The sequence below is a fragment of the Pectobacterium actinidiae genome (assembly GCF_000803315.1).
GTDB classification, from domain to species: domain Bacteria; phylum Pseudomonadota; class Gammaproteobacteria; order Enterobacterales; family Enterobacteriaceae; genus Pectobacterium; species Pectobacterium actinidiae.
On sequence record NZ_JRMH01000001.1, the window covers coordinates 517,660 to 575,330 of the forward strand.

Genomic DNA, 57,671 nt, shown 5'->3' on the forward strand with positions numbered 1-57,671 from the left:
AACCCAGGCTGGTACACCGCCTATACGCCGTATCAGCCGGAAGTCTCTCAGGGGCGTCTTGAAGCGCTGCTGAATTTCCAGCAGGTCACACAGGATTTAACCGGTCTGGATTTGGCCTCCGCCTCATTGCTGGATGAAGCGACCGCTGCGGCGGAAGCAATGGCGATGGCGAAGCGCATCAGCAAACTCAAACAGGCTGAACGTTTCTTCGTCGCTGACGACGTGCACCCGCAAACGCTGGACGTAGTGCGTACTCGTGCGGAAACTTTCGGTTTTGACATTGTTGTCGGTAAGGCTGAAGAAGCGCTGAAAGACGATGCGGTGTTTGGTGTGTTGCTGCAACAGGCCGGGACAACGGGCGAACTGCACGATTACAGCGACCTGATGGCGGCGCTGAAAGCGCGTAAGGTCGCCACCTGCGTGGCGTCGGATATCATGGCGCTGGTACTGCTGACCGCGCCTGGCAAGCAGGGCGCGGATATCGTCTTCGGCTCTGCACAACGCTTTGGTGTGCCAATGGGCTACGGTGGGCCACACGCGGCGTTCTTTGCCTGTCGAGATGAACATAAACGTGCCATGCCGGGACGCATTATCGGTGTGTCGCGTGATGCGGCAGGCAACACCGCGTTGCGCATGGCGATGCAGACGCGTGAACAGCACATTCGCCGCGAGAAGGCGAATTCCAATATTTGTACCTCGCAGGTGTTGCTGGCCAACATTGCGGGGATGTATGCGGTATTCCACGGGCCGGAAGGGCTCAAACGTATCGCAGGGCGCATCCATCGTCTGACCGATATTCTGGCCGCAGGATTAACGCAGGGCGGATTACTGCTGCGTCATCGTAGCTGGTTCGACACGTTGACCATTGAGGTTGCGGACAAAGACGCCGTGCTGAGCCGGGCACTAAGTTTTGGCATCAACCTGCGCAGCGATTTGGCGAGTGCCGTGGGTGTTACGCTGGATGAAGCAACCACGCGTGAAGACGTGCTGGCGCTGTTCGCGGTGCTGTTAGGTGACGATCACGGGTTGGATATCGACGCGCTTGATGCGGCCATCGGCCAGAAAACGGCGACGATCCCAGCTGGGCTGGTGCGCCACGACGCGATCCTGTCGCATCCGGTGTTCAACCGCTACCACAGCGAAACCGAGATGATGCGCTACCTGCACCGTCTGGCACGTAAAGATCTGGCACTGAATCAGGCGATGATCCCGCTCGGTTCCTGCACCATGAAGCTCAACGCGGCGGCGGAAATGCTGCCGATTACCTGGCCGGAATTTGCCGAACTGCATCCATTCTGCCCGCCGGAACAGGCGCTGGGCTATCGCCAGATGATCGAACAGCTCTCAGGCTGGCTGGTACAACTGACCGGCTATGACGCGGTTTGCATGCAGCCCAATTCGGGCGCGCAGGGTGAATATGCGGGGCTGCTGGCGATCCGTCGCTATCATGAAAGTCGTAATGAAGCTGGCCGTAATCTCTGTCTGATTCCCAGCTCCGCCCACGGTACTAACCCAGCCTCAGCGCAGATGGCGGGGATGGACGTGGTAGTCGTTGCCTGTGACAAACAGGGCAATATCGATCTGCACGATCTGCGTGAAAAAGCGCAGGCGGCGGGCGAACAGCTTTCCTGCATTATGGTGACCTATCCATCCACCCACGGCGTCTATGAAGAGACGATCCGTGAAGTGTGCCAGATCGTACATCAATACGGCGGCCAGGTGTATCTGGACGGTGCCAATATGAATGCGCAGGTCGGTATTACCACGCCGGGTTACATCGGCGCAGACGTGTCGCACCTGAACCTGCATAAAACCTTCTGTATTCCGCACGGCGGCGGTGGGCCTGGCATGGGGCCGATTGGGGTGAAAGCGCATCTGGCACCGTTTGTGCCGGGGCATCAGGTGGTAAAAATCGAGGGCGTGCTGACGGAGCAGGGCGCGGTATCGGCGGCGCCGTTTGGCAGTGCCTCCATTCTGCCGATTAGCTGGATGTACATCCGCATGATGGGCGCGGAAGGGCTGAAACAGGCTAGCCAGATGGCGATCCTGAATGCCAACTACATCGCGACGCGCTTGCAGCAGGCGTATCCGGTGCTCTACACCGGCCGTGATGGTCGCGTGGCGCACGAGTGCATTTTGGATATCCGTCCGCTTAAAGAGAGCACGGGGATTAGCGAAATGGATATCGCCAAGCGCCTGATCGACTACGGTTTCCATGCGCCGACCATGTCGTTCCCGGTCGCGGGCACGCTGATGGTGGAACCAACGGAATCGGAAAGCCAGGTCGAGCTCGACCGCTTTATCGACGCGATGCTGGCCATCCGTGCCGAAATCAACCGCGTCGCGCAGGGCGAATGGCCGCTGGATGACAACCCGCTCGTGAATGCGCCGCACACGCAGGCGGAGCTGGTGGCTGACTGGGCGCATCCATACAGTCGCGAGCTGGCGGTATTCCCGGCAGGCAGCGAACACAAATACTGGCCGAGCGTGAAGCGTCTGGACGACGTTTACGGCGACCGTAACCTGTTCTGCTCGTGTGTGCCGATGAGCGAGTATTAATTAGATAATGTCTATACCCTAAATAGTTCGAGTTTCAGGACAAAACGTTAACGTTTTGAACAACGCGAAGCGTTAGCCCTCTAGGACGATGCTCAGTAATGAGCATCGTAACGCGGCAAGAGAAAGAATCCCGATGAGCTTACTCAGGTAAGTGATTCGGGTGACAAATCTGCCGGGAGCAGATTTGAACGCAGCCAACGCACATGCAACTTGAAGTATGATGGGGATATAGGCCTCGCATGTGTTTTAACGCATGCGAGGCCTAATTTATTTGGCTCTACGGGGAGTTTGAAACTGATACCAGAAGGAATTTTTGGTTTATTCAATCATTCCTCAATATTCAGCCTCTCTTATTTATAACAAGAGAGTGAATTAAGCTGTCTTTCATTTAGAGACTGAAATTTGCTTTCCGTTATTTTTATAATGGTGGGTAATAGCTTCTTAATTTTTTCATGACCATCTGGCTTAATAATCGCAATCACTTGAATATGCAGGGGATGGATATTGTGTATCGCAAACACTAAAAAATTATCACTTACTCTGCGATGAAGAAGTTGTGATGCAGGCCACGGGGTCTCTTCTCCTGGAATACGAATATGAGATTTGTAAATCCCAGAAAGGGTCGATTGAGGTGAACGTTCAAAGCCCCCCATCTTTCCAATATATGCAGAGACTTTGCCGTTGTTTTTATAATTTGCTAATGCTTTAGCAAAGAAATTTTCCAATTGACCTGCGGCGGCATCAACAATAATGCTTACGCGGTTTTCCATGCTGGCGGCTCCATGCCAAGTCTTTTGTGGTTGTCTTCAACTGACTTTTTGAAAGCAACTAATTCTTCATCACTAAATTCCTCTGCTTCTTCATATTCAAGAGGAAGAAACTGAGTGCCGAGAGTGGCTAAAGCCATAGTCAACTTCTTGTATTCAATGAACGTGTTGATCGCGTAGTTTTTCATTGTCATAAGCGTGGTGAGATGTGGTAACCAGGCTTTGTTATTTTCGGCAACAAAGAAGGTATAAAGAAGCCTCGTTATGCCATGATCTATCTGATTGACCTGATCGTGTAGCTTGTCGATGTCACTGCGCTGAATGTCTAGTGCCGCAATGTCCTCATCAGTTCCATTGCTAAGAATATCGATAAACTCTTTATATTTTTCACAGCACCTTTCAACGGGAGCCATGACTCTGTAGATGACCTTCAGTGCATCGGATGCTTGTTTTTTCGAGATAGAATTCCCGTGACTTCTATCAAAGTCAGATATGGATCGCTCAATAGGCTGAGACACGTTATTGAAAACGCTCTCTATCTTATCCGGCCCTTGGTTGACGATAGCCATAGCTTCAAGCCCTAGCATGATTGATTCCTTATAATTTTACAGGTTAAAAATGATACAGCAAAGTTAATCACTCTTCCCAGACGTATTTTTAGGGACTTCGAGCCTTCCCGCAAATCACCAGCCAACATGGAGATAAACCCTTCGCAGGCATATTTTCCCAATTCGAAAACAAACTGTCATTAAACTGACGCCCCACTGACACGCTAGCGTTCTAGGGTAAGGCCTCTGTGTTTCACACTGAGCGACCTTTGAGTTATGCGTGCAAAATGCTTTCCCTATCTTGTGCTGTTGCCAACGCTGGTTTTTTTGCTTGCCTTCACCTATTTCCCCCTGTTGCGTTCGGTCATCGATAGCCTGTATGACACGCGGCTGAATGCTGATACGCCGCTGTTCGTCGGGATGGATAATTTTGTGCGTCTGGTGCAGGACGCGGTGTTCTGGCAGGCGTTGCTGAACAACGTGCTGTACATCCTGATGACGGTAGTGCCCGGCGTGCTACTGGCGCTGTTGCTGGCGGTGCTGCTGTGGGAAAACACGCGCGTTAACCGCTGGCTGCGTACTGCTTTCTTCTTTCCGATGATTATTCCGCTGGTGAGCGCCGCGACGCTGTGGTTGTTCATCTTTATGCCGGGGCTGGGGCTGCTGGATTACTCTCTGGCGAAAGTGTTCGGCCTGATGAACAACAACTATCTCGGTATGAGTGACAGTGCGCTGGTGGCGGTGAGCATCATCGGTATCTGGAAATTCGCGGGCTACTACATGCTGTTTTTTCTCGCCGGTCTGCAAGCCGTTTCTGCCTCCGCACGCGAGGCGGCGTTAATGGAAGGAGCTTCCCGGCGTCAGGTGTTTTTCTACGTCACGCTACCTCTGCTGCGACCCACTATCGCTTTCGTGGTGACCATCGCTTTTATCTACGCCATTACCCAAATTGACCACGTTGCCGTGATGACGCGAGGCGGGCCGAATAACGCGACGACCGTGCTGCTCTATTACATCCAGGATCTGGCGAATGACACGCACGATCTGGGCAAAGCTTCCGCGGCCACCTTCCTGACGCTGGCGATGCTGTTCGCCTTTTCCATTATGAATCTGAAAGTGCTGGAGAAAGGGGCGCATTATGAACGTTGAAACTCTGAATACTGGCGTTCGGAATAGTGCAAACCGCCATCCGCTGCGCGTCACGACGCGATTCACGCTACCGCTGCTGCTGATTTGCGCCGCGCTACTGTGGGTCAGCCCGTTTATCTGGATGCTGTCTGCTTCCGTCAGCACCAGCAGCTTTGGCGTAGACATGGCCTCGCTGTTGCCGCGTCTCCCACTGACATTCGATAACTTCCGCGATGCGTGGGACAGTGCCGACTGGCTACGGCTGTACACCAATACGCTTTTCTTTGCGGTCGGCACGTTTCTGGTACAGCTAGTGACGATCACCACGGCGGGCTACATCTTTGCTTACCACGAATTCCGCGGCAAAACGCTGCTGTTCTACCTGTTGCTGATTCAAATGATGATTATGCCCGTCGTCATGATGGTGCCGAACATGATGACGCTCAAACAGCTTGGCCTGCTCAATACGCTGACCGGCGTGATGATGCCGTATTTCGCCTCGGCGTTTGGCGTGTTTCTGATGCGTCAGGCGTTTCTCAATATCGCCAAAGAGATCGAAGAAGCCGCGTTGATGGAAGGCTGTCGCTGGTGGCAGGTGGTGTTTCACGTCCTGATTCCGATGACCTGGCCGTCGATTCTGGCCTTCGCCACGGTCAGCATTACCTATCACTGGAACGAATATCTCTGGCCGCTGATGGTGCTTAACGATCCAGACAAACAGGTGCTGACCATCGGGCTGGTGTCATTTGCCATGGGCGCAGAGTCCGGCGGGCAGTGGGGATTAATCTGCGCGGGTACGCTACTGGTGTGCCTGCCACTGATGGTGGCTTTTGTCGTGTTCCAGAAGCAGTTCCTGAGCAGCTTCGGCTTCTCGGGCATTAAGTGAATCGCTGTAAGGCTATGCGGGTAATACGGATGACTTGAGCCCGTTGTTAGGGGAAATACAGGGGGAGGCTCCCGCAGGGGGGCCTCACCCCTGTGGTCGCCCCGTGTATCTCGATCCTTACACGATCGGCGTTCGCCAATGGGCGAAATAACGATAGAGGTGGTGGTTATGTTGCTGGCACAAATTTCCGATCTGCATTTTCGCAGTGAGGGTCGCAAGCTCTATGAATTTATTGATATTAACGGGGAAAATGCCAAGGTCATTAACCAGCTAAACGCGCTGAGTGAGCGGCCGGACGCGGTGGTGATCAGTGGCGACATCGTCAACTGCGGAAGCCCGCAGGAGTATCTGGTGGCACAGCGCGTGTTGCAGATGCTGGATTACCCGCTGTACGTGATTCCGGGCAATCATGACGACAAGCCGCATTTCCTCAACGCGATGCGCCCGCTTTGCCCGCAATTGGGCGATGATCCAGAAAACATTCGCTATGCGGTGGATGACTTCCCGATGCGCCTGCTGTTCATCGATACCAGTCTGGCTGGACAGGCGAAAGGCTGGCTGACGCCGTCCACGCTGGGTTGGCTGGAGCAGCAATTGCAGGATCACTCAACGCGTGAAACGGCGATCTTCATGCACCATCCACCGCTCCCGCTGGGATCGGCGCACATGGATCGGATCGCCTGCGAAAACGGAAGCGAGCTGCTGACGCTGATCGAACGTTTTCCGCAGCTTACGCGCATTTTCTGCGGCCATACGCACCGCCTGATTATGACGCAACATCGGCAGGCGATTATCGCCACGGTGCCTGGCACCGTCCATCAGGTGCCGTATTTCTACTATGACGACACGTCCTACTACAACCTTGAACCCGCCAGCGTGGTCATGCACCGCTATGTGCCGGTAACCGGGCTGGTGAGCTACAGCCAATCGATCGCGTCGTACCCAGGGCCTTACCTCTACGATCCGCGTATCAGCTGTCCGGTGGATGCGTAATGGCTGTGATTCAGTTACGTAACATCAGCAAACGCTTCGAGCACATGCAGGCGCTGGCGTCGCTGTCGCTGGATATCGCTGACGGTGAATTTCTGGTGCTGGTCGGGCCGTCCGGCTGTGGCAAAAGTACGCTGCTGCGTATGCTGGCGGGTCTGGAAGAGGTGAGCGACGGGCAGATCCTGCTGGGCGAGGATGACATTACGACCTGGAGCCCGAAGCAGCGCAATTTCTCGATGATCTTCCAGAATTACGCGCTGTTCCCGCACCTGACGGTCGAACAGAACATCACGTTTGGAATGCGGATGCGCGGCGAGCCGAAGGCGGAGTATCCACAGCGCGTGCAGCGCGTTGCCAGCCTGCTCCAGCTTGAGCCATTACTCAAACGCAAACCGGGAAAACTGTCCGGTGGTCAGCGTCAACGCGTGGCGATGGCGCGGGCGATCGTGCGCGATCCACGCTTGTTTCTGATGGATGAACCGCTGTCGAATCTGGATGCACGCCTGCGTAGCGACGTGCGGGATGGCATTATGGATCTGCATCGACAGTTGAAAACCACCACCGTTTACGTCACGCACGATCAGATTGAGGCGATGACGATGGCGGACAGAATCGCCGTGTTGGATCGCGGCGTACTGCAACAGGTCGGCACGCCGGAGCAGTTGTATTCTCACCCGGCTAACGTCTTTGTCGCCGGATTTATCGGCACGCCCGCGATGAATCTCATGACGTTGCCTTGTTCCGATGGTCACGTGTTGTCACAGACATTGCCTGTGGCGCTGCCTGCCAGTGAAGAAACGCGTTCATTAACCAGTGTGCTGCTCGGGATCCGCCCTGAGCATATTACCGAACACGCCGCGTCAGACGGCGAGTTGTCATTGCCGGGAATAGTGAAACAACGGGAGCTGTTTGGCGCGGAGTATCTGATTTATGTGGATACGCCGTTGGGAAATATGCGCTACCGTCGGCCAAATCGCGATGGCGTGCCGGATGTCGGCGCATCCATTGTGCTTCATTTTTCACCGCAGGATTGTCATTGGTTTTCCGGGCAAACCGCCCGTAATTTATCCCAGGAGAAAAGAAATGCGTAAGCCCCGTATGATGGCGCTGGCGATAGCCTTGCTGATGTCTGGCTCCGCGTTGGCAAAACAAAGCATCGACTTCATGTTTCCCGCGCCAGTTGATGGCAAGCTGACGATGGAAATGACGCGCATCATCAAGGAGTACAACCAATCGCAGGATCAGGTTGACGTGCGTGGGATCTTCACCGGCAATTACGATACGACCAAAGTGAAAGCAGAAGCGGCCGCTAAAGCGGGCGATCCTCCGGCGTTGGTGATTATGTCGGCAAACTTTACTGCCGATCTGGTCATCAAAGATGAAATCCTGCCGATGGACGAGCTGTTCAAGTTCGGCAATGAAAAAGCCACGCCTTTCCTGACCAAAAACTTCTGGCCTGCGCTGCATCAAAATGCGCAGGTGATGGGCGTGACTTATGCGATCCCATTCCATAACTCGACGCCAATCCTCTATTACAACGAAGACATGCTGAAGAAGGCGGGCTTTAACGAACCGCCGAAAAACTGGGATGACGTGATTGCGGTCGCGAAAAAACTGACTGACCCGGCGAAAGGGCAGTGGGGCATTATGATTCCGTCGACGAACGATGACTACGGCGGCTGGATGCTGTCTGCGCTGACGCGTGCCAACGGCGGGGCATATTACAATGCCGATTATCCCGGCGAAGTGTATTACAACACCGCATCGACGAAAGGTGCGCTCCAGTTCTGGCGTGATTTGGTGTACCGCGACAAAGTGATGCCCGCTGGCGTGCTGAATTCCAAACAGATCAGCGCCGCATTTTTCTCCGGCAAGCTGGGTATGACGATGCTGAGCACCGGTGCGCTGGGCTTTATGCGTGAAAATACCAAAGATTTTCAGTTGGGTGTGGCGATGATGCCGGAAAAAGAACGCCGTGGCGTAACCATCGGCGGGGCGAGTCTGGTGAGCTTCAAAGGGATTTCTGAGGAGCAGAAAAAAGCGGCCTGGCAGTTTATGAACTATCTGGTTAGCCCGGAAGTCAGCGGAAACTGGAGTCGTTTTACCGGCTACTTCGCCCCGCGCATGGCAGCCTACGATCTGCCAGAAATGAAAGACTATCTGGCGAAAGATCCGCGAGCGGCCATTGCTCTTTCACAACTGCAATATGCCCATCCGTGGTACGCCACCTATGAAACGGTCGCGGTACGCAAAGCGATGGAAAATCAGCTGGCAGCGCTGCTAAACGATCCGGCGAAAAAGGTCGATGACGCTGCCGCTGCTGCACAAAAAGAGGCGGATGGCATCATGAAGCCTTACGTGGATAAAACGGCATTGCGTGACGTGAAATAAGGAAGTTCCGCCCCGTTGATACTGACTCAACGGGATGTGAGCGTTGAAAAACGGTTCTGAGCGATTAACAAACCTATTGGCAGAACGAAAACGGTGATGATGGGATAGAAGAGTAAAGCGTCCGCGCCAAGGACAAAGGCGTCAGGAACGCCTTTGAACGTCGCTTGCGACGGCCCTGAAAGGGTGAATCTCAGGGATGAGATTCATATCTGCGCGGCTCGAGCTTACAGGGATGTATTCACAGCGTCTTTACGATCTACCCATTATCACCGCCCGACTCACCTTTAATGCGCAGCCTGAGAACTCATCCCCGCCGAGCTACGTGACGATGACAGCGTAAAGGCGGAGATCGCGGTAAAGGTGATCGCGATACCCCCTAGAATAAGGTAAGTCTGGTTGAAACCGATGCGGTCATACAGATTGCCCGCAGCGGAGGAGAGGAATATCGCCATAAACTGCTTGGCGAACTGGAAGCCCACCAGATAAATCGTGGCCGACAAGCGCGAATCAAACGTATTGGCGATGTATTTGAAGATCCCGATGAGCAGCAGCGGTATTTCGAAGGCGTGCAGCATTTTCAGGATGATTACTTCTGTGACGGATGTGGCACAGGCCGATCCCAAGATCCTGATCGACATAATTGTGCCTGCCACTAAAAGCGCATTTTTAGCGCCGATCCGGTTAATGATCCAGGGCGTGCAGAACATCACCAGCGCATTCGCGGCTTCCCCTGCCGTGGTGACAAAACCAAAGATCTGGTTGCCCTGTTCCTGTGAACTAAAGAACGATTTAAAGAAATTAGCGAATTGCTGATCGTAGACGTCATAAATACAGGCGACACCAACCACGTACAGCACCAGCAGCCAGAACTGACGGTTAGCCAGCAGACCTAATGCCAGCTTCACACTAAAAGGTGAGGCATTGGCCCCGAGTGAGTCCATGACAGCAGCGGTCGGGTTGCTTTCCGTCTTCGCCAGACACAGCAACACGATCAAAATAATCGCCGAGCCGGATCCCATCCAGAACACGATATCGGGGTTGATGTTAAACAACATGCCTGCCGTTGAGGCGCAAATTCCCCAGCCAAAACAGCCAAACATGCGCGCCTTGCCGTACTCAAAGTGGTGCTGTCGGCTGATGCGTTCGATATAGGCTTCAATGGCCCCGGCACCCGCGCTGAAAGAGAACCCTATATACAGGCCGCCGACTAAAGCACCCAGTATCACGTTGATTTTTAAAAGTGGGGCGAAGACATACAAAAAGAAAGGGGCAAAGAAGAGCAACAGCACAGAGATCACCCAGAGCAGGTGCTTCTTCATGCCCAGCTTGTCGGACAGAATGCCGAGGAAAGGCTGAAACAGGATCGCGAACAGGGACAAACTGGAGAAAACGATGCCAGTATCGGTCTTGTTAAGCCCGATAACGTCCGCCAGCCAAATCGGCAAAAACGGAAAGCACGTTGCCATGATAAAAAAATAAAGAAAGAAGAATGCGCCGAAAATCCAGAAGTTACGGTTATTTTTGTAATAGCACGAGGTAGTAGGCATCTTTATTTCCCCCCAAGAGGGTAGCGAGCATCATGACGCGGGACGTTGCAGTCCCGCGCGGCCGTGTTGCGAATGTCTAGAGCAAGTGAAAAGGCTAGCTGCCAGCCGTCTCTGCTACTGCGGAAAGTGCGACCAGAATGGCGGTTTCCGGCGTCAGTACGGGTAGAGCAAGGCCCGCCTGCATCAGCCAGTCGCCAGAAACCACGATCGGCTGACGTAGCCAGGGCGGGAGTTCACGCATGGTGCCACCGCCTTCTTGTACCGTTTTGATTTCCGGGCCGTCCAGCAGTGTGACTTCATAGCGTGCGTCAGGTAGCAGGCCGGGGAAGCGTAGCGTACCCGCCAGTGAATAATCTGGCATACGCAACTGGGCTATCTGGAAAACCGCGTGCTGGCGATCGTGGCTTACCACACCGGCAACCTGTGTCGTATCGTCCGGCATCTCGACCCGCCAGGTGGTGCCGCTGTGCAGCAGCGGACGCAGCCTTTTGTGCAGTTGGATGTAGTGGCGATAGCCTTCCAGCTCGTCGTCATCGGCCTTCACGGGATCCAGCTCGATGCCCATGTGGCCGAACAGGGCGGTCAGGCCGCGAAAGGCGATGGTGTGGCGCCGATAGGTGGCGTGACAGCGGGCGTGCCCGATGTGTTGCCCCATCACCTCCGGTGGGAAGAAGTAGCTCATGCCGCGCTGGATAGTCTGGCGCTCCAATGCGTCGTTGTTATCCGACACCCAGAAACGCTGGGTACGCTCCAGCACGCCGTAATCGATGCGGCCACCGCCGGAGGCGCAGGATTCAAATTCGACATGCGGAAAGCGCTGACGCAGGGTTTCAAGCAGACGATAGAACTGTCGGGTTTGCGCATCGGCGGCCAGACGCCCCTCATGGCCGGGCTGCACCAGCTCGCGGTTCATATCCCACTTCACATAATCGACAGGGTGTTCGCCCAGCAGCCAGCTCAGCCGCTCCAGCAGATAAGCGAAAGCCTCGGGCTGGTTTAAATTCAGCACGTACTGGTAGCGGCCCGTTGGCTGCGCGTAGCCGGGCAATTGCAGCACCCAGTCAGGATGGGCACGGAACAGGTCGGAATCGGGGTTAATCATCTCCGGTTCGACCCAAATGCCGAACTCCATTCCCAAGGCTTTGACATGCTCAATCACGGGCATCAGCCCGTTAGGGTATTTTTCCTCGTCCAGATACCAGTCGCCGAGTGCGGCTTGGTCATGGTGACGCCCACGGAACCAGCCGTCATCGATAATAAAGCGCTCTACGCCGACGTCGGCGGCTTTGCTCGCCATCTGCATGATGTAATCGGGGTCATGATCGAAATAGATCCCTTCCCACGTATTGAGGTGTACCGGACGTGGTTTATCGCCGCAGAATGAGATCAGGGACTGGCGCAAGAAGGTGTGATAGCGCTGGCTCATGCCGTTTAAACCGGCATCGGAGAAGGCGGCGTAGACCCACGGCGTGGTGAGGGATTCCGACTGTGCCAGCGTGATTTCACCCGGCAGATACAGGGCTTCCGCCTGTACGACGCGACGGCCATCCGTTTTGATATCGGCACGCAGGCGATGGTTGCCGCTCCAGCCTAAATGCACGCCCCAGACAGCGCCACGCTCTTCGCTGAATGCGGACTCGCCAAGGATAAAGGCGGGGAAATACTCGTGGGAACTTCTTCCCCGACGGCTTTCCTGAATAAAACCGCCATGCTGCAACGTGAGGCGGTGAGTCTGAAACTCGCGCAGCCAGCGGCCGTGGAAAGCCATAACGTCGCTCGCCCGTTCCGGGACGGGCAGCGTGACGGCGAGGCGCTGTACTTGCCAGGCATCCGCACGCAGATTCTCTAGCGTATGGCGCAGTTGCAATACATCGGTCTGCGGATCCAGACGCAGCTCGCTGATCAGGCGAAGCCCTGCCTGTGCATCTTCCGCCGTGATGGTGAGCGTATTGTCCTGAACGTCAGTCTGCGTCGTCGTGAAGATCGGCGCGGCGTCATAGCCTGAACGGTGTCCCTCAATACCCGGTGAACCGAATTGGCCACGCCCGTATTCCATCGCCAGCGTCAGAGGAAGATCCACATCCAGACGACCGTTAGCGACAGGGCGTTGCAGAGAAATGATATCTTCTGGCGAAAAACCACGCAGCCGTGGCCCCCAGTAGAGAATTTCTGCTGCCGGGGCGCAGCGTACGATGACATCGCACTGCGCGCTGGTTAATTGGACAATATCACGCTTCATGAGGAAGACTCCAAATTACGATGACTCAATAACGAATAGTGGATCTCAGTGAAAACTTAAACGTTTAAGTCATCAACTTAAACGTTTAAGAAGTGTGATGTTGTTAAAATAATTGCCAGGAAATAGAAAAAGGTTGCGATGAAGATGTGAAGGGCATCTCTCTGACGGCTGGCGTAGCACATCAACCGATGGCTTTATATGAAATGTGGCAGAGAGCGGAATCGATTAGGCGGGAAAACTCGTTTTACCGAGGCGTAACGTTGGCTGCCATAACACCTGCAAGTTTTCTACGGATTCGCCCGCGATGAGCGCTTGCATCATACTGGCAATCTGTTCGCCAACCTGCTCACGTGTTGCTTGCTCGATGGCTGTCACGTTGAGGTCGGTCAGGCTGTCCTGTGGCAAGCCGTCATACATCACTAATGCGATTGGATGTGAACCGGAAAGGCGACCGGCCTGCTGCAACGCGGCGACAGCGCCATCGCCGTGGACGTTGCCATCCATCACGATAGCGGTGGGTGGTTCAGGCAACGCCAGAAGGTCGAGCATGGCCTGATAGCCCGCGCGGCGCGTGGGGTTAACACAGCGCAGATAGGCGTCGTGAAACGGCAGGCCGTGGCGTTGCAGGGTATCGCGATAGCCTTGACGACGCTGCATGATAAACGCCTGCGGGTGGTCTTCACTTAACATAGCGATACGGCGATGGCCGAGTTCAAGCAGGTGTTCGGTCGCCAGCGCCATGCCTGCGCGGTTGTCAAAATCGAACCAGGCGTAAGGGTGAGGGAGCTGGCTGCGCCCCAGCGCCAGAAAAGGCACATTGCTACGTTGCAGTAGCGTCAGTCGTGCATCCTGTTCGCATGTATGCGCCACGATCAACGCGTCGATACGGCGGCTGGCGATCAACCGGGCGGCACCCTGACAGGCATCTTGCTCGTCAGCTAGCAGGAGAAAATCGACCTCATGCTGTGCCAGCTTGCGACTGATCGCGCCAATCATCTCAAAAAAGATATCGTTACTCAGTGAAGAGGCGTAGGGATAGACCAACCCGATGGCGTTGCTTTTGCCCATTTTCAGGCGGCGTGCGTGCGTATTGGGACGGTAGCCAATGCGCTCCGCCTCTTCCTGAATGCGCTGGCGCGTGGCGTCGGAGATATCGTGATGACCGTTCAAAGCACGACTCACCGCTGCCACGGACAAACCCAGGTTATTCGCGATTGTTTTTAACGACATCACCCTCTCCTGACGTGAATGCCCGGCGACGGGGCGTCTAGCGAGAAAACCGAATTATAGCAACCAGCCCTTGGCTTTGGCGTCTTCCAGATGTTGCTGGAGGTATTGCCAGAGTTCCGGGTTGATCGTGGCGATGAACTCCGCGCGGTCAAGAACCTGTTCCAGACGGATGCCGTTTTCTACCCAGCTTTGTCCACCGTTGGACAAATTCATCAGCATTGGCATGACGCGATCGAGCATCAGAGCGAACTGAGCGCTGGGGGTTTCATTCGCTTCGTATTCTTCCCACAGATCGTGGAATTGTTGACGCTGTGGTTCGGGCAGCAGGCCGAAAATACGGGCGGCGGCGGCGACTTCCTGATCGTGAATCGCCAGACGAGCGGAAAGATCGTACACAAGCACATCGCCCGCATCGATTTCGACGATGTCGTGAATCAGCGCCATTTGGATCACGCGCTGGATATCGACGCCTTCACCGGCATAAGGTGCCAGCGCCATCGCCGCGACGGCAAAATGCCAGCTGTGTTCGGCAGAATCTTCGTGACGTTCGCTGCCGATAATTTTGTTACGGCGCTGCACGCTTTTTAATTTATCGATTTCTATCAGAAAGCCGAAGACACCGGTCATGGAACCGAAATTCAGAGTAGATGGGGCAGATGACATGAAAAACTTACCTCTAAACAGGGAGATATCGATGTCGATCATTGTAGGGGATGTCGCCCGAGATTGACATGCATGATTACAGGCTAAGTGAGAGAGAAAGCCAGAAGTCAGGCGAGAGTAAATATTTTAGCTTACACGTGTACACTGAAACTATTCTCAGTTAATCTGCTCAAAGGTTAAACACCTATGCCTGTGTCATCCTGCACTACAGTGGGAGAGCGGGGCAGACAATACCAACACTCGCTATTGCGGAATCTATCGATGTCAAAAAGTGCACACAAGCCAGAGTACTCTCTGGCAGAGGAGATTGCGAACAGCATAAGCCACGGAGTCGGTGTAGTTTTCGGGATTGTGGGGCTGGTTTTACTGCTGGTGCAGGCGGTCAATAATGATGCTGATCATGTGGCAATGACCAGCTACAGCCTTTATGGCGGCAGCATTATCCTGCTGTTTTTGGCGTCGACGTTGTATCACGCCATTCCTTCTCAGCGTATTAAGCCGTGGCTAAAAAAATTCGACCACTGTGCTATCTACCTGTTGATTGCCGGAACCTATACGCCATTTTTGCTGGTGGGGCTGGATTCGCCGCTGGCGCATGGCCTGATGGTCGTCATCTGGGGCATGGCGCTGCTGGGCGTGATCTTCAAGCTGGTGTTTGCTCACCGTTTTGAAGTGTTGTCGTTGATTACCTATCTGGTGATGGGCTGGCTGTCGCTGGTGGTGATTTACCAAATGGTAATGAAGCTGGCGGCGGGGAGCGTGACGCTGCTGGCGGTAGGCGGCGTGGTGTATACGCTGGGGGTGATTTTCTACGCCTGCAAGCGGATTCCCTATAATCACGCGATCTGGCACGGCTTTGTATTGGGCGGCAGCGTCTGCCATTTTCTGGCGATTTATCTTTATATCTAATCTTCGTGTGCTTGCCTTAAGCGTATGGCGTGCAGGGGTAATGGATAGATCGTAAAGACGCTGTGAATACATCTATGTACGCTCGAGCCGCGCAGATATGAATCTCATCCCTGAGATTCACCCTTTCAGGGCCGTCGCAAGCGACGTTCAAAGGCGTTCCTGACGCCTTTGTCCCTGTCGCGGACGCTTTACTCTTCTATTCCATTATCACTGTTATCGTTCTGAGGAGAGGTTTGCCATATTCATACTGTGGCTTAACTCGTCGGGTTAATCCGTTATTTCATATGGCAGAGACTGAACCGTGAGTTGGCTTTCGGCGTCTTCACGTACGCGCAGGATGTTCTCTGCGTTCAGATCGTTATTCAATACCGCCTGAACCCACACCTCGCCGTTTTGCAATTGGCTAGCGGCCAACACGGTACCGGTACGACGCCAATTTTCACCGAGCTGCAATTCGAGATCGTCCCCCGCCTGCGGTACCCGATTTGCCTTACCCGCCAGCCAGTAAAGCGCGCGCTTGTTCGCACCGCGATATTTTGCCCGAGCGACCATTTCCTGACCGGTATAGCACCCTTTGCTGAAGCTAATCCCATTTAATGCCTGTAAATTAGTCGCTTGCGGGATGAACTGCGCGCTGTTTGCGCTGTCAATGATGGGCTGACCTGCTTCAATATCTAGCGTCAGCCATTGGCGGCTGTCATTCAGGCTGACGCTATCGCCGAGTTGCTCAAGCAGCGACGCACTGTGTTCTGGAGACAGTACCAGCAAGAAACGTTCTGCAGGATAGGCGAAATGCAGTAAGGTAGCCCCTTCGTGCTGCACGACTGGGTGTTCAGCGTCTGGAAGCTGGCTAAATACAGAGGCCAGCAGCTCGCGGATGCCCGCACCCGCGGCGCCCAGCAGGATGGTGTCATCGTTTGGCGAGATGGTCGTTTTTGAGAAAACGGCGTATTTTTTCAGTTCGTTAAGCTGAGCGTCGCGTAGATTACGACGCTCAATGAAAGCGAAACCTTCGCCGTGATGGAACAGACGTAGGTTGCTCCACATTTTTCCTTTCGCGTCGCAGTGGGCGCACAGGATGTGCCCATCGTCAGGTAGCGCTCCGACATCCGCGGTGACCTGCCCTTGAAGATATTTGACGGTATCCGGCCCGACCATCGTGACCAGTGCCCAATCATCCAGTGAGATGAGCGTGGCGGCCAGTTGGGCGGAAGCAAATGGGCGTTGTGATGCAAAAGGGCGTTGATGAGCCGTATGTTGATTAACCATATAGTACAATCCTGCGCTAAGGGCGATACCCGAATGACCTAATGGTAAAAGAGCGCTCAGGGTTTGCAAGTGGTTATTCACGCAGCGTTATTGTCGAACGCATTCTGATGCTGACGAGCGCACTCGGCGCGGCGCACGTCGGTAAACTATGTCAAAATGTTACTATTAGTTGATACCCGCTACCGTAATCAGAGTACACTAGCGGCAAGCAGCGATAACAAGGTGGACATGAAATATGGAAATCGATAATAAATCACGCATTCATTGGGCATGCCGCCGTGGTATGCGCGAATTGGATATCGCGATCATGCCGTTTTTTGAGCATGACTATGACACACTTAATGACACTGATAAGCGTACGTTTGTACGTTTGTTACAAAGCGACGATCCCGATTTATTCAACTGGTTGATGAACCACGGTGAACCGAAGGACGGAGAGCTAAAACGCATGATTTCCCTTATTCAGACGCGAAATAAAGATCGTGGCCCAGTGGCAATGTGATCTTCGCGTTTCTTGGCGTATGCAACTGCTGTCATTGGTTGTGCATGGCCTATTAGTATTGCTCATTCTGCTGGCACCGTGGCCGGACGGTTACGCGTGGCTATGGCTATGCCTGGTCACGATGGTGATGTTCGGTTTTATCCGTAGCCAACGGAATATTAAATCCCGACAGGGGGAAATCGTTCTGCTTAGCGAAACGACCCTGAACTGGCGGCAGCAGGAATGGCAGATCGTTAAACGACCGTGGTTGCTGAAGAATGGCGTGTTGCTGTCATTGCAGGCGGTTAACGGTAAAGACAAGCAACAGCTGTGGCTGGCATCGGACAGCATGGGCGATGACGAGTGGCGTCACTTGCGTCAGCTTCTTTTGCAGCAAAAACACTGGGCGAGATAGCAGTGCGTTGGACATGTTCTTATTCGGTCACTGTGTGGCCGTGCTTTAAAATTGATTGGATATACTGATGACTAAGCCCGCAGTGCAAAAAAATGGTCTGCATCCTCGTAATCGCCATCGCGATCGTTATGATTTTCCCGCGCTCAAACAGAGCTATCCTGCGCTGACTCCCTTTGTCACTGTGAATGCCTACGGCGATGAGTCAGTGGATTTTGCCAATCCCGAGGCGGTGAAAGCGCTGAATCAGGCGCTGTTGCAACATTTTTATCAGATTGAACACTGGACGATTCCAGACGGTTTTCTGTGCCCGCCGATTCCCGGCCGTGCCGATTATATTCACCATCTGGCTGACTTGCTGGCAGAAGATAACCGTTCGGTTGTGCCGCGCGATGCGTCCGTGCTGGATGTCGGCTGCGGCGCTAACTGCATTTATCCGCTGATTGGGCATCGCGAGTACGGCTGGCGTTTTACCGGTAGCGAAATTAATCCACAAGCGATGAAAGCGGCCAATGAGACGATTGAAGCCAATCCCGGTTTGAATCGGTCGATTCGTCTGCGCCGTCAGAAAAACAGCAAAGCAATACTGGCAGGCATCATTCATAAAAACGACACGTTTGATGCCGTCATGTGTAATCCTCCGTTCCATGCTTCTGCGGAGGATGCCCGTCAAGGATCGCAGCGCAAACTCCATAATCTGGGGCTGGATAAGCGCTCACCGCTGAATTTTGGCGGCCAGCAGGATGAGCTGTGGTGTGAAGGTGGTGAGTCAGCTTTCATTGGTCAGATGATCAAAGAGAGCGCCGGTTTTGCCCGTCAGTGTCTGTGGTTTACGTCGCTGGTGTCACGTAAAGAGAACCTGCCGGAGATTTACCGTGCGCTGGAAGCGGTTGACGCGGAAAAGGTCAGAACGATAGATATGGCGCAAGGCCAGAAGCAAAGCCGCTTTGTCGCGTGGAGCTTCCTTGATACCGCTGCGCGTACCCGCTGGTTACAAAAGCGCTAAGCTGCTTTACTCTTCACGAACATCAACCTTCACAGAGCGTTGTCGCAAAGATATCTGTGAAGGTTTTATTCAACGGTAACCGTATCCGGTTCCTGCTGGGTCACCTTCAGCGACGTCCCCTGAATCGCCATAAACACGGCTTCCCGCCTGGTTAGATAACCTTTAACGGGATGCGGCTTAATCGCGCCAGTCAGCGTGGTATCGGTGATGATGCCGCAGCCCGTCGCGTGCGCGATTTGCTGGGCTGTCTCATCAAACCTGGAGAAATCGATATCGTAATATTGCGGTACATCGCATTTCCCGCCCAGATTTCTGGCGTATTCTTGCGTGCCTGTTTGAGCACACCCGGCAAGCAACAATCCTGTGACTGCTATGAGTAATATTTTCATCGTGCTTACTCCCGTCGGTTCATACTCTTTACAGTAGTGACGCCATCTCTTGCAGGATCTGTTCGCACCACTGTTCCAGCCGTTCATCGCTAAGATCGTATTGGTTCACTTCGTCCAGCGCCAGTCCGACAAAGTGTTTGCCGTCGGCAGTCAGCGGTTTCGGACTGATGAAATCATAGCCTTCTGTCGGCCAGTATCCAACGAATGTGACACCCAGCGGCAGCAGTTGGTCATGCAGCATGCCCAGTGCATCAAGGAACCATTCGCTATAGCCAAGCTGGTCACCCATACCGTAGAGCGCGACGACTTTGCCTTTGAGGTTTAGCGTCGCTAATTGACCCCAGATGTTCTCCCAGTCTTCCTGAATCTCACCGAAATCCCAGGTTGGGATGCCGAGAATCAGCGTACTGTAATCTTCCATTCGTTGAGGATCGACGTCCTTAACGTTGTGCAGATCCACCAGTTCTTCGCCCAGAATGTCGCGAATTTTTTCTGCCGCCATTTCGGTGTAGCAGGTGCTTGAGCCGTAAAACAGACCAATTTTCATACTATCTATAAATCCATGATTTAATTATTTTCTACAATCAATGCGTTGATTCAATCTCTGCACTGTGGCGTGGCGGCCCAAATGTGGCAAGTCCCTCGCTTGTGTGCAGCAGAAAACAGGCAATAGGTGCCATATTCGATGATATTGAGGTCTTTTACAATCGCTGGTGAAACACGCGGTGCAGAGCGATTGGCTTAAGTGGATGAGAAAAGGACTGTGTTTCAAGGGAATGATTTCAGAAGGAAGTTCATCTCGCATTACAATATTCAGGGTTCTCTCCATTAGCACACTAGCCATATAAATGGATGTGCTAATGAAGAGAAACCATGACAGCACGGATGTTTAAAGCGCTAGCGCATTCACTACCGCGTCCGGCATTGAGGGGCGACCATTAGTCAGGCAAGTGGCGACAAACGTAGCTTCTGCGTAAGTGACGCCACCAACCTTGATTTGCTGAACGAAATTGACGCGATTACGTTTTTCGTTCTTTTCCAACTGGCAGGTCACTTCTAATTGATCGCCTTTTTGCAGGCTTTTACGGAAGCGCAGCGTGTACTCAAGTACCATGTAAATCTTTCCCTGCTTGAACTCTTCTTCAATATCAATGCCCAGCGCCTCTTTCATGAAAGCATGGCGTGTCCACTCCATGTAAAACGGGTAGTAGAGGCCGTCGACGACTCCCTGAAAGTCGATATGACTGTCCTCAACGTCATAATGTTTTGAAAACATTTTCGCATCCTAATTTGATTGTTACATCGACAGGCCTGTTGGTATACATCACTTGATTAGCCTGGTAAATGCGAAAATGTATCAAAGTGATAATAACGAGAAGTTATGATCTAAGCGGGGGGAACGGTTTGGTGTCATCGTGAAAAAGGATAGGCGCAGTGGGGGCCGTAGCCCCCACTGAAGGGAAATTACCCCAGAGACTGGTGACGCGTTTCTTTGGTCGCCAGCAGTGCAATCAGCGTCAGTGATGCCATGGCCGCCAGATAAACGCCAACGTAGAACAGGCCGTAGTTGGCCGTCAGCCATGCGGCGATATAGGGAGCGACTGATGCGCCCAGAATCGACGAGACGTTATAGGAAAATGACGCGCCGGTGTAGCGCACTTCCGTCGGGAACAACTCCGGCAGCAGGGCACCCATCGGGCCGAACGTCAGCCCCATGATGCTCAGACCCAACACCAGGAAGCCCATCACCAGTGCCTGATTACCGGAACCGAGCATGTAAGGGAACAGCATAGCAAAGACGATCATGAGACAGGTGATGGTAATCATGGTCTTACGGCGGCCAAAAGCATCCGCTAGGTAGCCCGCTACTGGCACCATCAGGCCAAAGCCGATCACTGCGATCATCAGCATCAACAGGAAACTATTACGTGAAAAGCCAAGCCCCTTAGGTTCTGGTGCCGTACCGTACGTCATGGAGTACACGGTCATGATGTAGAACAGCGTGTAGGTCGCCAGCATGATGAAGGTGCCGAGGATCGTGACTTTCATATGCTTGCTGAGCAACGTGCCTAGCGGCATACGCACCTGTTTACCGGCTTTGACCGCTTTGGTAAAGACCGGGGCTTCATGCAGAGATATACGGACATACAGGCCAACGAGCACCAGCGCAGCGGACGCGACGAACGGCACGCGCCAGCCCCAGGTCATGAACTGCTCTTCTGTCAGTAGCCAGGACAACAGTAGGAAGGTGCCGTTAGCGAAGAAGAAGCCAATCGGCGCGCCAAGCTGGGGGAACGACCCATACAGCGCACGTTTATGGGATGGGGCATTTTCGGTCGCCAGCAGCGCCGCGCCGCCCCATTCACCGCCCAGCCCCAGCCCCTGGCCGAAGCGTGCCAGTGCCAGCAGAATCGGTGCAAGAATACCAATGGTTTCGTAGGTCGGTAACAGCCCAATCAGAACGGTTGAAATTCCCATGGTAAGCAGAGAAGCGACCAGCGTGACTTTACGTCCGACGCGGTCACCAAAGTGACCGAAGACTGCCGAGCCAATAGGACGAGCCACAAAGGCAATCGCAAAGGTTGCGAGCGACTGTAGCGTCGCAGCAGTCGGATCGCCTTGTGGGAAGAAAATATGCGGGAAAATCAGCACCGCGGCGGTAGCGTAGATGTAAAAATCGAAAAATTCGATAGCGGTGCCAATTAATGACGCAACAATCACTTTATTGCGTGAATTTACGGGTGGTGCTTCCGCTTCGGCATCGAGAGTGGGAGTGATGGTAGTGGCTTGCATAATGTTTCTTTATTTTAACAACACGAACAGCCATTCTACGCACAGAAAAATCGGCTTTTCAACGTTGATTCAGTAAGGTCAATGCCAGTAGATATGCGGCTTCAAGGAGCCTGTTCCGATATATTGTCGATACATAAAATATAATGTGCCACGGCCGTATTTTTGCCGGAGAATGTTATGGCGATGTTGAGGTTCACGGAATATGTGAGATCGCACACAATTCTGTTTGCGAGAGCTGGCGGACTTGATGAAGGTGTAAAGTCGCCGCTTCATCGGCATAATATTGCCAATCAGCGAAGAAGGACACGGCGATGCAAGAACACGATCAGGCGCTTATCGAGCAGTTTCTCGATGCGCTGTGGCTGGAAAGAAATCTGGCAGAGAATACGCTGGCCTCTTATCGGCTGGATCTGCGCACGCTCGCGGAGTGGCTTGCCCATCATGAGAATGGTTTCCTACAGGTGCAGTCGCTCGATCTTCAGGCGTTTCTCGCTGACAGAGTCGAGGGGGGCTACAAGGCGACCAGTTCGGCTCGTTTATTGAGCGCGATGCGCCGCTTCTTTCAGTACCTTTATCGGGAAAAGCTGCGCAGCGACGATCCGAGCGCCGTGCTGTCATCGCCAAAACTGCCACAGCGTCTACCCAAAGATTTGAGCGAGGTGCAGGTTGATACGTTGCTCAACGCGCCAAGCATTGAGCAACCGCTGGAATTACGTGATAAGGCCATGCTTGAGGTATTGTATGCGACGGGGCTACGTGTTTCCGAACTGGTTAGTTTGACGATGAGCGATGTCAGCCTGCGGCAGGGCGTGGTACGCGTACTCGGGAAAGGCAATAAAGAACGGCTGGTGCCGCTCGGTGAAGAAGCGGTGTACTGGATCGAGTATTATCTGGAACATGGTCGCCCGTGGCTGCTGAATGGGCAGACGCTGGATGTGCTGTTTCCCAGCAGTCGCGCACGGCAAATGACACGCCAGACGTTCTGGCATCGAATCAAGCACTATGCGGTACTGGCGTCCATCGACAGCGAAAAGCTGTCGCCGCACGTCTTGCGTCACGCGTTTGCGACCCATTTATTGAACCACGGCGCGGATTTACGGGTCGTACAGATGCTCTTGGGGCACAGTGACCTTTCCACGACACAGATTTACACCCATGTCGCGACGGAGCGGCTGAAACAGCTGCATCAGCAGCACCATCCGCGCGCATAGGGATAGCGTAACCAATCGAGTCATTATACAGAGTAACAGGATGTTATCTGACTGACGGGACACCCCGTTCACTATCACAGCACATTGGTGCAATGCTATTTTGCTACGAACCATGTTGCGAAAACACAGGATTGATGAAATGAAAAAAGGGTTATTACTGCTTTCTTTGCTGGTGGCCACGGCGACCAATTTTGCCCATGCCGATGATGCTGCGATCAAGCAGACGTTGACGCGTCTGGATATGCAAGGGGCGGAAATCCTGCCTTCGCCGCTGGCGGGTATGAAAACCGTCATTACCGATAGCGGCGTGTTGTACATCAGTGAAGACGGCAAGCATTTGCTGCAAGGCCCGCTTTATGACGTGAGCGGTACTATGCCAGTCAACACCACTAATAAAATCCTGATCGGAAAGCTGGATGCGTTACAGGAACAGATGATTGTTTATAAAGCCGCGCAGGAAAAACACGTTATCACCGTGTTCACCGACATCACCTGCGGCTATTGCCACAAACTGCATGAACAGATGAAAGATTACAACGCGCTGGGCATTACCGTGCGCTATCTGGCTTTCCCGCGTCAGGGCATGAAATCGCCGGCAGCGAAAGATATGCAGTCCATCTGGTGCGTAGCCGATCGCAATAAAGCGTTTGATAGCGCAATGAAGGGCGACGCGATTTCGGCAGCAACGTGCAAAACCGATATCGCCGCGCATTACCAACTGGGCATACAGTTTGGCGTGCAGGGCACTCCTGCTATCGTGCTGCAAGACGGTATGGTTGTACCAGGATATCAAGGGCCGAAAGAGATGCTGGCGATGCTGGAAGCACACAAAGCCTCGAAGAAAACCGGCGGTTGATACTACGTGGATATGATTACCCAACTCCGTCGGCGTCCGCTGGCGGAGGACATTGATTTACCTGACTCCGTTCCGCCTTTGCTGCGCCGCCTTTATGCGCAGCGCGGCGTTAAAGCAGCTCAGGAGCTGGAACATCGCCTAGGTGGTTTACTCGATTACCGTTTGCTTAGCGGCATTGATAAAGCGATTGATCTGCTGCAACACACGCTGGCAGAGAAGCGCTGCATCGTCATCGTTGGTGACTTTGATGCCGATGGTGCCACCAGCACCGCGCTCACCGTATTAGCGTTGCGCAGTATGGGCGGCGTGAACGTGAAATATCTGGTGCCGAATCGTTTTGAAAACGGCTACGGGCTAAGCCCGGAAGTGGTGGCACAGGCTGCTGCGCTGGGTGCGGAAGTGATTGTGACCGTTGATAACGGGATCTCTTCTCACGCGGGAGTAGAGGATGCGCATCGGCGCGGTATCGCGGTGCTGGTGACCGATCACCACCTGCCGGGTGAAATCTTGCCTGCTGCTGACGCTATAATTAACCCCAATTTGCCTGACTGTCAGTTTCCCTCCAAGGCGCTGGCGGGGGTGGGCGTCGCGTTTTATCTGATGATGGCGCTGTTCGTGCGCCTGCGTGATAGCGATTGGTTTTCGCAACCTTTGTTTACGCAACAGGGGCTAGCGAAGCCGAACCTCACCGAATTACTGGATCTGGTCGCGCTGGGCACGGTAGCTGACGTGGTGCCGCTGGATGCCAATAACCGAATTCTGGTTGCACAGGGGCTGAACCGCATTCGTGCGGGCGAGTGTCGTCCGGGCATTCGTGCGCTGCTGGAAGTAGCTAACCGCGATGCCAGCCAATTGGTCTCCAGTGATTTAGGCTTTGCGCTTGGGCCACGATTGAACGCCGCCGGTCGATTACACGACATGAAAATCGGTGTTGAGCTGCTGCTCAGCGATGACATCGTACAAGCACGCCTCCTTGCCAACGAACTGAATGACATGAATCAGGACAGGCGGGAGATCGAACAGGGAATGCAGGCAGAAGCGCTGCGCCTGTGTGAGTCGTTGGAGCGTACTCGTACTGAGCTGCCCTACGGGCTGGCGATGTATCACCCGGAGTGGCACCAGGGCGTCGTTGGTATTCTGGCTTCGCGCATTAAAGAACGCTTTCATCGACCTGTGATTGCCTTTGCACCTGCGGGCGACGGCATGCTGAAAGGCTCAGGGCGCTCCATTTCCGGTCTGCACCTGCGTGATGCGCTGGAGCGGCTGGATACGCTGTACCCCGGTATGATGGACAAATTCGGCGGACACGCGATGGCGGCAGGGCTATCGCTACATGAAGATCGGTTCGACGATTTCCGTCAGCGCTTCGGCGAACTGGTTGGCGAATGGCTCGATCCGTCGCAGCTTGAAGGCGTTGTCTGGTCTGATGGTGAACTGGCTCTGCCGGAGCTGGATTTGTTATCGACGGCAGAAATGCTGCGCTACGCGGGGCCGTGGGGTCAGTCATTTCCCGAGCCGACGTTTGATGGTTGCTTCCGTATTCTGCAACCGCGTCTGCTGAAAGAACGCCATTTGAAAGCGATGTTTGAGCCGATAGGCGCAACAGGCGCTGTGCCGCTGTTAGATGGCATTGCGTTCAATGTCGATACCACCCTCTGGCCGGATCCGAGCATTAAAGAAGTCGAAATGGTGTACCGGCTGGATATTAACGAGTTTCGCGGTAAACGCTCGGTGCAATTGATGATCCAACATCTGTGGCCGCGCGCGTGAACCACATACGGTGGGCAGAAAGTCTATAAACCGGGCGTTTTATCCGCTAGAATGGCGGGTTACATCATTCCGTTGTCAACGACTTAACGTAAGAATATAAAAAATCATGTTTGAAATTAATCCGGTAAAAAACCGCATTCAGGATCTGTCTGAACGTAGCGCCGTTCTTCGGGGGTATCTTTGACTATGATGCCAAGAAAGAACGCCTTGAAGAAGTAAACGCCGAGCTGGAACAGCCTGATGTCTGGAATGAGCCTGAACGCGCTCAGGCATTGGGAAAAGAACGCTCTTCGCTGGAAGCTATCGTCGACACCATCGATCAACTGGCTCAGGGGCTGGAAGATGTGAATGGTCTGCTTGAGCTCGCAGTGGAAGAAGACGACGAAGACACCTTTAATGAAACCTCGGTAGAACTAGACGCGCTGGAAAATAAATTAGCCCAGCTTGAATTCCGTCGCATGTTCTCCGGCCAGTACGACAGCGCGGATTGCTACCTGGATATTCAGGCGGGTTCTGGCGGTACGGAAGCGCAGGACTGGGCCAGCATGCTGGTGCGTATGTACCTGCGTTGGGCGGAAGCCAAAGGGTTTAAAACCGAAATTATTGAAGAGTCAGACGGTGACGTGGCGGGGACGAAATCTGCCACCATCAAGATCATCGGTGACTATGCATTTGGCTGGCTGCGTACCGAAACCGGCGTACACCGCCTGGTGCGTAAGAGCCCGTTCGATTCCGGCGGCCGCCGCCACACCTCATTCAGCTCCGCGTTTGTCTACCCGGAAGTTGAGGACGATATCGATATCGAAATCAATCCAGCCGACCTGCGTATTGACGTGTACCGCGCATCGGGTGCGGGTGGTCAGCACGTTAACCGGACAGAATCCGCGGTGCGTATTACCCATATTCCGACCAACATTGTCACGCAGTGTCAGAATGACCGTTCCCAGCATAAAAACAAAGATCAGGCGATGAAGCAGCTGAAAGCGAAGCTGTACGAGTTTGAGATGCAAAAGAAAAATGCTGAGAAACAGGCGATGGAAGACAACAAATCTGACATCGGCTGGGGCAGCCAGATTCGTTCCTATGTTCTGGATGATTCGCGCATCAAAGACTTACGTACCGGGGTGGAAACACGTAACACTCAGGCTGTACTGGATGGCGATCTGGACAAATTTATTGAAGCAAGTTTAAAAGCGGGGTTATAAGAATTCACATGGCTGAATCACAATCACAGGGTGCCGATCAGGCGCAAGATCTGAATAACGAATTAAAAACGCGTCGTGAAAAGCTGGTGGCGCTGCGTGAAACCGGGATTGCCTTCCCGAATGATTTCCGCCGTGACAGCACGTCCGATCGTCTGCACGCTGAGTTCGATGCCAAAGAGAACGAAGAGCTGGAAGAACTGGGCATCGAAGTGACTGTTGCGGGTCGTATGATGACCCGTCGCATCATGGGTAAAGCCTCTTTCGTGACCTTGCAGGACGTTGGCGGTCGCATTCAGCTGTATGTTTCCCGCGACGATCTGGCGGAAGGCATCTATAACGAGCAGTTCAAGAAGTGGGATTTGGGCGATATTCTCGGCGCGCGCGGTAAGCTGTTCAAAACCAAAACGGGCGAGCTGTCTATCCACTGCACCGAGCTGCGTCTGTTGACCAAAGCGCTGCGTCCGCTGCCGGATAAATTCCACGGTCTGGCCGATCAGGAAACGCGTTATCGTCAGCGCTATCTGGATCTGATCGCTAACGATGAATCTCGCAATACCTTCCGCATCCGTTCCAAAGTGATGGCGGCGATCCGTAGCTTCATGGTGGATAACGGCTTCATGGAAGTCGAAACGCCGATGATGCAGGTGATCCCTGGCGGCGCGTCTGCCCGTCCGTTCATCACGCACCATAACGCGCTGGACATCGACATGTACCTGCGTATCGCACCGGAACTGTACCTGAAGCGTCTGGTTGTGGGTGGTTTTGAACGTGTGTTCGAGATCAACCGTAACTTCCGTAACGAAGGCGTTTCCCCGCGTCACAACCCTGAATTCACCATGATGGAACTTTATATGGCGTATGCCGATTATAAAGACCTGATTGTGCTGACGGAAAACCTGTTCCGTACGCTGACACAGGACGTGCTGGGCTCGACGACGGTGGAATACGGCGACCAGACATTCGACTTCGGTAAGCCGTTCGAGAAGCTGACGATGCGCGAAGCGATCTGCAAATACCGTCCTGAAACCAACGTTGCCGATCTGGACGATCTGGAGAAAGCGACCGCGATCGCCCAGTCTCTGGGCATCAAGATCGAGAAAAGCTGGGGTCTGGGCCGCATCGTGACCGAGATCTTCGAAGAAACGGCAGAAAGCAGCCTGATTCAACCGACCTTTATCACCGAATATCCGGCTGAAGTGTCACCGCTGGCGCGTCGTAACGATCAGAATCCAGAAATCACCGATCGCTTTGAGTTCTTCATCGGCGGCCGTGAAATCGGTAATGGCTTCTCCGAGCTGAATGATGCTGAAGATCAGGCAGAGCGTTTTGCTCAGCAGGTGAATGCCAAAGATGCGGGCGATGACGAAGCGATGTTCTACGACGAAGACTACGTGACCGCGCTGGAACACGGCCTGCCGCCAACTGCGGGTCTGGGGATTGGTATCGACCGTATGGTGATGTTGTTCACGAACAGCCACACCATCCGCGACGTTATCCTGTTCCCTGCGATGCGTCCGCAGAAGTAAGTCTGCTTTAGCTGAACCTTTTAAACCGGTGCCACTGCACCGGTTTTTTTATGGGGGCTATCCGGCATCTCATCATCGCGATTTTCCCCGCGCATTCTGTGATTGTTGTCTGATGACGGAAGATGCTATTTTCAGGCATTCATTCACTGTGGGAACCCTCATCATGATGACGTACCGCGATGCCTGGTTCGAACTGGCATTGTTGACCAACGGCCGCAGTTTTCCACGGCATACGCACGATGAGTTCGTCATCAGCGCCAATCTCAGCGGATTGGAAACGGTCTGGCTGGATGGAGAGACCTTCGTTGCCACCAACGATATGGTGACGACCTACAACCCCGATCAGCTACAGGGCAGTGACAACGCGCTTGACCGTTGGCAATGTGCCTCGCTGTACGTTCACCCACGGGCATTCGAGCATTATTTCCACCAAACCTTTCGCTTCTCACGGGGCTGGAACCCGTCGGCGCAATTGGCATCCGAATTAAAACAGATGGTCACCTCTGATTTGGACGATAGCACGCGTCAGGAGCGCATTATCCTGCTGCTCGCAGGGTTGATGGAAAACCAACATCATGTTCCGTCTCAGGGTCAGGTCAAAGAAGCTGAGCGGATCACGCGGATCAAAGACGGCTTGCTGAACGATCTCAGCGATGTCCCCACGCTCGACCAGCTCGCGCAGCAGGAGAACCTGTCGGTCGCCCATCTGGTGCGCTCATTTAATCAGGCGGTCGGGCTGCCGCCGCTGGCATGGCTGATGCAGCGACGTATGTGTAAAGCGCGAGAACTGCTGCGGCAGGGCACGGCGATTAGTCAGGTTGCGGGCGATGTTGGGTTTGCCGATCAGGCGCATTTCACTAAAGCCTTCAACCGCTATAACGCGATGACGCCGGGGCAGTTCCGTCGTATCAATTTTTGACAATACAGGGTTTCCTTTGGGCTCTACACTCGCCTTAATTGCTTAACGCTCGAAGGGAATACCATGCTGTTAGTTGTCTTCACGGGGATACTGCTGTCCCTGTCACTTTGTCTCGATCTGGGAATGGTCAATACTGCGATTATTAACCGTGGGCTGCGGCACGGGGCGCGTTCGGCATTTTATATCGGGCTGGGTTCCTGCTTCGGCGATCTGTTTTATGCGACGCTGTCGGTGCTGGGGTTGGCGGTGGTCTTTAACCTGACGCCTGTGCGCTGGGTGCTATGGATTGGCGGGGGACTGATTCTGGTCTGGATGACGTTCAGTATGGCGCGTGCGGCATGGCGAGACTATCAGGTTAAACGCTTCGCCGACCTGTCTGCGACAGCGAATGCGGCGGATTTTACTGCGCCACCCGCGCGGTATACCGAGTTTCTCAGCGGCGTCGGCATGGCGCTGGCGTCACCGACGGCGTTACTGTGGTTTGCGGCGATCGGCGGCACGATTATTGCGCAGTCTACTGATGGCTCAGCCTTCATGATCAGTCTGTTTCTGTTGGGCTTTTTCGTTGGCGGCATACTGTGGACGTTCTTCCTTGCCGTGCTGGTAAAGTACGGTCAGCGCCTGCTGAAAGAACGGATCTCATTCTATTGCAGCCTGATCTCTGCGCTGCTCTTTGCCTACTTTGCCTGGCACGTTATTTCCAATGGTTATGAGACGCTGTTTCTGCCGCTCTCAACAGCTGCATAACCGGGTAAAAAATCAGCGCTTTGCCGGGTTTTTTACTTGCTCGGCAACGGCATAGCGCTATAATGCCACGCGCTTCCCCGTGCGAGTGTAGTTCAATGGTAGAACGGCAGCTTCCCAAGCTGCATACGAGGGTTCGATTCCCTTCACTCGCTCCAAAAATACCTCCTCAGTTCTCCAAACTCAACAAAACCCAGTAATGACAAGGCTTAGCGCGAATACTGAGTCGTTCAGGCGAAAACCGCGTCTATCAAAATCGATACCCTAGTGCGTAGTGTAAGTATCCCGATTAGCGTTACCGATGCATGGGTGCTTGATCAGCGGAATGAGGAGACCTCTCGACTTTTGGGAATTAATCCGCAAACGTCGAATGGTTCTTGGCGGGAGGCGATCGGGAGCGGGTTAGTTCCAGGTTCATGGGTTAACGCAGATCGTGCAAGGGCCAGTGGCGCTGACGGCATTATTGATTGTTCCCGAAACATTTCTAATGGATGGCATCTTTGCCTCTTCAGGTGGAATGAGCCAGAAACGCCGCAGGTAAAAGTTTGCGGCGATCCAATCAACGTTTCACTTCCCCGCTTTAATCACCGTCGTCGTCCAACTCGGTAAATCCCAGGTGCCACCGAGTTGGATCATGCGGCATGAACCAGTGGTCGATACGCTGCTTTGCTGGAATGTTTTGCCATCCCATGTCCAGGATTCATAGCTCATGCAGTCTGCGAGTCCGCGCCCCTTATGCACAGAGGTAATTTCACCGTTTTCGTAATCTGTGCCATCTATCGTTACAAGCTGCGGTTGCGTCTGCATGGCGTTATCGATGACCCAGTAGGCGTAGCCTTCGTTATACGCCGCGCGCCAGCAAAGTGTGCTGAGTAGGGAGTGGCTGTCATTTAGAGGAGTAAGTTCAATAGGCTCCGCTTTTTGACCATCCTGCGGGTGCAATCTATCGCAATCATCATTGAGCGTTTTAAGCAGTTTAGGCTGGATAGCCGACTGTTCTGCGTCTGTCAGAGTCCGTGATGGCTCCTGCTTCGCGACTGCTGCGTAGATGACGGGGGCGGCGACGGCAGATAACGCACTACTTTTATTTCCTGTTTTGGTGATGGCGTCCGGTGTGCCGATACGACCTTGTTTCTCATCCATCTTTAACAGCACCGCGTAAGCTCCGGCTCCAGACAGCTCGGATACGACGCCATTGTGGCGAAAAGCCACTTTCCCGCTTCCTTTTAGTGCCTGTAATACGATAGGTATTTGCTTCTCATTGAGCTGCCAGAGATTGTCTTTGATTGGCGTGAGCAGGCCTTTATTCGCGCCATCAACGGTTAGCGTGAGTGGGGTGCCTTTAGGTATCGCCTGATATACCTCTGCGACCATGACGTCTGCCGCTATTGGCGTATTCTGCCCGGCATGACGCGTAAGAAGCAGTGAAACGCCGGGAACATCGTTCTCTTCTCCCGCATACTGTTCTTCTGACGAGTAACCTGCGGCTCGGCACGTCAGCGTGTTATCACAGACCACTTCCCAGTCTTTATGAGAGAAAGTGCTATCGGCGAGCGTTGTGGCAACGGCCAAAGCAGGGATACCCGCGATAAGAGCAGTGAGCACAGAAAAGCGGGAAGAGAGAGAAAAAGTCATATTTATCTGATCCTTGATGGTGTTGTGGCTGATTATCACGCCTGTAGTAGCATGGATAATATATACGTATTCTGGCAATGCGTGAGGAAGAGCCGTTTTAGGGGGGACTGAATGGGCGCGGTATGATCGTGCGGCTACAGGGATATCACCCTAGCCGCACTCTCGGAGAGAACGTTTCACAGATAGCCAATGCGTATTTGGTCCGTGGTTTTTACCCGCGGTGTGCCCAATGCGTCATTTTCTTCTCGATAAAAGCGAAGATTTCATACATCACGACGCCCATGGCTCCGATAACCAGTAACCCGGCGAAGACGAGCGCCATGTTCATATTGGAGCTGGCCGACATCATCAAGTAACCAATGCCTAAATTGGACGCGACCGTTTCCGAAATCACCGAGCCGACAAATGCCAGCGTGATAGCCACTTTTAACGACGCAAAGAAATAGGGCTGAGAGCGAGGCAAACCGACTTTTTTCAGTATATCGAGACGGGAAGCGCCGAGTGAACGCAAAACGTCTTCCATTTCGGGTTCCACGGTTGCCAAACCCGTTGCCACATTGACAACGATAGGGAAAAAAGAGATGAGAAAGGCGGTCGCGATGGCCGGTATGGTGCCAATGCCAAACCAGACGACCAGTACCGGAACAAACGCCACTTTGGGGATAGAGTTAAACCCGACCAGCAGCGGATAAACTGCTTTGTAAACCAGTGACGACGCTCCGACGGCGACGCCTAGCAACACCCCCACGACGACCGCCAGTGCAAAACCCACTAGCGTAGTATAAAGGGTTTGCAGCGAGTGGGCGGCGATAGGCTGCCAGTCGGTGATGAGCGAACGGTAGACGTCGCTTAATGAAGGAAAGAGGTAGCTTGGCACCTCTAATCCGACCACCAGCATTTGCCAGATCCCGCCCAGTAACAGCAGAAGTCCCCAGGGGGCGAGTCTTATCAGTGTTGCACGTGACATAGCGAGGCGTTCTCCTTTAGGTATGGCGTTGTGAAGAGATATGTTCACGCAGTTCAAATACATAGCGGGAAAACGTATCGGTGTAGGTAATCTGGAGATCGCGCGGGCGAGGCAAGTCGATCTCGCGGCGTGCCAGAATCTGTCCAGGGCGCGTGCTCATGACGTAGACGGTATCCGCCAGAAAGACGGCCTCGCGTAGATCGTGCGTCACCAGCACCACGGTAAACGGTTCTTCCTGCCAGAGATCGCGCACCATGCACCACAGCTCTTCACGAGTGAAGGCATCGAGTGCGCCAAAGGGCTCATCCAGCATCAGCAGGCGCGGCTTATGAATCAATGCCCGGCAAATCGATGCACGCTGCTGCATTCCTCCCGATAACTCCCACGGATATTTGTGTTCGCATCCAGACAATCCTACCCGTTTCAGTAAGTCACGTGCCTGTTGCTCATATTCACGTCGTTTCGCCCGGAAGGTGGAGCGGTACGGCTCCACGATCTCCATGGGCAACATGACATTCTCCAGCGTGGTGCGCCAGGGGAGTAAATTCGACGCCTGAAATGCCATACCGACGCACTTCTGCGGCCCGGCAACCTCACGGTTATTGACGAAGACATAGCCTTCCGTTGGGGAAATCAACCCGGAAGTCAGCTTCATAAACGTTGATTTGCCGCAGCCTGACGGGCCGACTAGTGCGACAAACTCATTTTCTTCAATACTGAAGTCGATCTCTTTGATCGCCAATTGGCTGCTGTTGTAGCCCAGGCTGACTTTCTCAAATTTAACGAAGCTCATTCACCACCACCTGAAGTGTTTAGGGGACATCACGTTCCGCACGTGGCGGGATGAATGCAGAAGTAAATATGGCTGACATATCAGGCGTGTTTTTCAGGCCAAAGGCCTCTACCACCTCGGTAATAGAACGCTGCATGCGCGCGGGATCGACATCGCCAAGCCCGATCTTTTTGTTCTCTGGCGTGACGACTAACTGGTCAAACGCCATTTGCAAACGTCGCGTTTCCAGTTGGGTGTTAATCAATGAATCCTGTGCTTTAACGTATTGCACCGCAGCCGCAGGGTCGGCCAATGTTTCTTTTACCGCTTTGTTGAAGGCTCTCAGGAAGGCTTTAATCGCCTCTGGGTGGTTTTCCTGCATGTTTTTGCTGACGATAATGCTATTGCCGTAGAGATCGACGCCGTACTGGGCATAAGGGAAGATCACCAGATCGTCCGCTTTGGCACCGCGCGCTTCCAGATTGAGCAGGCTGGTAAAATAGAAACCGGCAATCGCATCCACATTTTTACGTACCAGCAGATTCGGTGTCACGGTGGGATCGGAAGATTGCCAGGTCACAGCGTCTTTATTCAGCCCCACCTTTTTCGCAAAGGCTGGCCAGGCTTTACGTCCGGCATCAAAGACGGGGGCGGCAATGGTTTTGCCTGCCAGCGCTTTCGGCTCTGTCACGCCACTGCTTTTTAGCAGGAAAATAGCGGCTGGCGTGGTGTTATACAGCATGTATACGCCTTTGATTCCGGTTCCGGGATGCTGTGACTCTTGCTCAATCAGCGCATTCACATCCGCGAAAGCCATATCGTAAGCGCCGGTCGCCACGCGCGTCACCGCGCCCGCAGAACCGTTACCCGAATCGATCTGTACATCCAAGCCTTCCTGCGCAAAATAATCCTTTGCTTTCGCCATCAGGAAAGGAGCGGAAGGCCCTTCAAAGCGCCAGTCCAGAGAAAATTTAACTTTTACCGGCTCAGCCGCCTGCGCCTGAGAAAGCAGGAGTGAGCACGAAAGCAGAGCGGTAGCGCTTAATTGGTGTAGCTTTGATAACGTAGACAGCATCGCAGATTCCTCAATAGTGGACGTTAGGGGATTTATTTTTGAATGCAGGGTGGGGCGCCGCGCACGATATCGCACAGCCCTGCGATAATGCGTTCGCCGGTTTCCGTGCGTAGTTCGTCATACCAGGCTTGCGTCAGTGCGCTGTCTTTGCCGTGGGTGATATCGCAGCGTTTACGCGCTTTAAGCACCAGTTCCTTGACGCGTGTACTACGCAGCGACTCATAGCGCAGCAGGGCAGCCTCAATATCGGCCTGATTCGCGGCGCAATGTTGCAATGTTTCCCCCAACACCACGGCATCTTCCAGCGCAGCACAGCCGCCCTGACCGATATCTGGCGTCGTGCTATGGCCTGCATCGCCCAGCAGCGCGACCCGACCACGGACTAATTGAGGAAAAGGTTCGATATCGTGAATTTCGATTCTGTTGGTCGTTTCAGGATTGATCGCGGCGATTAACCGTTGCACCTGTGGTGTCCAGCCGGAGAAATAGCGCAGTAGGTCGGAGCGTACCGTGGTGCGATCCTCCGCTAATCCCAGAGGAAGCGGCACATCGAAAAAGAAGTAGAATCGACCGTCAGAAACGGGCATGAGAGAGACGCGCTTGCCTTCTCCGACAAAGGTGGTCCACTGGTTTGCGGGGGCGATGCGTTCATCAATGTCTACCAGACCATTCCAGTTCACATACCCGGCGTAGCGACGTTCCGGTGTGTAGCCCAGCACATGCGGCCGGAGCGTAGAGTGCGTGCCGTCGGCGGCGATTAAGATATCGCTGTGCGTACTGGTGCCGTCGGTAAACCAGGCGGTAACGCCGTGTTCATTCTGCGCTACGCGTTCAACGCGTTTGCCAAACTGCACGGTATCCCGTCCCCAGAAATCCAGCATCTCGGCTTGCAGTTCGGCGCGGGCGATAGGATAAGGGCGTTCGCCAACCTGCTCGACCAATGCGTTCAGGCTAAAACGGGTCATCGTTTGCCCGTCACGGTAATCCTGATAGGCCATGTAGTGCATCGGGCCGCCGAAGCGTTTCATGATGTCGCCCATCCCTAAATGGTTCATGCAGGCAACGCCGTTCGGCCAGACGGAAATCGCGGCGCCGACCGGTTTAATGTCGCGAACCGCTTCAAATACCTCACAGGTGATACCCACCTTTTTTAAAGCTACCGCTGCGCTTATGCCACCAATACCTGCACCAATGATTGTCGCTTTCATCACTATTCCTCTGGCTCATCTGTTCCGTTGGCTGTCGCCAGCCTGCAACGTTTGTATCAATATGTGTTTTTCTTGCAACTTTAGTACCAGTTTGTATTCACGGGTTAAGCTCGATAAAAAGGCGAGATAAACGCATGTGGCGTGCGTTTATTGCACAACATGGGTGCAACATTGTTGTCACATTGCGCAACAAGGGGGCGTGAAACGTTTGTTGCGGTGAATTTCTGCGTAATGGCTGAACAACAGCGAGAAGGAGGCGTTATCCCGGTGAGGGGCGTCTTGTTGTTATTACGCCTCGAGTGGGGGAATACGCCTTTCCGCATCCCTATTTTTCCGTACCCAAATGAAAGTGGCGTACTTTGTGCAAGTCATTGAACTATGACGTCGCGGGATAAGACGCGAATAATGGATTGAGGTTGATGGAGGGGGAAATGGTTTCACTTGAGCACTTTAATCAATTGAACGAGAAAGACGCGGAAGCGCTGCTGTTGCCCTGCGTGGCGCTGACCCGTTGGGTCAAACAGGTTGTACAGGGGCGACCTTACCGGCATATTGCAGACGTGCTGGATACCGGAATGCGGGTGAGCCACGACTGGCACGCTGAAGATCTGATGTTGGCGCTCCGTACCCATCCGCGTATTGGCGAAAAAGCGGCGAGCGGCACGCAGGAAGCGGAACTGTCGCGACAAGAGCAGGCGGCGGTCAACCATGACGATGCGGCACTTAAACAGGCATTGTGCGAGGGCAATGCCCGTTATGAAGCGCAGTTTGGTTATGTGTTTCTTGTTCGCGCCAAAGGGCGTAGCGCGGAGGACATACTGCATATATTGGAGCGACGACTGCAAAATACGCCTGAGCAAGAGACGCAGGAGGCACTGAAACAACTACGCGAAATCACCCTATTGAGGCTGGAAGGAGTGTTTAACGAATGAGCACGCTAAGTACCCATATTCTGGATATCGCAGTCGGTCAACCTGCTGTTGGCGTGAAGGTACGCTTAGAGCGACAGGATGATACTCGCTGGTGTACTGTCGCTGAGGACGTGACTAATGAAGATGGCCGTATCGCGGCGTTCGTCAACGCCCCTTTGCCTGCGGGACACTATCGTCTGACTGCCGCTATTGGCGACTGGTTTGCCGAAGCAAACCGTGAGTCGCTGTTTGTTGAGGCGCAGATTGATTTTCGCCTCAGCGCCTCGGGAGGTCACTATCATCTGCCGTTTCTGATTTCGCCGTGGTCCTGGTCAACCTACCGCGGCAGTTGATGATTGATGGTAGACCGCAATAATCTCTCCAGCGATTGCCACGGCGATTTCGGCAGGCAATTTCCCTTTAACGTCAGGCAGACCTACCGGACAGCGCATGGTTGCGAGCCGTGCTTCACTGATGCCTTTTCCGGTTAGCTGATAGGTAAAGCGCTGGCGTTTTGTGTGTGATCCTATTAGGCCAAAGTAGCGATAATCGCCCCGTTTCAGAATGGCCTCTGCCAGCGCTAAATCGCGTGGATGATGGTGCGTCATCACCACGAAATAGCTTCCGGCGGGGCTGTCTGTCACCGCATCCAGCGGATCGTCAAGATGGCGGGTGACGATCCCCGGCGGCACCTGTCGAAACATCTCTTCCCGTTCATCCACCCACGATACCCGGCAGGGCAGGGTGGCAAGTAACGACACTAGCGCGTGACCAACGTGACCGGCACCAAAGACCACGATATGCGGCTGCGGCAAAATCAACGGTTCCAGCAACACCGTGGTCATGCCGCCGCAACACTGTCCCGCTCGGGCGCCGAGATTAAAGTGCTCAATGCGCGGCTGTGTGGCATGCTGCATTAACATGTCGCGCGCGATGGCGATGCATTGGTACTCCAGATTACCGCCGCCGATGGTCAACCAGCTTTCCTGTAGGGTGACGATCATTTTGGTGCCGCCATCGCGAGGGACGGATCCTTTCTCGCCCAGCAGCGTCAGCAGGACGCACCCTTCATGGCGGGCGTGCAAGGTACTCAGAATGTTAATCCAGGCATCGTTCATGCTGTCTCCCGCTGCGACTGTATGCCCCAAAATACGCGCTCAGGCGTGGCTGGCGCATCAAGATGCGGATGGTGACGATAGTTTGCTACGCTAGCCACCGCATCCTGTAATGCACACCAGACGGAAATGCCTAACATAAAAGGGGGTTCACCGACGGCTTTTGAACGGTAAACCGTCTGCTGTGGGTTGGCGTGGTTTTCCAGCAGTTGCACACGGAAATCGGGTGGTATATCGCTGATGGCTGGGATTTTGTAGCTCATGGGGCTATCGGTGAGCAAACGACCGTCTGGACTCCACACCAGCTCTTCACAGGTCAGCCATCCTGCGCCCTGAATAAACCCTCCCTCGATCTGACCGATATCCAGCGCCGGATTCAATGACTGCCCGACATCGTGCAGGATATCTGTACGCAGCAGCCGGTATTCACCAGTCAGCGTATCAACCAGCACCTCTGAGCAGGCCGCGCCGTAGGCAAAATAGTAAAACGGCTGGCCCCGACCTGCGGTGCGGTCGTAGTGAATGCCGGGAACTTTGTAAAAGCCGGTCGCAGAGAGCGGAACCTGATTCAGCCACGCCAGATTGGCGACATCGGCAAAGCGAAAGTATTTTCCCGGCACCTGTACAATGCCGTTACGAAAGACGACGTTCTGCTCATCACAGTGATGCAATTGACATAACATCTCTGTCAGTCGCGTTTTCAGCGTTTGCGCCGCGATTTCCGCCGCTTTACCGTTCAGATCTGCCCCCGATGACGCGGCAGTCGGGGAAGTGTTGGGCACTTTGCCGGTATTGGTAGCGATAATCTGGATCGTCTCCAGAGGAATTTGCAAGACGTCAGCCACGACCTGCGCGACTTTGGTATTAAGCCCCTGTCCCATCTCGGTGCCGCCGTGGTTCAACTGCACCGTGCCGTCGGTGTAGATCAGGATTAATGCCCCCGCCTGATTTAAAAAACTCGACGTAAAGGAAATGCCGAATTTTACCGGCGTAAGCGCCAGACCGCGCTTGAGTACCGGGCTGGCGGCATTAAATACGCTGATTGCTTCACGGCGTGCGTGATAGTCCGCGCTGTGCTCCAGTTGTCGGGTGATTTCCGGCATGGGATTGTCTTCTACCGTTTGCCAGTAGTGCGTGACATTGCGCTCGGCCTTGCCGTAATAGTTGCGTTTACGGATCGTTAGCGGATCGCACCCCAATTCCCGAGCGATGCGATCCATAATTTGTTCGATGGCGACCATGCCCTGTGGGCCACCGAATCCGCGATAAGCCGTATTGGAGGCCAGGTGGGTGCGGCAGCGATAGCCAGTGATACGTGCATCGCCGAGGTAGTAGGCATTATCCGCATGAAACATGGCGCGATCGCAGATAGAACCGGAAAGATCGAGCGCGTAGCCGCAGTTTGCCGCCAGATCGATCGCGACACCGTGCAGCATGCCGTCATCGGTAAAGCCGACATCATAACGCACGAAGAAAGGGTGCCGTTTACCAGTTGTTCGCATATCATCACGACGACTCAGGCGTAGCTTGGCTGGGCGCTCAGTCAGATAAGCGGCCAATGCCGCGTGGCAGGCGATGCTGGCCGCCTGTGTTTCCTTGCCGCCAAATCCTCCACCCATGCGGCGCATATCCACGGTCACTTTGTTCATGGATAGGCCGAGTACCGATGAAACCAGTTTTTGTACCTCAGTCGGGTGTTGCGTAGAGGAAAAAACCTGAAGGGTGTGATCTTCTCCCGGTAGAGCCATCGCGACCTGACCTTCCAGATAAAAGTGCTCCTGCCCGCCGATATGAAACTGCCCCTGAATACGGTGAGGTGCATGAGACAGCGCGGTATCCACATCGCCACGCTGATGGATATGCGGTGCTTCTACCCACAGCTCGCGTCGCAGTGCCTCTTCCACATCTAATACGGCTTCCAGCGGTTGGTAAGTGATGTTTACCGCGTTAGCGCCGGTCTGTGCTGCTTGCTCGCTTTCCGCGACCACAGTCAGCACCACCTGACCGTGATATTCCACGGTTTCTTTAGCGAACAACGGTTCCCCCGGAGCCAGCGCCCCGACATCCAGCTCACCGGGAACGTCCTGCCAACTGAGGACGCGAATGACGCCTGGCACGGCGAGACAGGCCTGCGTGTCGATATCGAGAATATGGGCGTGAGCATGCTCGCTCAGCACCGGACAGAGGTGCAATAATCCGGGCAGCGTCGGCTTATCATCCACATAGTCGGCTTGACCGCTCACCTGTTTGTCCGCGCTGTCATGTTTCTGACTACGGCCTGCGCCCCCCGTCAGTTCACGATGAAACTGTTCCACCAGCCTCTGTTCTGACAGGTGTTCTGTATTATTCAACATAGCTGTCTATCTCCAGAGCGGCGTGTGGGTGGCGCTGTTGCAAGGCGTAGCGCCGCAGCAGATTTTGTGCGATAGCAAGGCGATACTCTCCGCTGCCGCGAAAATCATTGAGCGGTGAGAAATCCTGTGCCAGTGCCGCGCAGGCGGAATCTAACGCATCGGATAAGGGGCGATGCAACAGGGCCTGTTCACAGGCTTTTGCGCGTGCTGGGGTGGCCGCCATGCCGCCAAACCCGATGCGAGCTTCTGTTACCCGGCCTTCTTCTATCTGGATATTGAAAGCGCCAAAGACCGTGGAGATATCGTCATCGCGCCGCTTGGAGACCTTCCAGGCGGAAAATGTCGGGGAAATGCTGACGCGTGGAATTACGATGTCGCGGATAAATTCGCCGATCTGTAAGGCCGTCTTACGGTAGGCAAGAAAAAATTGATCGAGAGGAAGTTCACGCGTGTGGTCGCCGCGCTGTAGCACCAGATGGGCATTGAGCGCCAATAGCATCGGCGCGCCGTCGCCAATGGGGGAGGCATTGGCAAGATTGCCTGCCAGTGTCCCCTGATTGCGTATCTGGCGCGAAGCGAAGCGTTCCAATGCCTGACTGAAAGCGGGAATCCGTGTTTCCAGCGCATGGAGGCAGCGCTGAAGCGTGACTCCGGCACCGAACGTGATCGTCTGATCCGTTATTGTGATCGTTTGCAGTTCTTCGACCTGATGTAAGGCGATAACGCGCTCAAACGATCGATGGTGTTGTGTCACGTTAAGCGCTAAATCGGTCCCGCCCGCTAGCAAATGCGAGGAAGGATGGCGCAGATAGAGCATCGCCATTTCCGAGAGCGTTGCAGGCAGTAAGCACGCTTCATCGGGGGCGTTTTCTTGCTGTGCCATGCGTATCGCATTGAGCTGCTCTGCGGTTTTTTGTGCCTGTTCACGAAAGCGATCGTGGATATCTAACCCGCAGATCTGTTGTGCGGCGGTGATGATGGGGCGGTAGCCCGTACAGCGGCACAAGTTGCCTGCTAACTGCTGTTCAATATCATGTCTGGAACCCGTACAACCGGCTTTCTGTAACGCAAAGGCCGACATCACAAAACCCGGTGTACAAAAGCCACACTGGGAAGCATGGCAGTCGGCCATGGCCTGCTGAACCGGATGGAGCACACCGTTTTCAGACAGGTCTTCCACGGTCAGTAACTGTTTCCCGTGAAGCTGGCTCATGAGCATGATGCAACTGTTGGCGGTCTGGTAGGCCATACCGTCTGCGGTTGGTTCGCCAATGACGATGGTACAGGCACCACAGTCTCCTGATGCACAGCCTTCTTTGGTGCCCGTGCGTCTTTCCTGCGTGCGCAGCCAGCGGAGTACCGTGGTATCCGGTGCGATATCCGTGAACGTTTTTAGCGTTTGATTAAGTAAGAAGCGAATCATGCGGCTTTCTCCACGTCATCCTGACGCCAGACGCAGTGGCCATTAACCCAGGTATGCCAGATATTGCGGTCATCCCCCAGCGTCATCAGTAAAAACAGCTTCTCGTAGATATCATGGCAGCTCGCCAGACGCATTTTTTGCAGTGGGCTGACGGCCAGATCCAAGACCACGAAGTCAGCCTCTTTGCCCGGCATAAAGTTGCCGATGTAACGATCGAGATCGAGGGCGTGCGCGCCACCGAGCGTCGCATGATAAAAAGCCTGACAGGCATGGAGTTTGCTCCCTTGCAACTGCGTGACCTTGTAGGCTTCTCCGAGTGTCTGCAACATATTAAAGGTCGTGCCTGCACCGATATCCGTACCGATCCCGACGCGTACGCCGTGATCGAGACAGGTATGTAAGGGGAAGAGACCGCTGCCGAGAAATAAGTTCGACGTTGGGCAGAAGGCGATCGACGAGTCTGTTTCGCGCAGGCATTCCCACTCGCACGCCTCAAGATGAATCGCATGGGCAAATACGCTCCGCCTGCCCGTCATCTGATAATGGTGATACACACCGAGGTAGCTGCTGTGTTCGGGCCAGAGTGCCTTAACCCAGGCGACTTCATCGGTGTTTTCACTTAAATGGGTATGTAGCCAGACATCTGGGAATTCCTGACGTAGCTGTTCCACTGCGCGCATCAATTCCGGTGAAGAGGTCGGCGCGAAACGCGGCGTGAGCGCGTAGTTAATACGTCCTTTATTGTGCCAACGCAGAATCAGGTCGCGAGTTTGTTGATAGCTCTGCTCCGGCGTTTCGATCAGATAAGCGGGCGCATTTCTGTCCATCATCACTTTGCCTGCGATAAGGCGCATCTCAAGATGGCTCGCTGCTCGAAACAGGGCGTCTACGGATTCCGGGTGCACGGTACCGAACACCAATGCCGTTGTCGTACCGTTAGCCAGAAGTTGATTGAGAAAGAACACAGACATGGCGGCAGCATAGTCGCTATCGGCATATTTGCTTTCCGTTGGAAAGGTGTAGGTTTGGAGCCACTCCAGCAGTTGTTCTCCCCAGGCTCCGACCATCTCGGTTTGAGGATAATGCAGATGGGTGTCGACAAAGCCGGGCACAATCAGTTTGTCACGATAATCGATATAGTCCGTCGGATGACGTAACCAATGACAACCTTCCTCCCATTCCACGAGAGTGACGATATGGCTACCGTCGATAAACAATAGCCCATCGCTGAGGCTGCGGCTCTGCTTCAACATGTCGTCTGGCCGCGCCGCCAGCTCGGTGATATCGAAAAATTGGCTACGTAATGCGCAGGTATAATTTATCGTCATAGCAAAACCTCTTTTTATACGAAGGCGTTCCTTCGTGTGCCCGGTCGGCCCTCAAATCAGTGTGGGGGAGCCAGGCTTTTACCGCAGATGACAATAATTTTGCAAAGAACATGCCAGTGTGTGATTCGATGTGGTGATGGGTATCTGATTGTAAATAAATGATTTTTATTTTGTTGCGCAACAAAAATTCAAAATAATGAAAAAATAACGTTATCTTTCTGTATGCAAACGGTTGCGAATATTAGTAACCGTTTGCGTGTTATAGATAGCAGAATAATATTCTGTTTAGTGGCGGGTTTCTTCTTGGGGAAATGTATGATGTCGTGAAAATTATCACCATAATAGTGCACTTGCTCTGTTGGCTAGTCACTCATGCTGATTCGTTGGTGTTGAAGAAGATTTTTTATGCAACCACTCTTTAATTATGCCTGAATCAGGTATGATGAGTGCCACCGTCAGCCGTCCATCGGTTGTTCAACATCCCCTCTGTGTTATCAGCACGTTTATCCTGCTTTTTAACCTCATGCGTGATAACGGTCAAAACCTAATTTCTACACAGTTGAAACGATCCCTATAAATAAGTGTCAAGATAGATATCGCACGTCAGAACGATGCGTTATGCGATACGCTGTTAGCCACTTAAAGATGAGCATCATGAAGATTAAGCAAACATTTACCAGGGCATTACTCCATCCGCGCTATTGGACGACATGGTTCGGTCTTGGCGTGCTGTTTTTATTAGTCCAGCTTCCTTATCCGTTGTTGATGAAACTCGGCAGCCGAGCGGGTCGCTTATCCCGTCTCTTTCTAAAACGTCGAGTGGCGATTGCCCGGCGTAATCTTGAACTCTGTTTTCCCACGATTTCTGACGACGAACGTGAAGCGATGATCGACAGTAATTTCGCGTCGCTCGGCATGGCGTTGGTTGAAACGGGTATGGCGTGGTTCTGGTCCGATCGCCGTGTCCGTCACTGGTTTGATGTTTCAGGATTGGAACATTTGCAGCAGGCTACGGCAAAAGGTCGTGGCGTGATGGTGATTGGCATTCACTTTATGTCGCTGGAATTGGGCGGTAGAGCGATGGGGTTATGTCAGCCAATGATGGCGATGTACCGCCCGCACAATAATAAAGCGATGGAAATGGTGCAAACCTGGGGACGTTCTCGTTCAAACAAGGCGATGATAGACCGTAAAGATCTGCGCGGTATGGTGCAGGCGCTGAAGCGGGGTGAAGCGGTATGGTTCGCACCCGATCAGGATTACGGCCCTAAAGGGAGCGTATTTGCACCGTTCTTTGCGGTAAAAAATGCAGCGACCACCAGCGGCACCTTCACCATCAGCCGTCTGGCCAAACCCGCGATGATGACGACGGTGCTCATTCGTAAGCCGGATGCGTCGGGTTACCACTTGGTTATCCAACCGGAGCTACAGGATTATCCGTATCACGATGAGCGGGCGGCGGCGTGCTACATGAACACGGTGATTGAGAAAGAAATCATGCGTGCGCCCGAGCAGTATCTCTGGCTGCATCGTCGTTTTAAAACACGCCCGATAGGGGAAGTCTCGCTTTACGCCTGACAGCAGAAGCGCCGCATAATATAAAAATATCAGCGGCGCTTACTGGCTTTACTCTTTCCCTAATAGCATGCCACGTGCGACAAAGGATTTTGAGGTTGCGCCGACACGTTCGTGACGTGCCAGATAACGGTAGCACCCTGCGGAAAGGAACGCGCCGATAAACCAACTGAAGTTGGCTGCATCACGCCATTGCGGGGTAAAGCTGATGATCAGTCCAATCACGACCGCAGGAATCAATGCCATCAGTGCATTCGGGTTGAAACCGTTTCGATACCAGTAGCGTCCTTTCGGCGTCGCGTCGAAAAGATCGTCCACATAGACTTTCCCGCCTTTGATCACGTAGAAATCCATCAGCAAAATACCGAATAGCGGACCGATAAAGGCGCCGAGCACATCAAGCGTGTAGTGAATCAGCTCCGGTGAGTTGAACAGGTTCCAGGGGGTGAGCAGCACAGAACCGACCGCGGCGATCATACCGCCGGTGCGGAAACTGATGCGCTGTGGCGAGCAGTTTGAGAAATCGAAGGCCGATGAGACGAAGTTGGCGACGATATTGATCCCTATCGTCGCGATGATCATGGTCAGTACGCCAAGCGCAACTGCAAAGCCGCTGCCAATGTGTGTGACGGTTTCGATGGGGTCGGTAATCATACGGCCAAACAGTGATTGGGTGCCTGAAACAATAACGACGGTAATGATGGAAAAGAGCAGGAAATTAAAAGGGAGTCCCCAGCGATTGCCGCGGCGGATTTCCTGCATACTTTTACCGTAGCGAGAGAAATCGCCAAAATTCAACAGCGGGCCGGAAAAGTAGGAAACGACGAGTGCCGTTGCGGTGAGCATCTGCCAGGTTTGTTCGCCGGTGGTGAGTGTTTTGCTACTCAGGGTAAACGAGATATTTTCCCAACCGGTTTGGTAAATAATCCAGACGGCCAGCAGCGTCATCACGACATAGACCGCGGGGCCTGCGAAGTCGATGAAGCGTTTAATCGCGTTCATGCCATGCCAAAACACCATGGCTTGCAGGAACCACATGATGCCAAAGCAAATCCACCCTAGCGCTGACAGGCCAAGCCAGTGGCTCTGCGTCAGGGGAGCGAGAGCCGGATAAAACTTCAGCAATACCAGCATCAAAGCATGTGCAGCCAGGTAGGTTTGAATCCCGTACCACGCAAAGGCGATTAAACCACGGATCACGGCGGGAATATTGGCACCAAATACGCCGAATGCCTGACGGCAAATGACGGCGTAAGGCACACCGCTCATTTGGCTCGGTTTGGCCACGAGGTTGGCACAGATCTGTACGATACAGATCCCCACCAGAAGACACAGCAGCACCTGCCAGCTTGCTAATCCCAATGTGAAAAAGCTGGCGGCGACGACATACCCTCCCATGCTGTGCACATCTGACATCCAGAAGGAAAAAATATTGTACCAGGACCAGGTCTGAACGCGGGTCGGGGCCAGATCCTCATTACATAGTCTGGGGCTGTACGTACTGTTGCCATTACCATTACCTGTGTTGATATTTTCTGGCATGGAATCTGCTCCTTTTACCCTGGTCGTTAAATGAATGACGTTGTGTGTAAAACGACATTGCATGAATCAGGCCAAAATTCATTTTTTTGTATACACAAATGATCTTTGGTGTGTACGATTTGAAGGGGCGGTGACAACGAGAAGATGAGATGAACTACACGTACGGACTTGAAAACGAGCCATTCTCCCAGCAAAAAGATGATGTTATTTATCAGGCGTTGCTCAATGCCATTGTGGAACATCAGCTGTTGCCGGGAACAAAATTGCCAGAAGAAGCGCTGGCCGAAGTGTTTGATGTGAGTAGAACGGGGATCCGAAAGGTCTTGCAGCGTCTCGCGGTGGTGCAAATGGTCACGTTAACGCCCAAGCGTGGTGCGCAGGTATCGACGCCTTCGGTGGAGGAAGCGCGGGAAATTTTTCAAACGCGCCGTTTTATCGAATGCGCCAATCTCCCCGAGGTGGTTTCTCACTGCCGCTCTCCTCATCTGGCTGCATTGAATAAGTTGATCCTTGCGGAGCAGCGGGCGCACGCCGATCAAAACGGTGCAGAAGCGATCCGTTTGTCTGCGGCTTTCCATATTCAGCTACAGGCGATTTCCGGCAACACGGTATTAACCGGGATTGTTTCGCAGCTCACGTTACGTTCATCGCTGGTTATTGCCGCTTATGGCTCGCCATGGCAGCAAGGATGCCGATGTCACGATCATCACGATCTCCTCGCACGACTGCGGGATCACGATGTGCTGGCGTTGTCTGAGGCAATGACGCGACATTTCGATGATATTGTCGCCAGCCTGCGTTTTGATCGGGATGAAAATACCGAGCCTGACTTTGGCCGCCTGTTTGGTCATTTTAAGGAGAAGATCGCATGAAACCGCTGTTGATTCAGGTAATTAATCCCAATACGAGTCTTGCCATGACAGAAACGATCGGGATGGCGGCGCGGGCTGTTGCTGCCCCAGGAACGGAGATTATTGCGGTGTCGCCTTCTCAGGGGGTGCCTTCTATTGAAGGGCACTTTGATGAAGCGATAGCGGCGGTTGGTGTATTGGATCAGGTCAAGCTGGGAAAAGCGCAGGGCGTAGACGGGCATATTATTGCCTGTTTTGGCGATCCGGGTTTGCTCGCGGCTCGTGAGGTGGCCAGCAAGCCAGTTATTGGGATTGCAGAGGCGGCCATGCACATGGCAACGCTAGTCGCAACGCGCTTCTCCATTGTTACCACGCTGCCGCGTACCGTGATTATCGCGCGTCATTTATTACAACGTTATGGCTTTGAGCATCACTGTGCCGCACTACATGCGATCGATTTGCCCGTTCTGGCGTTGGAACAGGATAGCGGTATCGCGCAGAAGAAAGTACGAGAATATTGTATACAATCTCTGCGTCAGGATGGTGTAGGGGCGATTGTGCTTGGCTGCGGTGGCATGGCCGATCTGGCACAAGCGTTGACTCAAGAACTGGCTATACCGGTCATTGATGGCGTTAGCGCTGCCGTCAAACTGATTGAATCGTTGTCGGCACTGGGGCTGACGACCAGTAAGCACGGCGATCTGGATTATCCTGTAACCAAGCCGTTGAGCGGCATGTTTAGCACTTTGCGTTAAGGAAATACGACAATGATAAAAGAATCTGCCGCATTGATTGACGTCACCGATGGTGATTATCCACGCGATCTCATTGGCTATGCCGGAAAGCCACCACACGCTAACTGGCCTGGAAACGCCCGAATCGCGGTGCAGTTTGTGCTGAATTATGAAGAAGGTGCGGAAAATAACGTGCTGCATGGCGATGCGGGATCGGAACAATTTCTGTCCGATATTATTGGGGCGGCGAGCTATCCCGATCGTCATATGTCAATGGACTCACTGTATGAATATGGTTCTCGCGCAGGATTTTGGCGTATCCATCAGGAGTTCCAGCGGCGCGGTTTGCCGCTGACGGTATTTGGTGTTGCGATGGCGCTGGCACGTAATCCGGCGATTGTCGAGGCGATAAAATCGGCGGACTATGATGTGGTGAGCCACGGCTGGCGTTGGATTCATTATCAAAACGTGGATATCGACACAGAACGTGAACACATGGATAAAGCGATCGATGTGCTTACAGCACTATTCGGTAAGTCTCCACTGGGCTGGTATACCGGTCGGGATAGTCCGCATACTCGTCAGTTGGTCGTCGAACAAGGCAATTTCTGGTATGACAGCGACTATTATGGCGACGATCTTCCGTTTTGGATGCCAGTGAAAAAAAGTAATGGCGATGTGCACCCACATCTCATCGTGCCGTATACCCTTGATGCGAACGACATGCGTTTTGCCTCACCGCAGGGGTTTAACAGCGGTGAACAGTTTTTTAGTTATCTGAAAGACAGTTTCGATGTGCTCTATGAAGAAGGGGAAACGGCACCCAAAATGTTATCGATCGGCATGCACTGCCGCTTACTCGGGAGGCCTGGGCGTTTCCGTGCGTTACAGCGTTTTCTTGATTACATTCAGCAGCACGATCGCGTATGGATTTGTCGTCGTCAGGATATTGCGGAGCACTGGCGCCAGCATCACCCGTATGTCGCGTGATGACGCATAGCGTATACCAGAAACAAAAATGGCCGCCGGATGGCAGCCATTTTAGGTGGTTAACGTACTGAGTACGATTAACGGAAGATAGCGTGGGGGTTAACACCGCGATAGGTTTTGCCCAACGCTTTTAATATTTGATTGATTTTGCGGACAACGCGCATCTTTTTTATCCCCACGATTCTTAAATAATTAGTGGTTGAAAGTACCAAAGTTGATGTTGATGTTTTCAAACATAGCGATGATTTTGTTCAGCAGTTTCATAGTCATTTCCTCGTTGTTAGTTGATTTGTTTTCTGTGATGCTGTTCACGTTTTTAAGAATACTCGTACTGATATGGGTGGTCAACTTTTTTGTGATGCTAATCACAAAAAAATGAACGATCAGTTTGTAAGGACTAAACCGCTGTTTTGATTTCTGTCTAAAAACCTTTTCTGCTTTTTCTTCATACTGGCGCGTTTTCAGCGAGTTGTCTGTTTGAGCATTACCTGTACTGGCCGAGTGCTTCCTTGCCGTGAGATAGGTAAATTGTCTTGATTAGCAGTTGAAATAAGCGCAGGTGAAGCGGGATAATCGTGCGCTTCACATTGTCTGGCAGTGTTTATCCAGTTTTTTAGTACAGCCCGTTTTAATACGGCAACGTTTTCCGGTTTTGCAGTCAGCGAGTTAATCGTTTGCGTGCGGAGCCATAGGGTTCATGGTGCACCAGTAATGCTGGTGTACTCGCGGAGTAAGGCCGTGGGAACCGATCAAATTGATCTTAAATAATAATGGCATTTCAGGGGATACCACCATGTCAAACACCACCCGTCAGGCAGGCCCACAGGGCACGCTTGATGCTTTTTTCAAAATTACACAGCGCGGCAGTAACGTGCGTCAGGAAGTGTTAGCCGGTCTGACAACGTTTCTGGCCATGGTTTACTCGGTCATTGTGGTTCCTAGCATGTTGGGCAAGGCGGGTTTCCCGCCAGCGGCTGTGTTCGTTGCAACCTGTCTGGTTGCCGGGCTGGGCTCGCTGCTGATGGGATTGTGGGCCAATCTGCCAATGGCAATTGGTTGTGCGATTTCTCTGACAGCATTTACCGCATTCAGTCTGGTGCTGGGGCAACAAATCAGCATTCCTGTGGCGCTGGGCGCAATCTTCCTGATGGGCGTGCTGTTTACCATCATTTCCGTCACGGGCATCCGCTCCTGGATCTTGCGCAACCTGCCTCTCGGCGTCGCGCACGGTACAGGTATTGGTATTGGTCTTTTCCTGCTGATTATTGCCGCCAACGGTGTGGGTCTGGTGGTAAAAAACCCGATTGACGGCCTGCCGGTTGCGCTGGGTGATTTCACCTCTTTCCCCGTGATTATGTCTTTGCTGGGGCTGGCGGCGACTATCGGTTTAGAGAAGCGTCGCGTACCGGGCGGTATTCTTCTGGTGATCATCGTTATCTCTATTCTGGGGTTGATTTTTGATCCGAATGTAAAATATTCCGGTTTCTTTGCCTTACCGAGCCTGACGTCGGCTGACGGGTCGTCGCTGATCTTCAGTCTGGACATCATGGGCGCATTGCAGCCGATGGTTCTGCCGAGCGTACTGGCGCTGGTGATGACGGCCGTGTTTGATGCCACCGGTACGATCCGTGCCGTTGCCGGACAGGCAAACCTGTTGGATAAAGACGGACAAATCATCAACGGCGGTAAAGCCCTGACCGCAGACTCCGTGAGCAGCATTTTCTCCAGTCTGGTCGGGACATCTCCGGCGGCGGTTTACATCGAATCCGCAGCGGGTACGGCAGCCGGTGGTAAAACGGGCTTAACGGCAACCGTTGTCGGTGTCCTGTTCCTGCTGCTGCTGTTTGTGTCTCCGTTAGCGTATTTGGTGCCTGGCTATGCTACCGCACCTGCGCTGATGTACGTTGGCCTACTGATGCTGGGCAACGTCTCCAAACTGAACTTTGATGACTTCGTGGATGCCATGTCTGGTCTGGTGTGCGCCGTATTCATCGTGCTGACCTGTAACATCGTGACCGGTATCATGCTGGGCTTTGGCGCGCTGGTATTAGGCCGCATCTGTGCCGGCGAATGGCGTAAGTTGAACATCGGCACTGTGATTATCGCTGTCGCACTCGTGGTGTTCTACGCTGGCGGCTGGGCGCTGTAATCCCTTCCTACAGACCTTCTGGCGTTGTCCAGAAGGTCTGTTACTCCTCGTCTTTTCTTCCTCTTTCCCTTCCTTACCATTTCCCACGCCAAACGCGATTTTATGTGCCTTTTTATTGGCGTTGGGTTGATGTTACTTGTGTGATAATCAATCTTGTTATTAATTTCGATTTCGGCCAAAAATCCATTTTCATACCGAGCTAAATGCGTTAAATATGGAAGGGCAGTTTGCTCGCTAACAGGCAGAATTTTTTGATTTAGGAGTACGTCTAAGGAAAGCATGGAAATATTTTTTACGATTCTTATTTTGACCCTGGTGGTATCCTTATCTGGGGTAGTTACGCGCATTTTACCTTTTCAAATCCCTCTGCCTTTAATGCAAATCGCGCTTGGTGCCATCCTTGCCTGGCCCCAGTTCGGTTTACACGTTGATTTCAATCCCGAGCTGTTTATGGTGCTTTTCATCCCGCCGCTGCTGTTTGCCGATGGCTGGAAAACGCCTACGCGTGAGTTCCTGAAACATGGTCGGGAAATTATTGGTCTGGCACTGGTGCTGGTGCTGATTACCGTGGTGGGCATCGGCTATTTCATCTATTGGATGGTACCGGGCATGCCGCTGATTGCGGCTTTCGCGCTGGCTGCCGTGCTGTCACCGACGGATGCCGTCGCGCTATCTGGTATCGTGGGCGAAGATCGTATTCCGAAAAAGCTGATGGGCATTTTGCAGGGCGAAGCGTTGATGAACGACGCGTCCGGTCTGGTGTCGCTGAAATTTGCGGTCGCGATTGCGATGGGCACGATGGTCTTTACCGTTTCGGGTGCGACGTTGGAATTCATGCAGGTGGCCTTGGGTGGGCTGCTGGCGGGCGTCGGCGTGACCTGGGTATTCGGTAAATCGCTGCGTGCTATCAATCGTTGGAGCGGTGATGATGCTGCTACCCAGATTGTACTGCTGCTGCTGTTGCCCTTTGCGTCTTATCTCATTGCTGAACATATCGGTGTATCGGGCATTCTGGCTGCGGTAGCGGCGGGGATGACGATCGGCCAGTCGGGCGTCATCCGTAGCGCACCGCTTGCAATGCGCTTGCGTGCGAACGGCGTGTGGTCGATGCTGGAATTTGTGTTTAACGGCATGGTGTTCATCATGCTGGGTCTGCAATTGCCGGATATTCTGGAAACCTCAGTGACGCAGGCAGAGCTGGATCCAACGGTTGAAACCTGGATGCTGTTTACCGATATCGTGATTATCTATGGTGCTCTGCTGCTGCTGCGTTTTAGCTGGCTGTGGGTGATGAAAAGATACAGCATGCACATCCAGAAAAAGCGCCCGATGGTCTTTGCTGAATTTTCCACGCGCGAGCTGTGGATCGCGTCCTTTGCCGGTGTGCGGGGGGCGATTACGCTGGCGGGTGTGCTCTCTATTCCGCTGTTGCTGACGGACGGCACCGCGTTCCCATCGCGCTATCAGCTGGTGTTTATCGCCACGGGCGTTATTTTGTTCTCTCTGCTGTGTGGCGTGCTGGCGTTGCCGTTTCTGCTGCGTGGCGTGGTGGTCGCGGACAAGGCCGCGCATGCCAAAGAAATCCGCATGGCGCGTATGGCGGTAGCAGAGGTGGCGATCAAAAGTATGCACAAAATGGAGGAGCGTCTGGCCGCCGATCGAGAGGAAAACATTGATGAGCAGGTGCTGAAAGAAGTCAGCGCACGCGTCATCGGTAATCTGCGTCGACGGCTCATTGATAAAGACGATCCTGAAAACGGCCTGCTGATTGAGAATCTGGAACGGCGTTTTCGTCTGACCGCACTGAATTCTGAACGTGCGGAGCTGTATCACCTGCGTGCCACGCAGCAAATCAGCAATGAGACATTACAAAAAATGCTACGCGATCTCGACCTGATGGAAGCGCTCCTGATCGAAAATGAGTAAGACGCGCTGAGATAATCCCCGTTACCGCGTTGATTTCTTTCCCTTCTTCCTATCCCCATAGCGTAAGCGATGGGGATATTTTTTATGCGTCCAGTCTAAGAACGACGTCAGGCGATTGTAAACTGCTTGTCACTAAATGATAATGATTGTTATTATCCGTAGGACTTTTCTCATAAGTGAAAAGCAGAGAAGTAAAAAAATCAGAGAAGCAAAAAACGGCCCGCACGGTATCAACATCGTGTGGGGTGAATGGCTGTTTGAAGGATCAGATAAAAATAAACGGACATTAACCCTGAATTAATTAGGTAATAAGCCACGTTTATAGGGGAACATTATGCGTGTATTAGTGGTTGATGATGATTCTGTGCTGTGCCATTGGCTGGGGTCTAAATTACATTCCCACGGCCATTCTTGCCGAATGGTGCACGATGGCGCACACGCATTAAAAGCAATCAAGGATGAAGTTTATGATGTCGTTCTGTTAGACAGAATGTTACCCATCATGGATGGATTTACGGTATTACGTGAATTACAAGGTTCACGTCATCCGCCTATTATGCTGCTTTCGGCACTGGATCGTGATGTCGATCGGGTGATGGGGCTGGAACTTGGTGCAGAAGATTATCTCGGCAAGCCTTTTAATTTTAATGAGCTTAGATTACGTCTGGATATTATGGCGCGGCGCGGTAAACGTCATGTTGAAAACCCTTCGATGCTGACTTTCGAAGATCTGCAACTTGACCGTATGCAGCGCGTTGCATGGCGCGGCGGCAAGCGTATCGATTTAACCGATAAAGAAATCAAGTTACTGATTATATTAATGGAAAATCCGGGTCAGGCGATTACGCGTACGATGCTGTTAGAGCGCGTATGGGGCTACAATTTTGATCCGCAGACCAATCTGATCGACGTTCATATGTCAAAACTGCGGGCAAAAATTGATAAAGGATTCCCGCGTCCATTAATTAAAACGCTGAGAGCGATGGGCTACGCATTAGGCGCGGTAGATAAGGACAAAACTGATGTTGGCAGCCACGCTGAATAAAATAAAAATAAAGAAGCTCGGGCAGCGCTGGCAGATAAAAATAAAACACTGGCAATTACTGGGGGCAAGCCAATACCCTGGTTTTTTATGCACCTCTAATTTTCGTCAGGCAATAACCATTGTTTTTCTGTTTTTATTGATGATGCTGATGTGTATTGTCGGCTTCAGTTCATTAAGTGAAACGCTGATTAGAACGCATGTCCGCGAAGTTATTCTGGGTAATATTTATGATTACTCGATGCAGTCGCGTTTAACGAATGCCGATAGCCTGATTACGCAATTACGGCAGGATAATCGAGCGAAAGGGGATGAGTTACCGCTGTTTCTGGTCATGGATAAACACGGTGATATTCTGTATCACAATCATCCGCTAAGAACGGATTCTCTAAACGCAATTCCTCTCAACATGCACCCTCTGAAAATGCAGTTGCATACCGATTGCCAGATGGATGTCAGCTGTCTTAAAGCCGAAATCTCCAGCCCAGACGATCCCAATCTGATCGGTTTGTCCGTGATGTTGGATGACGGGGGCGTGTTGTTTACCGCTTACAACATTCGGCCCATGTTAGAACGGGTGAGGACGATCCCGCTCGTGGCTGGGGCGGGACTGTTTGTCGTGCTGCTTTTCTGCCTGTTTGTCAGCCGTCATTTCAGCTTACGCAGCTTGCGTAGCGTGGAGAAAATCCGCGCGGCGCTGCATCGCTACAGCAGCGGTGAGCAACAGGTACGTATGCCGCTGTCGCCTTACGACGATGATTTTGACAGCCTGAGTGCCGATATTAACCAGAATCTGGAACGCATTGAGCGTCTGATGGAACAGGTGCGCAACACCTCCAGCCATGTCGCGCATGAACTGCGTACGCCCTTGACGCATCTGCAAAATCGCTTGTTCAACCTGACGGAGCGGACAGGGCTGGATAACGACATTCGTGATGAGTTGAATCTGGCGGTGGACGAGGTGCATAAAATCCTTGGGTTATTCCGTACCGTGATGCGTATTGGTGAAATCGAAAGCGGACGCTGTGTGCACCAGTTTGAACATATTGAAGCGCGCCAACTGCTGGAAGAAATTGCCGAATATTACCAGCCGCTGGCGGAAGAGCGCGGCTGTCGCCTGAAGATTGAAATCAAAGCCGGCATTCAGCTCTTTGGCGACCGGGCGCTGCTGTTTCAGGCGTTGGCCAATCTGGTGGAGAACGCGTTGAAATACGCGGCGCAGGGAAAATACATCACGTTGAGTGTGACGCTGTATCGTGGTTGGATTGCCCTGAGCGTTGCTGATCTCGGCCCGGGCATTCCGCCCGCGCTGCATGCCAAAGCGTTACAGCGCTTTCAGCGATTGGATACCTGGTTTCAGTCCGGCTATGGGCTGGGGTTATCTCTGGTTCAGGCGATCACCGATCTGCACGGTGGCAAGCTGTATCTGGATTCCTCTGAGCCTGGCTTGAATGTCTACCTGTGCCTTAATCGCTGCTAATCCTCTTTTTCGCGAGCGTGGTGAGTGATCTTTTCCCACTTACCACGACCGTTTTCTCTTGAACGTTTATGAATATCCCTGCAAAAAGCATGAATATTTATTAATTTTTTCTGTAATGTGAAATGTGTTAATTGTTGATTTGTATTGATAATTTTCCGTATGGAAAGATTAACGAATATTAATGTTCTACTGCTTGCGGCGCTTGATAATAAGTCTCATTATTAATCTTATTATCATCATGGCACCCCCCGAATTTCCGAGTAGGCCATGATTCCTTTGCCTGCGGATTAGAGAGTCTTCCCATGAAAAATATGAAAGCAAAACTGCGTTCTTTCCTGCGTGACGAGAGCGGTGTAACGGCAATCGAATACGGTATTCTTGCGGCGGCAATGGCGGCAGCGATTGGCGCTATTTTCGGCGGCGACGGTATTTTCGTGAAAGCGCTGAATGAGAAGTTCACCCAGATTGCCGATCAAATCACCGGTACGGGCACCAGCGGCGGTACATCCGGCGCAGCGAAATAAGCGCGAGATGGCGGATTACGCGCACTGGCCACAGACGGTACTGCTGATGGGGTGCTTGCTGTGGTGTATGAGTACCGACCTGTTAGTACGCAAAATTACGAATCAGGCGGTATTGGTTTTATTGCTGGGCTGGCTGTTCTTCAGCGCTTCACACGTCCTGCAATCCGGTGCGGTAGATATGTTGGCACTACGAAAAACGCTCTGGGCGCTGCCAGGCGCGGCAGCAGTACTGGTTGTGGGTTTTTTGCTTTTCCTCACCGGCAGATTAGGGGCTGGAGATGTCAAGCTGATTAGTGTGCTCTGCCTGTGGGTTGGGCAAGGACACCAGATCGTTTTCGTCATGGTGACGGCGCTGGCTGGCGGTGTTTTAGCGCTCAGCCTGCCGCTGCTAAATACCGTACCCACAGCGGTTGCGATGGGCGTTCAAACCACCAACCGGATATTCAAGAGTCGGTTGCCTATGCCACCCGCGTTGCCCGCCGATCTTTCTCAAGGCATACCTTACGGTGTCGCTATCGCATTTGGCGCGATGTATGTCCTGATTTTTCCCTTGTTTTAATTCTGTCGCAGCTTTAAGACACACACGCTAGGGTAGGCAAGTTGAAATGAAAGTGAACTCTACATACGTACTGTCAGGCGCACTCGTTCTGGCAGGCATTGTTGCGCTAGTGGTGCGCAGCCATCTCTCATCTGAGCCCCCTGCGCCACCTCCCGTCGTGGCTAAGGCACCGGAAAAAATTGCTGTTCTGGTGGCCGCGAAAGATCTTCATCCCGGTGATTTCATTGATCCTACCTCGCTACGCTGGCAGACCACGGATGAACCCGTTTCACGTACGTTTAACTTCGTTCGCGGGCAGGACAATCAGTCTCTGCTGCTTGGCGCGACCCTGCGTGAAACGGTAACGCAAGGATCGTGGCTTAGCAGTAATGTTGTGGTTAAGCCAAATGAGCCGGGTTTTGTTGCTGCGGTGCTGGGTAAAGGTCTGCGTGCCATTTCGGTTCCTACCAGCGCGCTTGCCAGCAATGCTGGGTTAGTTTCACCGGGGGATCGTGTCGATATTATCCTCAGTATGAGACGAGACGATCAGTCGGAGTTACCTGCAAGCCGTAACCAACCTGTTGTGATGCCACTGCTGGCATCACAAACCATCGTGCGAGATTTACGCGTACTAGCGCTGAATGACAGAACCGGTACACCGATATATCCACGTCTTGATGCGATGGAAGACGGTGCATCGCTTGATGCCACAGCCAAAAGCCGTGAGTCCGCCGTGCGTTCTCGTCCTGCGACCTATCAAACCGTTACGCTAGAAGTCACGCCTCAGCAGGCTGAAGCGCTGGCGGTTGCCAAAGAATTGGGCATTCTGCATTTGGCGCTACGCAGTGCCGATCTGGATGACGTGGTCGATCCAGCCACAGGGCGACCACATGTGACCACGGTTCCGAGCGCAACCGATATCTACGGGGTGCTATCGGCAGGATCCGGTGAACACAAAGTGAAAATCTATCGCGCGGCGCAAAAAGAGGTGGTGACGTTCCCCTCCCGATAGGACGAATACGCAATCTGACAGCCTGCGGGGTGCCGCGAGCTGCTCATGAAACAATGAAGCCCATTACGGAAATTAAGTAAAT

The 57,671-nt window shown here is 53.2% G+C and carries 52 protein-coding genes and 1 tRNA gene (2 of these 53 only partly in view); 32 read left to right on the plus strand and 21 right to left on the minus strand.

The features are described 5' to 3' along the window. A protein-coding gene (gcvP, locus tag KKH3_RS02190; RefSeq protein WP_039355368.1) for an aminomethyl-transferring glycine dehydrogenase crosses the window boundary here: on the plus strand, positions 1-2,559 show its 3' portion. The gene continues 312 nt to the left of window position 1, outside the view; 2,559 of the gene's 2,871 nt are visible here — the last part of the coding sequence; its start codon lies beyond the left edge, outside the window; the stop codon is at positions 2,557-2,559. A gap of 350 nt (positions 2,560-2,909) precedes the next feature. Here the strand turns inward: gcvP and KKH3_RS02195 are convergent, their stop codons facing one another. Next, positions 2,910-3,329, minus strand: a complete 420-nt coding sequence (locus tag KKH3_RS02195) for a type II toxin-antitoxin system YafO family toxin (RefSeq protein WP_039355371.1) — start codon at positions 3,327-3,329, stop codon at positions 2,910-2,912. Then, on the minus strand, positions 3,314-3,913 hold the full coding sequence (locus tag KKH3_RS02200; protein WP_039355373.1) for a hypothetical protein: 600 nt from the start codon (positions 3,911-3,913) through the stop codon (positions 3,314-3,316). Before KKH3_RS02200 ends, KKH3_RS02195 begins: the two co-directional genes overlap by 16 nt. A gap of 237 nt (positions 3,914-4,150) precedes the next feature. Between KKH3_RS02200 and KKH3_RS02205 the strand changes: the two genes are divergently transcribed. The 5 genes from KKH3_RS02205 (at position 4,151) to KKH3_RS02225 (ending at position 9,269) form a co-directional block, all read left to right on the plus strand. Further along, a complete protein-coding gene (locus KKH3_RS02205; RefSeq protein ID WP_039355375.1) occupies positions 4,151-5,023 on the plus strand; it encodes a carbohydrate ABC transporter permease in 873 nt (290 codons plus the stop codon). Continuing rightward, positions 5,013-5,888, plus strand: a complete 876-nt coding sequence (locus KKH3_RS02210; RefSeq protein ID WP_039355378.1) for a carbohydrate ABC transporter permease — start codon at positions 5,013-5,015, stop codon at positions 5,886-5,888. Before KKH3_RS02205 ends, KKH3_RS02210 begins: the two co-directional genes overlap by 11 nt. A 168-nt stretch (positions 5,889-6,056) precedes the next feature. Beyond that, entirely contained in the window at positions 6,057-6,881 is an 825-nt protein-coding gene (locus tag KKH3_RS02215; RefSeq protein ID WP_039355380.1) for a phosphodiesterase, read from the plus strand. Next, a complete protein-coding gene (locus tag KKH3_RS02220; protein WP_039355382.1) occupies positions 6,881-7,969 on the plus strand; it encodes an ABC transporter ATP-binding protein in 1,089 nt (362 codons plus the stop codon). Before KKH3_RS02215 ends, KKH3_RS02220 begins: the two co-directional genes overlap by 1 nt. Beyond that, positions 7,962-9,269, plus strand: coding sequence for an ABC transporter substrate-binding protein (locus tag KKH3_RS02225; RefSeq protein ID WP_039355384.1), 1,308 nt, complete (start codon positions 7,962-7,964; stop codon positions 9,267-9,269). Before KKH3_RS02220 ends, KKH3_RS02225 begins: the two co-directional genes overlap by 8 nt. A 284-nt stretch (positions 9,270-9,553) precedes the next feature. On the opposite strand, the gene KKH3_RS02230 is transcribed toward KKH3_RS02225, so the two are convergent. The 4 genes from KKH3_RS02230 to KKH3_RS02245 form a co-directional block, all read right to left on the minus strand. Then, on the minus strand, positions 9,554-10,816 hold the full coding sequence (locus tag KKH3_RS02230) for an MFS transporter (RefSeq protein ID WP_039355386.1): 1,263 nt from the start codon (positions 10,814-10,816) through the stop codon (positions 9,554-9,556). Positions 10,817-10,910: 94 nt separating this feature from the next. Then, positions 10,911-13,055 carry an alpha-galactosidase gene (locus KKH3_RS02235; protein ID WP_039355387.1) on the minus strand — a complete coding sequence of 715 codons (2,145 nt, stop codon included), beginning with the start codon at positions 13,053-13,055 and terminating at the stop codon, positions 10,911-10,913. Positions 13,056-13,280: 225 nt separating this feature from the next. After that, entirely contained in the window at positions 13,281-14,285 is a 1,005-nt protein-coding gene (locus KKH3_RS02240; RefSeq protein ID WP_039355389.1) for a LacI family DNA-binding transcriptional regulator, read from the minus strand. Between the two features lie 54 nt (positions 14,286-14,339). Next, positions 14,340-14,948, minus strand: coding sequence for an HD domain-containing protein (locus KKH3_RS02245; protein WP_039355390.1), 609 nt, complete (start codon positions 14,946-14,948; stop codon positions 14,340-14,342). A 261-nt stretch (positions 14,949-15,209) separates the two neighbouring features. Here KKH3_RS02245 and trhA point away from each other — a divergent pair, with 261 nt between their 5' ends. Next, positions 15,210-15,857 carry a PAQR family membrane homeostasis protein TrhA gene (trhA, locus tag KKH3_RS02250; RefSeq protein ID WP_039355392.1) on the plus strand — a complete coding sequence of 216 codons (648 nt, stop codon included), beginning with the start codon at positions 15,210-15,212 and terminating at the stop codon, positions 15,855-15,857. A 267-nt stretch (positions 15,858-16,124) separates the two neighbouring features. Here the strand turns inward: trhA and ygfZ are convergent, their stop codons facing one another. Further along, on the minus strand, positions 16,125-17,126 hold the full coding sequence (gene ygfZ / locus KKH3_RS02255; protein ID WP_039355395.1) for a tRNA-modifying protein YgfZ: 1,002 nt from the start codon (positions 17,124-17,126) through the stop codon (positions 16,125-16,127). 235 nt (positions 17,127-17,361) lie between these two features. On the opposite strand from ygfZ, the gene sdhE reads away from it, so the two are divergent. The 3 genes from sdhE to rlmF all read left to right on the plus strand — a co-directional run bounded on the left by sdhE (position 17,362) and on the right by rlmF (position 19,025). After that, on the plus strand, positions 17,362-17,628 hold the full coding sequence (sdhE, locus tag KKH3_RS02260) for an FAD assembly factor SdhE (protein WP_039355397.1): 267 nt from the start codon (positions 17,362-17,364) through the stop codon (positions 17,626-17,628). Between the two features lie 19 nt (positions 17,629-17,647). Then, positions 17,648-18,022 carry a protein YgfX gene (locus tag KKH3_RS02265; protein ID WP_052201278.1) on the plus strand — a complete coding sequence of 125 codons (375 nt, stop codon included), beginning with the start codon at positions 17,648-17,650 and terminating at the stop codon, positions 18,020-18,022. Between the two features lie 67 nt (positions 18,023-18,089). Further along, positions 18,090-19,025, plus strand: a complete 936-nt coding sequence (rlmF, locus tag KKH3_RS02270) for a 23S rRNA (adenine(1618)-N(6))-methyltransferase RlmF (RefSeq protein ID WP_039355401.1) — start codon at positions 18,090-18,092, stop codon at positions 19,023-19,025. 65 nt (positions 19,026-19,090) lie between these two features. Here the strand turns inward: rlmF and KKH3_RS02275 are convergent, their stop codons facing one another. From KKH3_RS02275 to KKH3_RS02290, 4 genes are all read right to left on the minus strand, one after another. Beyond that, positions 19,091-19,414 (minus strand): hypothetical protein, encoded by a 324-nt coding sequence (locus KKH3_RS02275; RefSeq protein ID WP_039355403.1) that lies wholly within the window; start codon positions 19,412-19,414, stop codon positions 19,091-19,093. A gap of 28 nt (positions 19,415-19,442) precedes the next feature. After that, positions 19,443-19,961 (minus strand): flavodoxin FldB, encoded by a 519-nt coding sequence (fldB, locus tag KKH3_RS02280; RefSeq protein WP_039355405.1) that lies wholly within the window; start codon positions 19,959-19,961, stop codon positions 19,443-19,445. A gap of 342 nt (positions 19,962-20,303) precedes the next feature. Further along, entirely contained in the window at positions 20,304-20,690 is a 387-nt protein-coding gene (locus KKH3_RS02285) for an acyl-CoA thioesterase (protein ID WP_039355407.1), read from the minus strand. Between the two features lie 188 nt (positions 20,691-20,878). Then, complete coding sequence (locus tag KKH3_RS02290; RefSeq protein WP_039355408.1) at positions 20,879-22,207, minus strand: MFS transporter; 1,329 nt, start codon at positions 22,205-22,207, stop codon at positions 20,879-20,881. A gap of 311 nt (positions 22,208-22,518) precedes the next feature. On the opposite strand from KKH3_RS02290, the gene xerD reads away from it, so the two are divergent. The 8 genes from xerD to KKH3_RS02330 all read left to right on the plus strand — a co-directional run bounded on the left by xerD (position 22,519) and on the right by KKH3_RS02330 (position 30,596). Beyond that, complete coding sequence (gene xerD, locus KKH3_RS02295) at positions 22,519-23,418, plus strand: site-specific tyrosine recombinase XerD (RefSeq protein ID WP_039355409.1); 900 nt, start codon at positions 22,519-22,521, stop codon at positions 23,416-23,418. Positions 23,419-23,557: 139 nt separating this feature from the next. Beyond that, positions 23,558-24,274: a bifunctional protein-disulfide isomerase/oxidoreductase DsbC gene (gene dsbC, locus KKH3_RS02300; RefSeq protein ID WP_039355410.1), complete on the plus strand. Its 717-nt coding sequence runs from the start codon at positions 23,558-23,560 to the stop codon at positions 24,272-24,274. 6 nt (positions 24,275-24,280) lie between these two features. Beyond that, positions 24,281-26,044 (plus strand): single-stranded-DNA-specific exonuclease RecJ, encoded by a 1,764-nt coding sequence (recJ, locus tag KKH3_RS02305; protein ID WP_181939643.1) that lies wholly within the window; start codon positions 24,281-24,283, stop codon positions 26,042-26,044. Between the two features lie 106 nt (positions 26,045-26,150). Further along, positions 26,151-27,249, plus strand: a protein-coding gene (gene prfB / locus KKH3_RS02310) for a peptide chain release factor 2 (RefSeq protein ID WP_139338604.1) whose coding sequence is annotated in 2 segments (ribosomal slippage) — positions 26,151-26,225 and positions 26,227-27,249 — 1,098 coding nt in all. Because the reading frame shifts where the segments join, the coding sequence is not laid out codon by codon here. 8 nt (positions 27,250-27,257) lie between these two features. Next, positions 27,258-28,775 carry a lysine--tRNA ligase gene (gene lysS, locus KKH3_RS02315; RefSeq protein WP_039355413.1) on the plus strand — a complete coding sequence of 506 codons (1,518 nt, stop codon included), beginning with the start codon at positions 27,258-27,260 and terminating at the stop codon, positions 28,773-28,775. Between the two features lie 163 nt (positions 28,776-28,938). After that, positions 28,939-29,694 carry an AraC family transcriptional regulator gene (locus KKH3_RS02320; RefSeq protein ID WP_039355414.1) on the plus strand — a complete coding sequence of 252 codons (756 nt, stop codon included), beginning with the start codon at positions 28,939-28,941 and terminating at the stop codon, positions 29,692-29,694. A gap of 63 nt (positions 29,695-29,757) precedes the next feature. Further along, positions 29,758-30,441, plus strand: coding sequence for a LysE family translocator (locus KKH3_RS02325; RefSeq protein ID WP_039355415.1), 684 nt, complete (start codon positions 29,758-29,760; stop codon positions 30,439-30,441). Between the two features lie 81 nt (positions 30,442-30,522). Further along, positions 30,523-30,596: transfer RNA gene (locus tag KKH3_RS02330), tRNA-Gly, on the plus strand. 409 nt (positions 30,597-31,005) lie between these two features. Here KKH3_RS02330 and KKH3_RS02335 read toward each other — a convergent pair. From KKH3_RS02335 to hpxO, 5 genes are all read right to left on the minus strand, one after another. Beyond that, on the minus strand, positions 31,006-32,073 hold the full coding sequence (locus KKH3_RS02335; protein ID WP_052201279.1) for a DUF1176 domain-containing protein: 1,068 nt from the start codon (positions 32,071-32,073) through the stop codon (positions 31,006-31,008). Between the two features lie 211 nt (positions 32,074-32,284). Further along, on the minus strand, positions 32,285-33,040 hold the full coding sequence (locus KKH3_RS02340; RefSeq protein ID WP_039355417.1) for an ABC transporter permease: 756 nt from the start codon (positions 33,038-33,040) through the stop codon (positions 32,285-32,287). Between the two features lie 16 nt (positions 33,041-33,056). Then, positions 33,057-33,833 carry an ABC transporter ATP-binding protein gene (locus KKH3_RS02345; RefSeq protein ID WP_039355418.1) on the minus strand — a complete coding sequence of 259 codons (777 nt, stop codon included), beginning with the start codon at positions 33,831-33,833 and terminating at the stop codon, positions 33,057-33,059. Positions 33,834-33,852: 19 nt separating this feature from the next. Beyond that, positions 33,853-34,887 carry an ABC transporter substrate-binding protein gene (locus KKH3_RS02350; protein WP_039355419.1) on the minus strand — a complete coding sequence of 345 codons (1,035 nt, stop codon included), beginning with the start codon at positions 34,885-34,887 and terminating at the stop codon, positions 33,853-33,855. A 32-nt stretch (positions 34,888-34,919) separates the two neighbouring features. Next, positions 34,920-36,095, minus strand: coding sequence for an FAD-dependent urate hydroxylase HpxO (hpxO, locus tag KKH3_RS02355; RefSeq protein ID WP_039355421.1), 1,176 nt, complete (start codon positions 36,093-36,095; stop codon positions 34,920-34,922). A 431-nt stretch (positions 36,096-36,526) separates the two neighbouring features. Here hpxO and uraD point away from each other — a divergent pair, with 431 nt between their 5' ends. Both uraD and uraH read left to right on the plus strand, forming a co-directional pair. Continuing rightward, entirely contained in the window at positions 36,527-37,027 is a 501-nt protein-coding gene (uraD, locus tag KKH3_RS02360; RefSeq protein WP_039355424.1) for a 2-oxo-4-hydroxy-4-carboxy-5-ureidoimidazoline decarboxylase, read from the plus strand. Continuing rightward, on the plus strand, positions 37,024-37,359 hold the full coding sequence (uraH, locus tag KKH3_RS02365; protein WP_039355426.1) for a hydroxyisourate hydrolase: 336 nt from the start codon (positions 37,024-37,026) through the stop codon (positions 37,357-37,359). The genes uraD and uraH overlap by 4 nt, the downstream gene beginning before the upstream one ends. Here the strand turns inward: uraH and xdhC are convergent. The 4 genes from xdhC to guaD are packed head-to-tail and all read right to left on the minus strand — an operon-like array spanning position 37,339 to position 43,226. Then, entirely contained in the window at positions 37,339-38,124 is a 786-nt protein-coding gene (gene xdhC / locus KKH3_RS02370; protein WP_039355428.1) for a xanthine dehydrogenase accessory protein XdhC, read from the minus strand. The genes uraH and xdhC overlap by 21 nt on opposite strands. Next, a complete protein-coding gene (gene xdhB, locus KKH3_RS02375; protein WP_039355430.1) occupies positions 38,121-40,475 on the minus strand; it encodes a xanthine dehydrogenase molybdopterin binding subunit in 2,355 nt (784 codons plus the stop codon). The genes xdhC and xdhB overlap by 4 nt, the downstream gene beginning before the upstream one ends. Next, the gene (gene xdhA / locus KKH3_RS02380; RefSeq protein WP_039355432.1) at positions 40,465-41,898 is read right to left on the minus strand and encodes a xanthine dehydrogenase small subunit; all 1,434 of its coding nucleotides are present in this window, start codon (positions 41,896-41,898) and stop codon (positions 40,465-40,467) included. Before xdhA ends, xdhB begins: the two co-directional genes overlap by 11 nt. Beyond that, entirely contained in the window at positions 41,895-43,226 is a 1,332-nt protein-coding gene (gene guaD, locus KKH3_RS02385; RefSeq protein ID WP_039355434.1) for a guanine deaminase, read from the minus strand. Before guaD ends, xdhA begins: the two co-directional genes overlap by 4 nt. A 654-nt stretch (positions 43,227-43,880) precedes the next feature. Between guaD and lpxP the strand changes: the two genes are divergently transcribed. Beyond that, entirely contained in the window at positions 43,881-44,804 is a 924-nt protein-coding gene (gene lpxP / locus KKH3_RS02390) for a kdo(2)-lipid IV(A) palmitoleoyltransferase (RefSeq protein ID WP_039362033.1), read from the plus strand. 48 nt (positions 44,805-44,852) lie between these two features. Here the strand turns inward: lpxP and KKH3_RS02395 are convergent, their stop codons facing one another. Continuing rightward, a complete protein-coding gene (locus tag KKH3_RS02395) occupies positions 44,853-46,343 on the minus strand; it encodes an NCS1 family nucleobase:cation symporter-1 (protein WP_039355436.1) in 1,491 nt (496 codons plus the stop codon). Between the two features lie 149 nt (positions 46,344-46,492). Between KKH3_RS02395 and KKH3_RS02400 the strand changes: the two genes are divergently transcribed. The 11 genes from KKH3_RS02400 to KKH3_RS02450 all read left to right on the plus strand — a co-directional run. Further along, a complete protein-coding gene (locus tag KKH3_RS02400; RefSeq protein ID WP_039355437.1) occupies positions 46,493-47,215 on the plus strand; it encodes a GntR family transcriptional regulator in 723 nt (240 codons plus the stop codon). Next, positions 47,212-47,949: an aspartate/glutamate racemase family protein gene (locus KKH3_RS02405; RefSeq protein ID WP_039355439.1), complete on the plus strand. Its 738-nt coding sequence runs from the start codon at positions 47,212-47,214 to the stop codon at positions 47,947-47,949. The genes KKH3_RS02400 and KKH3_RS02405 overlap by 4 nt, the downstream gene beginning before the upstream one ends. Before the next feature lie 12 nt (positions 47,950-47,961). Continuing rightward, positions 47,962-48,918, plus strand: a complete 957-nt coding sequence (puuE, locus tag KKH3_RS02410) for an allantoinase PuuE (protein ID WP_039355441.1) — start codon at positions 47,962-47,964, stop codon at positions 48,916-48,918. Between the two features lie 793 nt (positions 48,919-49,711). Further along, the gene (locus KKH3_RS02415) at positions 49,712-51,067 is read left to right on the plus strand and encodes an NCS2 family permease (RefSeq protein WP_039355443.1); all 1,356 of its coding nucleotides are present in this window, start codon (positions 49,712-49,714) and stop codon (positions 51,065-51,067) included. A gap of 279 nt (positions 51,068-51,346) precedes the next feature. Beyond that, complete coding sequence (locus tag KKH3_RS02420; protein ID WP_039355446.1) at positions 51,347-52,993, plus strand: Na+/H+ antiporter; 1,647 nt, start codon at positions 51,347-51,349, stop codon at positions 52,991-52,993. Positions 52,994-53,327: 334 nt separating this feature from the next. Beyond that, on the plus strand, positions 53,328-54,038 hold the full coding sequence (locus tag KKH3_RS02425) for a response regulator transcription factor (protein WP_039355448.1): 711 nt from the start codon (positions 53,328-53,330) through the stop codon (positions 54,036-54,038). Then, the gene (locus tag KKH3_RS02430) at positions 54,016-55,515 is read left to right on the plus strand and encodes a sensor histidine kinase (protein WP_039355449.1); all 1,500 of its coding nucleotides are present in this window, start codon (positions 54,016-54,018) and stop codon (positions 55,513-55,515) included. Before KKH3_RS02425 ends, KKH3_RS02430 begins: the two co-directional genes overlap by 23 nt. Before the next feature lie 302 nt (positions 55,516-55,817). Continuing rightward, complete coding sequence (locus tag KKH3_RS02435) at positions 55,818-56,039, plus strand: Flp family type IVb pilin (protein ID WP_010295686.1); 222 nt, start codon at positions 55,818-55,820, stop codon at positions 56,037-56,039. A 7-nt stretch (positions 56,040-56,046) separates the two neighbouring features. Continuing rightward, positions 56,047-56,598, plus strand: a complete 552-nt coding sequence (locus KKH3_RS02440; protein WP_039355451.1) for an A24 family peptidase — start codon at positions 56,047-56,049, stop codon at positions 56,596-56,598. A gap of 46 nt (positions 56,599-56,644) precedes the next feature. Beyond that, positions 56,645-57,589 (plus strand): Flp pilus assembly protein CpaB, encoded by a 945-nt coding sequence (cpaB, locus tag KKH3_RS02445; RefSeq protein ID WP_039355453.1) that lies wholly within the window; start codon positions 56,645-56,647, stop codon positions 57,587-57,589. Between the two features lie 80 nt (positions 57,590-57,669). After that, positions 57,670-57,671 carry a 2-nt sliver of a type II and III secretion system protein family protein gene (locus KKH3_RS02450; protein WP_039355455.1) on the plus strand. It continues 1,438 nt past the right edge of the window, so only 2 of the gene's 1,440 nt are visible here; the start codon is cut by the window's right edge — 2 of its three bases fall inside, at positions 57,670-57,671; its stop codon lies beyond the right edge, outside the window.

What these genes read in the sequence shown, in the direction of transcription:
- KKH3_RS02335 (WP_052201279.1), bottom strand. Translation starts at nt 32,073, where the DNA reads ATGACTTTTTCTCTCTCTTCCCGCTTTTCTGTGCTCACTGCTCTTATC.
- dsbC (WP_039355410.1), top strand. Translation starts at nt 23,558, where the DNA reads ATGAAAAAAGGGTTATTACTGCTTTCTTTGCTGGTGGCCACGGCGACC.
- xdhC (WP_039355428.1), bottom strand. Translation starts at nt 38,124, where the DNA reads ATGAACGATGCCTGGATTAACATTCTGAGTACCTTGCACGCCCGCCAT.
- KKH3_RS02425 (WP_039355448.1), top strand. Translation starts at nt 53,328, where the DNA reads ATGCGTGTATTAGTGGTTGATGATGATTCTGTGCTGTGCCATTGGCTG.
- KKH3_RS02325 (WP_039355415.1), top strand. Translation starts at nt 29,758, where the DNA reads ATGCTGTTAGTTGTCTTCACGGGGATACTGCTGTCCCTGTCACTTTGT.
- xdhA (WP_039355432.1), bottom strand. Translation starts at nt 41,898, where the DNA reads ATGATTCGCTTCTTACTTAATCAAACGCTAAAAACGTTCACGGATATC.
- KKH3_RS02415 (WP_039355443.1), top strand. Translation starts at nt 49,712, where the DNA reads ATGTCAAACACCACCCGTCAGGCAGGCCCACAGGGCACGCTTGATGCT.
- rlmF (WP_039355401.1), top strand. Translation starts at nt 18,090, where the DNA reads ATGACTAAGCCCGCAGTGCAAAAAAATGGTCTGCATCCTCGTAATCGC.
- hpxO (WP_039355421.1), bottom strand. Translation starts at nt 36,095, where the DNA reads ATGAAAGCGACAATCATTGGTGCAGGTATTGGTGGCATAAGCGCAGCG.
- lysS (WP_039355413.1), top strand. Translation starts at nt 27,258, where the DNA reads ATGGCTGAATCACAATCACAGGGTGCCGATCAGGCGCAAGATCTGAAT.
- fldB (WP_039355405.1), bottom strand. Translation starts at nt 19,961, where the DNA reads ATGAAAATTGGTCTGTTTTACGGCTCAAGCACCTGCTACACCGAAATG.
- KKH3_RS02235 (WP_039355387.1), bottom strand. Translation starts at nt 13,055, where the DNA reads ATGAAGCGTGATATTGTCCAATTAACCAGCGCGCAGTGCGATGTCATC.
- ygfZ (WP_039355395.1), bottom strand. Translation starts at nt 17,126, where the DNA reads ATGGTTAATCAACATACGGCTCATCAACGCCCTTTTGCATCACAACGC.
- KKH3_RS02345 (WP_039355418.1), bottom strand. Translation starts at nt 33,833, where the DNA reads ATGAGCTTCGTTAAATTTGAGAAAGTCAGCCTGGGCTACAACAGCAGC.
- KKH3_RS02265 (WP_052201278.1), top strand. Translation starts at nt 17,648, where the DNA reads ATGCAACTGCTGTCATTGGTTGTGCATGGCCTATTAGTATTGCTCATT.
- KKH3_RS02395 (WP_039355436.1), bottom strand. Translation starts at nt 46,343, where the DNA reads ATGCCAGAAAATATCAACACAGGTAATGGTAATGGCAACAGTACGTAC.
- xerD (WP_039355409.1), top strand. Translation starts at nt 22,519, where the DNA reads ATGCAAGAACACGATCAGGCGCTTATCGAGCAGTTTCTCGATGCGCTG.
- KKH3_RS02290 (WP_039355408.1), bottom strand. Translation starts at nt 22,207, where the DNA reads ATGCAAGCCACTACCATCACTCCCACTCTCGATGCCGAAGCGGAAGCA.
- KKH3_RS02240 (WP_039355389.1), bottom strand. Translation starts at nt 14,285, where the DNA reads ATGTCGTTAAAAACAATCGCGAATAACCTGGGTTTGTCCGTGGCAGCG.
- KKH3_RS02205 (WP_039355375.1), top strand. Translation starts at nt 4,151, where the DNA reads ATGCGTGCAAAATGCTTTCCCTATCTTGTGCTGTTGCCAACGCTGGTT.
- KKH3_RS02225 (WP_039355384.1), top strand. Translation starts at nt 7,962, where the DNA reads ATGCGTAAGCCCCGTATGATGGCGCTGGCGATAGCCTTGCTGATGTCT.
- KKH3_RS02245 (WP_039355390.1), bottom strand. Translation starts at nt 14,948, where the DNA reads ATGTCATCTGCCCCATCTACTCTGAATTTCGGTTCCATGACCGGTGTC.
- KKH3_RS02430 (WP_039355449.1), top strand. Translation starts at nt 54,016, where the DNA reads ATGTTGGCAGCCACGCTGAATAAAATAAAAATAAAGAAGCTCGGGCAG.
- KKH3_RS02275 (WP_039355403.1), bottom strand. Translation starts at nt 19,414, where the DNA reads ATGAAAATATTACTCATAGCAGTCACAGGATTGTTGCTTGCCGGGTGT.
- KKH3_RS02200 (WP_039355373.1), bottom strand. Translation starts at nt 3,913, where the DNA reads ATGCTAGGGCTTGAAGCTATGGCTATCGTCAACCAAGGGCCGGATAAG.
- KKH3_RS02435 (WP_010295686.1), top strand. Translation starts at nt 55,818, where the DNA reads ATGAAAAATATGAAAGCAAAACTGCGTTCTTTCCTGCGTGACGAGAGC.
- KKH3_RS02400 (WP_039355437.1), top strand. Translation starts at nt 46,493, where the DNA reads ATGAACTACACGTACGGACTTGAAAACGAGCCATTCTCCCAGCAAAAA.
- puuE (WP_039355441.1), top strand. Translation starts at nt 47,962, where the DNA reads ATGATAAAAGAATCTGCCGCATTGATTGACGTCACCGATGGTGATTAT.
- KKH3_RS02230 (WP_039355386.1), bottom strand. Translation starts at nt 10,816, where the DNA reads ATGCCTACTACCTCGTGCTATTACAAAAATAACCGTAACTTCTGGATT.
- uraH (WP_039355426.1), top strand. Translation starts at nt 37,024, where the DNA reads ATGAGCACGCTAAGTACCCATATTCTGGATATCGCAGTCGGTCAACCT.
- KKH3_RS02420 (WP_039355446.1), top strand. Translation starts at nt 51,347, where the DNA reads ATGGAAATATTTTTTACGATTCTTATTTTGACCCTGGTGGTATCCTTA.
- KKH3_RS02440 (WP_039355451.1), top strand. Translation starts at nt 56,047, where the DNA reads ATGGCGGATTACGCGCACTGGCCACAGACGGTACTGCTGATGGGGTGC.
- sdhE (WP_039355397.1), top strand. Translation starts at nt 17,362, where the DNA reads ATGGAAATCGATAATAAATCACGCATTCATTGGGCATGCCGCCGTGGT.
- KKH3_RS02220 (WP_039355382.1), top strand. Translation starts at nt 6,881, where the DNA reads ATGGCTGTGATTCAGTTACGTAACATCAGCAAACGCTTCGAGCACATG.
- trhA (WP_039355392.1), top strand. Translation starts at nt 15,210, where the DNA reads ATGTCAAAAAGTGCACACAAGCCAGAGTACTCTCTGGCAGAGGAGATT.
- KKH3_RS02405 (WP_039355439.1), top strand. Translation starts at nt 47,212, where the DNA reads ATGAAACCGCTGTTGATTCAGGTAATTAATCCCAATACGAGTCTTGCC.
- KKH3_RS02210 (WP_039355378.1), top strand. Translation starts at nt 5,013, where the DNA reads ATGAACGTTGAAACTCTGAATACTGGCGTTCGGAATAGTGCAAACCGC.
- guaD (WP_039355434.1), bottom strand. Translation starts at nt 43,226, where the DNA reads ATGACGATAAATTATACCTGCGCATTACGTAGCCAATTTTTCGATATC.
- KKH3_RS02320 (WP_039355414.1), top strand. Translation starts at nt 28,939, where the DNA reads ATGATGACGTACCGCGATGCCTGGTTCGAACTGGCATTGTTGACCAAC.
- KKH3_RS02350 (WP_039355419.1), bottom strand. Translation starts at nt 34,887, where the DNA reads ATGCTGTCTACGTTATCAAAGCTACACCAATTAAGCGCTACCGCTCTG.
- KKH3_RS02340 (WP_039355417.1), bottom strand. Translation starts at nt 33,040, where the DNA reads ATGTCACGTGCAACACTGATAAGACTCGCCCCCTGGGGACTTCTGCTG.
- KKH3_RS02215 (WP_039355380.1), top strand. Translation starts at nt 6,057, where the DNA reads ATGTTGCTGGCACAAATTTCCGATCTGCATTTTCGCAGTGAGGGTCGC.
- KKH3_RS02195 (WP_039355371.1), bottom strand. Translation starts at nt 3,329, where the DNA reads ATGGAAAACCGCGTAAGCATTATTGTTGATGCCGCCGCAGGTCAATTG.
- cpaB (WP_039355453.1), top strand. Translation starts at nt 56,645, where the DNA reads ATGAAAGTGAACTCTACATACGTACTGTCAGGCGCACTCGTTCTGGCA.
- KKH3_RS02285 (WP_039355407.1), bottom strand. Translation starts at nt 20,690, where the DNA reads ATGTTTTCAAAACATTATGACGTTGAGGACAGTCATATCGACTTTCAG.
- uraD (WP_039355424.1), top strand. Translation starts at nt 36,527, where the DNA reads ATGGTTTCACTTGAGCACTTTAATCAATTGAACGAGAAAGACGCGGAA.
- xdhB (WP_039355430.1), bottom strand. Translation starts at nt 40,475, where the DNA reads ATGTTGAATAATACAGAACACCTGTCAGAACAGAGGCTGGTGGAACAG.
- lpxP (WP_039362033.1), top strand. Translation starts at nt 43,881, where the DNA reads ATGAAGATTAAGCAAACATTTACCAGGGCATTACTCCATCCGCGCTAT.